The sequence below is a fragment of the Marinicella marina genome (assembly GCF_030065545.1).
Taxonomy (GTDB): domain Bacteria; phylum Pseudomonadota; class Gammaproteobacteria; order Xanthomonadales; family Marinicellaceae; genus Marinicella; species Marinicella marina.
In genome coordinates this window covers 230686-288356 of the sequence record NZ_JASJNC010000004.1, presented here as the reverse complement: position 1 = coordinate 288356, position 57671 = coordinate 230686, and the positions used below count along the sequence as shown (strand labels likewise).

Below are 57671 nucleotides of genomic sequence, written 5' to 3'. Positions count from 1 at the left end.
TACGGTTTCTCCATCCAAACCGGTCAAAGGGAATGGAGTTTTGATACCAACATACCTAATCTAACGTTGCGTGGCAACAGCACACCGATTGCCAAGGGTGGTCGGGTTTACGTAGGTTTTGATAATGGCCGTGTGGCGGCATTGAATATCATGGATGGTTCGGTGTTGTGGCAGCAAAATGTCATCAACTCACAAGGCAAAACAGAAATTGATCGCATTGCAGACATAGATGGAGATATCGGGGTGATAGCCACCGATTTGTATTTATCCAGTGCGGCTGATAAAACCATGTCAGTGGCGACCGAGTCAGGTCGTGCCTTGTGGAGCCAGAACATTGGTTCGGTTACAGGAGTCACTGTTTCCAGGCGCTCTTTGTTCTTAACTGACAACCAATCTGTTGTGCACCAATTGAATCGTACCGACGGTTCTAAAGGTTGGTCACAAGACGCTTTGTTGAATCGTGAACTGACCAAACCAAGCTTTTACTTGGGTGATTTACTGGTTGGTGATTTTGAAGGCTACGTTCACATCCTAGATGGGGTGACGGGCGAAGTGATAAACCGCGTGCGAGTGGGGGATGATAGGTTTTATCATGCGCCAGTTGTGGTCGGTGATGTGATTTACACTTACAACCATGATGGCACAGTTGTGGCCATGCAGTACAGTAAGTAACGCCAAAACCTGAATCCAATGACTCCTATCATCGCCATTGTTGGTCGTCCTAATGTAGGCAAGTCAACTTTATTCAACGCTTTAACCAACACCCGTGATGCACTGGTTGCTGATATGCCGGGTTTAACCCGTGATCGCCAATATGGCGAAATGGAATTGCCCGACTTTGAAAGCACTTTGATTGATACCGGTGGTATGTTGGGTGATGAAGGTGAATTAACTGAGTTGATGGACCAACAAATCATGCAAGCCATTGATGATGCCCATTTGATTCTTTTTGTGGTCAGTGCCAGAGATGGTTTGGTGGGTGATGATGAGCGCATCTTAGAGCGCATTCGTGGTGCGCAAAAACCGATACTTTTGTTGGCCAACAAGGCAGAAGGCCAAATCAATGAAGTGGCCATGTCAGAATTTTATCAACTGGGTATTGTGGAAATGATGGCAGTCAGTTCTGCACACCGCAAAGGTTTGACTGAGCTGAGACAAGAAATCAATGATTTTTTCAAAGCCAACGAACAACAATTCGAAACCGAAGTCATCGATGATCATGGCCCGAGGGTGGCGATCATTGGCAGACCCAACGTGGGTAAGTCGACCTTAGTCAATCGTTTGTTGCGTGAGGACCGGGTATTGGCGTATGACATGCCAGGAACCACCAGAGACAGCATCAGCTTGCCTTTGGTATGGGACGACATGGCCTATACTTTGATTGATACCGCTGGGGTCAGAAGAAAATCAAAGATAGGCGAGGGCATAGAGAAATTCAGTATCCTCAAAACCATTGAGTCAATCAAGCTGGCCCACATCTGCGTGATCATGATGGATGCCACCGAAGGCATCACTGATCAGGATTTGCACTTACTTGGCTTAGCGGTTTATCATGCCAAACCAGTTATTTTGGTGATCAATAAATGGGACAATCTGTCTGAAGAACACCGCGATTACGTCAAAGAAAAAATTAATTTAAAGATGCAAGCTTTTGAATGGGTGCCACTGTTGTACATTTCAGCTTTGCATGGTTCTGGCTTGCGAATTTTGATGGAACGGGTGGATTTGTTGATGGAACGGGCTGATCTTGAGCTCTCTGCCAACAAATTAACCAATGTGCTCAATGAAGCCTACAAAGCACATCAACCACCGCTGGTTCAGGGGTTGAGCTCGCAACTTAAGTTTGCTCATTCAGGTGGTAACCACCCCATGCGTATCGTAGTTCACGGTAAACGCACCACCAAGTTGCCAGAGTCTTATAAGCGGTATTTGGAAAATACTTTTCGTAAATCATTCGATCTAAAAGGGGTGCCCATCATCATGCAGTTCAGAGATGGTAAAAACCCCTACAAAGAAAAAGCCGGTAAAGTGAAGAAGTATGACTCTGGCCGTAAAAAAGCCCACAACATGCCGAAACACCAGCACCCGAAAAAATAATTTCGGCTAAAATAGGATGAATGTCTTATCCTGTAGCCATTACGCATAACCAAGCCATTCAAATAATCAACGAATTGGCATCCAAACGTTCACTTTCGCACGAGGTGGTTCGAGTACCCATCGCTGCTGGTCGATTCTTGTATGAGGACTTGTTGGCCCCCCATGATGTCCCTGCCAATGATTGTAGTCGTATGGACGGCTATGCCATCAATACCAACCGCATCAAAAGAGCCGCTGGTTCAAGTTGTAGTGGGTATGTTGTGCCACTCGGCGAACCGATTCATGCAGCCGCATTAGAAAACACCATCAGTTGTGGTGATAAAGCCATTCCGGTGATGACCGGTGCGGTCATGCCAACAGATGCTGATGCCATAGTGATCAAAGAACAGTCCGAAGTTAATCACAATCAACTGCACTTTGAACAACTGCCTGATAAATTTCGCTACTTCAGAACCAAAGGCTCAGACTTGAGGAAACACCAAGTTGTCATTAAAGCCCATCAATTACTCACCGCAGCCCATTTGGGCTTGATTTCATCACTGGGCATCACTGCGGTCCAAGTGATGCAACAGCCGCGTGTTGCATTGATGATGAATGGTGATGAATTGGTGCCACCAGGACAAGCCCTGCATGTCGGTCAGATCTATGATGCCAACTCATCCATGTTATCTGATCTGTTACAGTCCATGGGGTGTGAGGTTGAGTTGTTGCGTTTAATCGGAGATGATAAGCAGGACTTATCCAAACGTTTGGAACAAATCAAGCACATGAGTTTTGATCTAATCATCAGTGTTGGTGGGGTTTCAATGGGCGATAAAGATTGGATTCCAAGTCTACTGGGCGAGTTAGGCGAAGTGGCATTTCATAAAGTCTTGGTTAAACCTGGTTTTCCTTTGTTATGTGGTCAGCTTGGGTCGAGTTTGTTTTTCGGTTTACCTGGTAACCCCGTTTCTGCTTACACTGCAGTTTGTCAGTATGTCTTATCAGCCATCAAGCAAATTACCCAACAACCGATAGAACCACCTGTTTGGACAGCTCACATCGTGCATGATTGGCGCAAATCGCACAGCAGGCGTGAATATTTGCGGGCATTTTATGATGTTGATGCAGCTGGTCAAATTCAAGTTAAAGTTTGTGGTGAGCAACAATCAAGTCGGATTGAATCATTGGCTGAAGCCAACTGTTTTTTACTGCTTGATGAAATGGCACAAAACTTGACTGAGGGCGATGCGGTGATGATTCAACCTTTCTTTTTATTGCATTCATCATGAGCGTATTCGATACAGCGGTTAATAACCTGGCAGAGTTAATCAAACAAAAGGGCCACTTACTGATTGATATCAGGGGGCATGAAAGCTGGTCCAAAGGAATTGTTGAAGGCGCCACTTTAATGCAAGTTGAGGATTTACAAGCAAAAGCGGATTTATTAAGAAAATCCAACGCGCAGATTTATTTGATGTGCCACAAAGGCATTAAATCCAGTGAACTGGTAGCTGAGTTGGGCAGGCCTTTTATCTCGGTCTCAGGTGGTTTTGAAGCTTGGAAAAATGCCCAGCTGATAATCAAACCCCCAGAGACCTTAGAAGAGGTTGATCGTTATGACAGACAGCTTAAACTTTCAGGCTTTGGTTCTCAAGGCCAATCAAAGCTCAAAGGAGCCCATGTTTTGGTGGTCGGTGCTGGTGGCCTAGGCGGCCCTGCTGCGACTTATTTGGTAGCGGCTGGAGTAGGGCATGTCACTTTGGTTGATGATGATGAGGTGGCCTTGCATAATTTACACAGACAGGTTTTATTCAAAGAGTCAGAGGTTGGCGAATCTAAAGTCACAGCTGCTAAGCACAATTTACAGGCACTTAACTCGACCACATTGGTTGATGCGGTAAATTTACGTCTGTCATCAAACAACGCTGAAACTTTAATTTCAGGTGTGGATTTAGTGATAGATGGCACTGACAACATCGATACGAGATTCATCATCAATGATACCTGCTTGCAACTTTCTACACCTTGGGTATTTGCTGCTGTTTCGGCCTTTCATGTTCAGGTTGGGGTTTTTTCTGGAGATCAAACGCTGCCATGTTTCAGGTGTTTGTTTCAAGAGCTGTCTGCAGCTACATTGGGCGATTGTAATGACGAGGGTATATTGGGTCCTATACCAGGTGTGGCTGCTATGATACAGGTAACTGAAGCCATTAAATTGTTGACCCATATGGGTTCACCGCTGTCACAAAAAATGCTCAGTTATGATTTGCTTCATCAGCAGTTTAAAGTGTTAAAATACCCCGCGAATTCAAAGCGCTGTTCACAGCATACAGGTCAATCATGAACAAACCACAAATATTAGACGGCAAAAAAGTATCACAATTGGTTCTGGATGAGATCGCTGCGCGCATTACGCAGCGAGTTGATGCAGGTTTGCAGGCGCCAGGCTTGGCTGTTGTTTTGGTTGGTAATGATGAGGCATCGCATGTTTATGTCAAAAATAAAATCAAAGCCTGTGAAAAAACTGGTATACGTTCCATCACCCATAACCTGCCCAGACAAACTTCAGCCAAAGCACTGTATGCTTTGATTGATGAATTGAATCAAGACGATGACATTGATGGGATATTGGTGCAATTACCGTTACCAGAACACATCAATGAAACAGAAGTCACCAACCGCATTCACCCTGATAAAGATGTCGATGGATTCCATGCCAGTAATGTCGGTCATTTGGCCTTACGTCAGCCAGGATTGAGGCCTTGTACGCCACGCGGAGTGATGACCTTATTGCATCATTATGATTTAGATCCCAAAGGCATGCATTGTGTGATTGTTGGGGCTTCTAATATTGTCGGCAGGCCATTGATGTTAGAAATGCTATTTGCTGGCGCAACAGTCACCATATGTCACCGTTTTACTAAAGATCTGGCCCATCATGTGGCCCAAGCCGATGTGCTGTGTGTCGCGGTGGGTAATCCCAATATTGTGGATGCCAGCTGGATCAAAAAAGGTGCAGTGGTGATCGATATCGGTATCAATCGCAAAGCCGAGGGTGGCTTGTGTGGCGATGTTGATTTTGCGGTGGCATCCAAACTAGCCAGTTACATATCTCCGGTACCAGGCGGCATTGGACCGATGACCGTTGCCACTTTGATGCAAAATACTTTTGAAGCCAGTTTGTAGCTCTTAAACTCAGTTCTGTGGCTGATTGTCGACGTTCTGTTCTGTTGTTTTTTCATCCGCATCAGAAACCTGTTTTGCAATCGCACTCATGGCGCGGTCAAACAGCGGTATTTGCTGTAGCACCACGGCTTGTTTCTGTCTTAAATCATGGGCCAATTCATCCAGAGTTTTATCGGTTACTTTGACTCCACGGGCATTGACGAATAACAGTTTTTGACTGATTGGGGAAACCCAAGACAATTTGGCTCGGATGTTTTCGCTGTCTTCATCATCAGCCATGAACTCAACCCATTCACCAGTTTGCATTTTTTTGGCTTGTTGGTAGTATTCATCATCATTGTGCTCGACTTCTTTGTTCAAGCTGTTGAATTTCTTTTGTGCTATAAAGTGAACGATTTCAGGTGTTTCTTCTACATCATTAGTTTCGGTATTAAAAGCTTCTTTGGGCTTAACATATTCATGTTCGTCGGCCTGATCGGATTCCTTGATACCGTTGATGTCAAGTAGGATCTGGTACAGCTCTAGAGATTTCTCCTTGATGCTGTGCTCATCAAATGCCACCAAACGCAAGCCGTGACTGAGTTGGTCAATGACATGACTAATTTGGGCGGTGGTGGCCATTTTCTTTTTGTTTTTTACCGCGACGAAAATCAACTTATCAACCATTTTGATGAAGCCATCAATTTTTTCAGGTTCATCTTGGTGCCGCAAATGCGCCAAAATCAGGACATTGGCCCAGGGCGTTAACAATAATTCCGTAACAATCTTAGGCAGGGTATGTCGCTGCATTTTCGACTCTAGGATTTCTGCGGTAATTTGTTTTGCTTTTAGGATACGTTCTTGTCCCAAGGCTTTTTCGGAGGTTCTTTTCTCTATGGCTTGGCTGCGTTTGTTATTTTTGGCCTCAAACTCTTGGAAGTCTTCAATCAAACTGGGGAAGTCCATTTCATCGTGGTCTGTCTCGAGAATACTCTGTACAATCGACTCAATTTTATTGATGAACTTGCCACGTTTGTCGTCTTCTTCATTCCAACCAATGGACGCCTTGGCGATGATATCAAGTAATTTCCTGGCATTGTTTTCTTTGTTGGCGAATAATTTGCGATCTTTCAATGCCAAGTGAAGATAAGGAATTTGAAGTTTTGCCAATAAAGCCTGTATCCTGTCAGGTAAATTGCGATCATCGACCAAAAACTGAAACAACATGCCAACCAAATCAATGGTGTCTTCATCTTGTTGATTGACTTGCTTTTTTTCGCCGTCTTCATCCAAGTCTTTGAGTCTGGCCAATAAGGCATTTTTTATTTCAGTTGGACTGAGCGAAATGTCTCTGGTGTTGAGGCTGTTCAAGGCCTCTACTTGTAAAATGTTCAGTGCATTATCAACTATCGATGTATCAAAAGCAGGGTAATGCTGGCCTGCATTTGACATATTGGCGTGTCTTTGTGCCATGGCCTGTGCTATGGCTTGGTATTGATTATCAGTCACAGGTACAGATGATGGCATCGGTTCAGCGGGCACCATTTGTTCAACCAGTTCTTCTTGACTGAGAGGACCGTCTGCTTGCGGTGCTGGGCCGCTGCTGCCAGTTTGTCTTGATATTCTGAATTTTAAATTAGGTAAAATGCCCTCATTAATCAATAAGTTATTGATGTCTTGATAGGGTATAACTAAGTTTTGTATCAGACTTCGCTCAAACAGTTTTAGCATGATGATGTATACGGTGTCATCAATGTTTAAGTGATTGAAGGTATTGGCAAATGAACTGACGATTACAGCAGGTGAAACAGGCACTTGATTCATTTTTACTTCACTGCCACCAGCCAGTAATGCAAAGCGTTTTTCTAATGCAAACAGGTGTTGGTGTAAAAAGGTATTGGCTTTATCAGTGAGGTTGGTGGCAGCTAGTTTTTGGTCAAGCTCCTTTTCATCAACCAAAGACAGACCATCCAATTCCGACTCTGAATCAGCCGTGGTGCCTTCTTCGAAATAATTAAAATTGCCTTTCTTGAACTCTTTGAATACAGCTTGTACGTTTTCAGAAAATTTTCGAACCATCAAGTCTTTCTTTTTTCTGACCTCACGCATCGCTTCAAAATAATGCGTTTGTAGTTCATTGTTTTCAGCCTTTTCAGCCATATCAAACAACGAATCGTCTAATTTATCGTAGTAGTCTCTGATGGTGGGTTTTAAGCCCTGGATAAATACTTTATGGACTTTTGGCAAAATGGCGCCTTGGTTGATTTCATTGGCTGACTTTGCTTTGATGTTGACAATGTTTTTGGTGTTTTTTCTGTCCATTTTATTGGCCGTTTATCTCAAACTATAATTTAACACCTTAAGTTTGTTATATTTGTGAATCTGTTCACATCACATGTCTTGACTGCCCGTAATTGTTGAAAAAGGCTGTTTCCAGTGATTGCTTCGACTACTCAGGCCATTGGTATAGTACCGTGTAATTGATGGTTTGGGTGGTTTCGGCTGGTACTTTGACTTCGAACTGTATGGTAGAGGCGTTGAGTTTTTTATATTCCTCATCATGTTGGGTTATTTGCCAGTTCGACCAACGGTGCAAGGTCTCTGTAACTGTGATGGTGGCAGCGCTGTCTTTTTGATTACTTATGGATATTTCAATTTGTTCTGTTGCGCTGTTTTTAAAAAGCTCATAATCTTTTTGAGTGCGTTTTGCTTTGACATCAAAAGCATTTCCCAGTTTCAATTTGATGGTGTCATTTTTCGGCGTGTGTTCGATGCTGTCCTCGCCAATAAATTCCAGGCTGCCATCACTTAAATCGGCCATATTGACACGTACACGACCAGCAGGTAATGGCAAGCCCAATTGATTGGCCAGAGAGTTTTCAAAACTCAGTGTGGCTTCTACTTTGGCCTCAGTCACAGCAAAGTAGTTGGCGTCAGTTATGGGTCTGCGGTAATTGATTCGGTGCTGTCCAGTGGCATTGAAATTGAGGTTTCGATTACACTTGATGCCATTGGTTTGGTTCAGCAACTGAATTTGTTTGGTTGAGTTGTTGGGCAAATCTACCTTTCTTGGTAGTTTATATAAATGGTATTCAAACAACGATTCTTCGGTGAACTCATTGCTGCTGGCTTTTACCATGGTATCTCGCATCATCATTCGAGGTGATTGATTGTTTTCTGTGCGATTGACGTCACCAGCTACCAGCTTCAACTGTGTTTGGTTGAAACTGGCACCCGATTTGTTTACCAAAGAAACCCATGATGAAATGTCCAGTTCGCATGCAGCGGTATCACCTGACAGGGTGATGTTGTAGTCAGCCCACCATGTCATGCCTTGGGTTTGGTAGGTCAGTACAATTAATTCTTCTTTGTTGGAGTTTGAATTCAACAGCCATACCAGGGTTGGTTTGGTTAACAGGCCACCAGGTAAATCAGGAAAGCTGATGTGGTTCCATGCTTTGATGGTAATTATGTTGCCTGATTGTTGTTGTAAGGTGATGCCTCCTTGGGTGCTGAGTAATTTGCCTTCAGAATCAATGCTATCGCTGCCTTGATCGTGATTGACTGAAATTACTTGGTCGAGGTATTTTTGTAGCAATTTTTCAGTGCCGACCAAGTCGAATTGAAAGTTTTGTTCTAAAACCTGAGCAGCATCAGGATTATCTGGCGTACTGAAGCTCACAGTGGTAGGGTCAATGTGTTCAGCCACATCATCGAAAGCCAGCGTGAACATGCCCTTTTTAAAAGCCGCGTTTTTGCTTTGTTTGACCATGGCATAGCCGGGTATATTGGCCACATTCTGCAACTGGTTTGGGTTCAGGTGTCCTTGGTGGTTACCTGAATAAATGGTGATGCTGTTGTCTGCTTGACTCATATTGATCATTAAGAAAATGGCTGTCAGTTTTAAAAAAAATTTCATTGTAAATCAATGTTTTAGTCAGTAAAAAATTCACGTGAAAACTTGACGCTGATGGTGTCCTCAGAGCCCATTGGTGTGGCGTTGATCTCGAAATTAACATCTTCCTGGTTATTCATCGCAAAGGTGCCTAAATAATAGACAGCTTCATTTTGTTCGGTGATTTTAATCAACCTGATGTCTTTTTTCTGATTCAGCAGGTTTTTCGCCAGCACCTCCACATCAGCTTCAAGCGCCTTGGGCGGTTTAATCTGTGTGTTCAGTATTGAAATACTGACAATGCCACGATTTTTTGAGCGCACAATTTGATAAGTGGTAGCGATTTCTTTGGATAAAAATGTAGAGGGGAAGGTGTTGTAATGCAGTTCATAATCACCCATTGTGGCTTTCTGTTCGGCTTGTGCAGATGCGATGAAGAACAGTAATAAGGTGAAGAGAAATAAAGGTAAGTTTTTCATGTGATCTCCAAGACTGATTGATTGCTTAATTAATATATCACAAAAAATACTTAATTAAAAAATATAGTCGCCAGTGTAGTGGCTTTATTGGATAGCAAAAAAAATGGCCGGCGACTCGAGGTCACCAGCCATGATGCTGAATCTTGTATCTCAGATGAGGTTACAACATTTCTTTGATGCTTTCACCGAGGAAAGTAGGTGATTTAACGGTTTTAACACCGGCAGCTTCTAAAGCCTCATATTTGGCTTGTGCTGTGCCTTTACCGCCAGCAACAATCGCACCAGCATGACCCATGCGCTTGCCCTCTGGGGCACTGACACCAGCGATGTATGAAACCACAGGTTTGGTGACGTTGTTCTTGATGAATTCAGCAGCTTCTTCCTCGGCTGAACCACCAATTTCACCAACCATGATGATGCCATCTGTTTGGTCGTCATTTTGGAACATTCTCAGACAATCAATGAAGTTGGTGCCTTGAATAGGATCACCGCCAATACCAATACATGTTGATTGACCTAGGCCAACTGACGTGGTTTGGTGCACAGCTTCATAAGTCAAAGTGCCTGATCTTGAGACAATCCCAATGCGACCGGGTTGATGAATGGCTGCTGGCATGATGCCAATTTTACATTCACCCGGAGTAATGACACCAGGACAGTTAGGTCCAATCATAACAACATCTGGGTTGGCATCAAGCACAGTTCTGACTTTCATCATGTCCAATACAGGAATGCCTTCAGTGATGGTAACAATCAATTTGATGCCCGCATCAACGGCTTCCAAAATAGCGTCGGCAGCAAACGGTGGTGGTACAAAAATAACCGATGCATTGGCACCTGTATCGTTGACACCATCAGCGACAGTATTGAAAACAGGACGATCTAAGTGGCTTTCACCGCCTTTGCCCGGAGTAACGCCGCCAACCAGGTTGGTGCCGTAGTCGATGGCTTGTTCACTGTGGAAGGTGCCTTGAGAACCAGTGAATCCTTGTACCAATAAACGGGTGTCTTTATTAACTAATACACTCATGATTATGCTCCTACCGCTGCAACTGCTTTGTTGGCAGCATCATCTAAATTATCAGCTGAAATCACAGCCAGTCCACTTTCGTCTAAGATTTTCTTACCAGCTTCCACATTGGTACCTTCTAAACGAACCACAATGGGCACTTCAACGCCCACTTCTTTGATGGCTGAAATGATGCCATTGGCAATCAAATCACAGCGCACAATGCCACCAAAAATATTAACCAGTATTGATTCTACATTTGGATCAGACAAAATGATTTTGAATGCAATGGCCACACGTTCAGCTGTCGCGCCGCCACCAACGTCCAAAAAGTTTGCTGGCTCACCGCCTTTCAACTTAATCACGTCCATGGTTGCCATGGCCAAGCCGGCACCGTTAACCATACAAGCGATGTTGCCATCTAATTTGATGTAATTCAGTTCATGTTCGTGGGCTTTGGCTTCTGCGGCATCTTCTTGTGTGATGTCACGCATGGCTGCCAAATCCTTGTGTCTGAAACTGGCATTGTCATCTGAATTGATTTTTGCATCCAATGCAACCACATCTTTTTTGTCATCAATAATTAAAGGATTGATTTCAATCAGGTCTAAGTCCAAATCATGGAACATGGCGTGCATTTGCATCATGATATGAGTCAATTGTCTGACTTGTTTGGAGTTCATGCCCATGGCAAAGCCAATTTTACGACAGGCATAAGGAAACAAGCCTTCGGTGTTGTCTACATGTAAGGTATGAATTTTTTCTGGGTTGGTGCGAGCCACTTCTTCAATCTCAACACCACCTTCAGCTGAGGCGACAAAAGACAAACATTTGTTGGCACGGTCCACCAACAAACTTAAATAAATTTCTTGTTCAATGTCAGCCGCTTCTGTGATCAAAACCTCGTTGACTGGTAAAGCCAAACCGCCGGTTTGATAAGTTTGAATTTTCATGCCAATCATATCGGTGGCATACTGTTTTACTTCCTCAAGAGTTTTGGCCAATTTAACGCCGCCCGCTTTGCCGCGTCCACCAGCATGTACTTGGGCTTTTACCACCCACATGTCACAGCCAAGTGCTTGCGCTGCAGCAACTGCTTCTTCTGGGGTTCTGGCTACTTTGCCGTTGGGAACGGGAATGTTGTACTTGGCAAATAAGTCTTTTGCCTGATATTCATGAAAATTCATAATAAAGGATTCCTGTTTGATTATTAGATAAAATTCGCGCGCTATTTTAGCTGAATTGGCAGTACTTTTGTGTGAATTTATTTGTTATTAAGGCTGATTAAAAAATAATGCTTTCCAAGTTTGATCGTTATGACACAAGTTTTTCCATGAGTTTTGTGATTTGTGATTGTGGTCGCAGATAAAATAATATCTGAGATGAAAAATAAGGACAGTGTTTTATTGAATGTAAGCGGTTTTTCCTGGCTACAGTTGGTGGGTACAAATTTGATTCATGCATGGAATGATTAAAACCGTTAAAAAATGAAGGCTCACACAAACCTTAAGCCTGTTGTTCGTTGATAAGTGGCTATAAAAATGATTTCGATTGGAGGTTTTGCAAATTCCTTAAAATGATGATGCTAAATAGTTGTAATCAATTGATATTTTCAGGTAAAGTATTGTATTAAAAGTAGGCTAATAGGTAACTTAACGCTAAATATGAGCAATATTGGAACAAAAACAATGGTAACTGGCGCCCTGAGGCGTTTGGTGCAAAACGGTAAAATTGAAATGGAGGCTGCGGCTGAAGCCAATGAAACGGCGCGCAAGCAGAAAATTCCTTTGTTCACTTACCTTATTGACAACAATATGGTTGATGCTGCGGATTTATGCGATGCTGCATCCAACGAGTATGGTGTTCCTATCCTTGATGTCAATGCAATAGACATGTCATTGTTGCCCAAAGGGCTGGTATCAGAAAATTTGATTGAAAAACATCAGGTCTTGCCACTGTTCCTGCGAGGGAAAAAAGTCTTTATCGGAATTTCTGACCCTACCAATGTAAAGGCCATTGAAGAAGTCAGGTTTCATACCAACCTCGGCGTGGAGCCAGTGCTGGTTAACCAAAACAGTTTACAAACAGCGATTGAAGAAGCACTGAAAGAAGCCAACAGTGTGATGGATGATTTGGGTGACGAAGGACTGGAAAACATCGAGTATGAGGATGAACAAGAAGAACAAACCAGTGATGCCACTGAGGATTTGGCTGACTCTCCGGCGGTTAAGCTGGTAAATAAGGTTTTGTTAGACGCGATTAAACGTGGAGCCTCTGATATTCACTTTGAGCCGTATGAGAAAACATACCGAGTACGCTACCGCATAGACGGCATGCTGAAAACCATGATAAAGCCTCCCAAGAACATGACAACCAAAATTGCCTCTCGTTTGAAAGTAATGTCGAAGTTGGATATCGCTGAGAAGCGGGTGCCGCAAGATGGTCGTGTGAAGTTGAATCTATCTAAGAATAATTCCATTGATTTTCGATTGAGTACTTGTCCTACTTTGTTTGGGGAAAAAATCGTGATGCGGGTGTTGGATGCTTCCGCAGCGAAAATGGGTATTGATAAGTTGGGCTATGAGGACGAACAGAAGCAACTGTTCATGGATGCCATCGTCAAACCTTATGGCATGGTGTTGGTTACAGGTCCAACAGGTAGTGGTAAAACGGTATCACTGTATACTGCTCTTAACATTCTTAACACCGAAGGCAGAAACATATCAACGGCCGAAGATCCGGTTGAGATTAGAGTGGATGGCATCAACCAAGTTCAACAAAATGCCAAACAAGGCATGACCTTCTCGGCTGCCTTGAGGTCATTTTTGCGTCAGGATCCAGACATCATCATGGTCGGTGAGATTCGAGATTTAGAAACCGCAGAAATAGCCATCAAAGCAGCACAAACAGGTCACATGGTTTTATCTACCTTACACACCAACAACGCACCTGAAACGGTCAGCCGACTGGTGAATATGGGTGTGGCGCCTTTTAATGTCGTCTCAGCGGTGTCATTGATCATTGCGCAAAGGTTGGCACGTCGACTGTGTGATTGTAAAAAACCAACTGAATTTCCGAGGGAAGCTTTGTTAGAAGCTGGCTTTACAGATGAGGATTTGGTTGATGCCACCATTTACGACCCAGTTGGTTGCAGTAAATGTAATGAAGGCTACAAAGGGCGAGTGGGTATATACGAAGTAATGCCCATAACGGATAACATCAAGAAAATTATTTTGGGTGGTGGTAACTCAATCGAAATAGCAGAGCAAGCCACCAAAGACGGTATTGCTAACTTAAGAAAATCAGCTTTATTAAAGGTTAAAAACGGTATCACGGGCTTGGTTGAAGCCAACCGTGTGACAGTGGATTAAAAAATTATGGCAAAAGCACAGAAAATAGAAGAATTACAAAACTACGAGTGGGTTGGTGTAGATAAGATTGGTAAAAAACTCAAAGGCATCCAACAGGCCAAGTCAACCACCCTGGCAAAAAATGAATTGCGTAGGCAAGGCATTAAAGTCAAAAAAATATATAAGAAAAAGAAATCATTGTTTTCAGGTGGTAAGGCCATCAAGGCACAAGACATCTCCTTATTCAGTAGACAGCTGGCAACTATGATGGAATCAGGTGTACCGATGGTACAGGCTTTTGAAATCATCGAAGGCGGTCAGTCCAACCCCAGAATGGCAAAACTCATTAATGAGGTCAAAACCGAAATTCAATCGGGTTCATCCCTGGCTGAATCTCTGAGCAGACACCCGCTGTACTTTGATGAGCTTTACTGTAATTTGGTTAACGCCGGTGAAAAGGCTGGTGTGTTAGATGAATTACTGGATACCATCGCCACCTATAAAGAGAAAACCGAAGAAATTAAAGGCAAAATCAAGAAAGCCATGTTCTACCCATCAGCTGTTTTGTTCGTGGCTATTGGTGTGACGATATTATTGTTGGTCAAAGTGGTGCCGCAGTTCCAGGACATGTTCAAAGGATTTGGTGCTGACTTACCAGGACTGACCTTAATGGTGGTTGGTGCTTCGAAAACCATGCAAGAATATTGGTTTATGGTACTACTGGTTTTAGGTGGCACCGTATTTGGTTTCATTCAGTTAAAACGAAGGTCACTTAAATTCGCCCATGCGCTGGATCGACTGTCACTTAAAATACCAATTGTTGGGGGTATATTGTTCGATGCTGCTGTGGCCCGTTTTGCCCGCACATTATCAACCACATTCGCCGCAGGTGTTCCATTGGTAGAAGGTCTAGATACAGTCTCAGGTGCAGTGGGTAACGTGGTGTTCAGAGACGCAGTGCTACACATCAAAGACGACGTGTCAACAGGTCACCAATTACAATTGGCCATGAGTCAAACACAACTATTCCCACATATGGTGGTTCAAATGGCTGCCATTGGTGAAGAGTCAGGTAACTTAGATGCGATGTTAGGTAAAGTGGCTGATTATTACGAACAAGAGGTTTCCAATGCGGTTGATGCATTGAGTAGTTTGCTTGAGCCAATCATTATGGTATTGGTGGGCGGACTGGTTGGTGTGATGGTTGTGGCCATGTACCTACCTATCTTTAAAATGGCATCTGTATTCTAAAATGACCGAGTTTATTGGCGTTTTAAGCGCATACCCTATGGCTTTTATGGCTTTGGCTGTGACAGTGGGTTTGCTTGTGGGTAGCTTTTTGAACGTGGTTATTTTGCGGCTACCACCTGTTTTGGAATATGCTTGGAAACAGGATTATGCTGATTTTACCGAAACCGAACTCAAAGAGTCGAAGCCACCGGGCATAGCCTTCACAAGATCTCATTGCCCACAATGTAAAACTCAATTAAAAGCTTGGCACAACATACCCGTTATCAGTTATTTGTTGTTGCGTGGAAAATGTGGTTTTTGTCATAAAAAGATACCATTCAGATACCCTTTAGTTGAATTGATGAGCGCGCTCTTGATTGGGTTTGCTGCTTATCAATATGGCGTGACGCTGGCTTTTGTTTCAGCCTGCTTATTGATTTGGATGTTACTGGTCATCACTTGGATTGATATTGATACTTTTTTGATTCCAGATCAACTCAGCTTGTCACTGTTGTGGCTGGGTTTGTTTTTTAGTTTATTTGAATTCACCATCACACCTTCAGCGGCGATTGTGGGCGCTCTGATTGGTTATTTGTCATTATGGACTGTGTTTCATCTGTTCAAATTAGCCACAGGTAAAGAAGGCATGGGCTATGGTGACTTTAAATTACTCGCTGCTGGCGGTGCTTGGCTTGGAGCTGAGGCATTGATTGTGGTTTTATTTATCGCTTCCATCAGCGGCTTACTGATCGCTGTGGTACAAAAACTGATGAATAACTACCAAAATAAAATTCCCTTCGGCCCATATCTATCCATAGGTATCTTAGTCAGTTATTTATTCAGTGAAGAAATACTGAACATGCTGTTTCCTGCTTTGTGAAAAACAAATTAATCATCTGTCTGACCGGGGGGATAGCATCCGGTAAAACCTATGTATCTGATGAGTTTGCTGAGAAAGGCGCGTGTGTCATAGATGCTGATGTTTTAGCTCGAGAGGTGGTGGCAATAGGTTCTGTTGGGCTGTCACAAGTGGTTAAAGAATTTGGTGAATCGATATTGACTGAAGCGGGTGCACTGAACCGAAAACAATTGAAACGCATCGTTTTTAATGACGATGAAAAGCTCAAAAAGCTGAACCAAATACTTCATCCATTGATCAGGGAAGCGTTCATCCAACAATCCGCTGAGAACACGAAATGCATTGAAGTGTGGGTGATTCCTCTTTACCAAGCAGGTTTAAACTATCCAGATTTTGACCGCATATTGGTGGTTGATGTGACCCCTGAAATACAAATTCAAAGGATGCAAAAACGAGATCAAGTGTCAATTGAATTGGCTGAAAAAATTTTGGCATCCCAACCATCTCGACGACAGCGGCTGCAATTTGCCACAGATGTCATAAGCAACCGCTACAGCTTGGCAGAGCTGGATCAAAACATCGATAAGATATATCACCTATACAGCAATTTACTGCAACAGCCATTATCATCAAATAAAAAGATGCAGTTGTAAAAATCATCAGTTATAATTCGCAGCTCAATTGTTCAGGGCCTGTAGCTCAGTTGGTTAGAGCAGTGGACTCATAATCCATTGGTCGAAGGTTCGAGTCCTTCCAGGCCCACCATTCATCACGCTTAATCCAAGCACGCCTGATCAGGGCAAGTCAGATGTTCTATTTGGATGGTGACATGCTGCATATTAAAGTGTTCTTCCAAGTAGTCCTTGGCCTGCCTCAATACATCTTCTTCGTAAAGTACTTCATCCACTTGTATGTGTAATGTGATTAAATTTATTTCATTGGTCAAAGACCAAGCGTGGATATGGTGTACATCGGTCACAGATTCGATGTGATTAATTAATTGTTGTTTAATTGCAGTCTCATCGACATGGCTTGGGGTGCCTTCAATTAATATATGCGCAGATTTTTTGACCACAATCCAGCCAGATCGTACGATCAGTACCGCAACCAAAATTGACAGCAACGGATCGGATATATGCCAGCCAAAAAACATAATCAACAAAGCGGCCAGTATGGCAGCCACAGAACCGAGTAGGTCGCCGATGACATGAATCATGGCTGATTTTAAATTAAGGTTCTCTTGATCACCACTGCTGAGGATTTTAAACACCACCAAATTAACCACCAAGCCCAGCGTTGCAATGACCAACATGGGTGTGGCCATTACGGTTACGGGCGATAAAAATCGTGTGATGGCTTCAAACACAATCCAAACAGCAATCAGCATCAAGCTCAAACCATTAACAAAAGCTGCCAATATTTGAAAACGGTGCCAACCAAAGGTGTGTGACTCACTGGTTTCACGTTCGCTGAACTTAAAGGCCAACCAAGATAACAACAAAGCCACGCCATCACTGAGCATGTGACCAGCATCTGCTAACAGCGCCAAAGATCCTGAGATGATGCCACCAATGACTTCAGCAAACATAAAACCAAAAGTGAGCACCATGGCCCACATCACATAAGTTTTATTATCAGGGTTCACTGCTACACTGTGGTCATGGTGGTGGTCGTGTTCATGCCCGTGATGATGTTGGTGATTGTTTGATTGCTGGCTCATGATTTATTGGTGCTTGCCTTTGTCCCAGCCTTTATCACCGAAATATTTCATGCCAGCTGCTTCAGCACCAGATTCTAGTGAAGTACCCATGGAATCGTTCCAGCGATTGAGGTAGCCAAACAAAGCAACCACACCCAGAATCTCCACCACTTCACCATCATCCCAGTGCTTTTTCAATTCTGTTTCAATCTTCTGGTCCACCGCATTGGGCACACTGGAAGCGGCCAAAGCAAATTCAAACATGGCTTTCTCAGCTTCTGTGTATAAATCACTTTCTCTGAATTCCCAGATGTTATCCAATCTTTGTTGCGAGCCACCATAGCGCTCAGCGGCTAGGATGGTGTGCGCTTGACAATAACGGCAGCCAGTTTGGGCGCTGGTTAAGTAACCGACTAATCGCTTCTGTTCAGCCGTAACTCGACCCTCATTGGCCATGACTGCCATGTTGAGGTTTACAAATGCTTCAGCAATGGCTGGACGCCGTTGCATGGTCAAGACACTATTTGGGCAAAAGCCCAACGTTTCATTAAAAAATTTCACCAATCGCTCAACCTCAGGGTTAGCAAATTGATCAAGTGGGTTTATCAACGGCATACTTAATCCTGTATTTAAATCAGTTAAGGCTAAATGCAGTGATTATAAAATTCAAGTCCTTTCTCATGACCTATGAGATTTAAACAGCAGCAATGACTTCACTTTAATTTCATTAAATTAATACTATATTAAACACATCATTTTTATAAGAGCTAACCATGACTAAATTTTATGACTTCAAAGCCGTCACTTTAAATGGCAAAGAACAAGCTTTAGATGCCTACAAAGGCAAGGTTGTGTTGGTGGTTAATACCGCCAGCAAATGTGGCCTCACGCCACAATACACCGGCTTACAGGAACTTTATGCTGAGTACCACAGCCAAGGATTGGAAATCTTAGGTTTTCCGTGCAATCAATTTGGTAAGCAAGAACCGGGCAATGCCGATCAAATCAGTGAGTTTTGTGAAATAAACTATGGTGTCGAATTCCCCATGTTTGGCAAGATAGATGTCAATGGTAAAGACACGCACCCTGTTTTTGAGTACCTCAAGGATGAATTGCCAGGCACTTTGGGCAAAAACATCAAGTGGAACTTCACCAAGTTCTTGATTGGTAAAGACGGTCAGCCCATCAAACGATTTGCGCCAACTACCAAGCCAGCTGACATCAAGAAACACATTGAAAAAGCACTCACAGCTTAATTTAAATAACCAATATCACTCAAAAACGCACCAATAGGTGCGTTTTTTCGTTCATTTTATATCTTATCAGTTCATACCAATGGGAGAGCCTGGTGGCATGGGTTTGATAGATTGTGTGGTGGTTTTCTTTGGGTTTTTGATGAATTGGCCAATGGTTTTTGCTGCGTAACCATTGAATGCTTTGTGACTGCGTTTTTTAGCCAATGATTTTTGTTTTTGTTGTAAGAAGGAAATCATTTGGCTGCGTGCCAGTGGCGACAATTCCTCTGCGGTTGTCGCATGCATCAACTGTTCTAACGTGGTCCAATTGATACCTTGTTGAACCGCTAGGTGGTAATCATTTTTATGTTTTCTCTGCCAGGTACTTTGCCACAATTGTTCCAAAACAGTATTCAATGACGGCATGTTTTGGTCCCGAGCATGGTGCTCAATCAGGCGGTTGATGCGTTGGGGGTTCAATAAGAACTTGAGGGTGTTTTGGGCAGCGGTTTCTGCTACTCCCAAGGCATCGAAGTTAAGCCCTGTGCGGTGTTTGAAATGTTCACGATCGCGATAACTGCCCTCAACCGGAGGCAGTAACAAAGGCAACAACTCCTGGGGCAAAGCCAAGGTCTTTACATCCAAGGTTTTTAACACCGCGCTCAAAGCTTTCTGTTGAGTGGCTGCATCCACTATGGTGGCTGCGACTTGTTCTTCACCTTTGATGGCATAGCGGTAATCAACACCAGCGATTAATTTCACTGCAGCTTCTGTTTGGTAGCGGTGAAACAAGTAGATGGGGACCAAGTATTTTTCCAAACTGGCCACGGTCTGACCTGGTTGAATGGTATCTAAGCCAAAATTTGACAACGCAGTGGATCTGATTTGTAGTACATCCAATAGGCTTTGTGCGGCATCTTTGCCATTGTCCCAAAGGTGTGAGTAGGGGTGTGAACCACCCGCGGCGCGGGCATCTCGATCGGCGATAAACACATGGCCATCGCGTTTGGCTTGTTGTAACAATTGATTCAAGCCTGCAGTTTCATCTTGATTACCGAAGTCTTGATATATATAGGCCAAGGATACTTTGTCCCAATCCCCAATGCCAACGTCATAGGCCTGATTCAAGTCGATTTCACCAGATTCATTCAGTTTGACCAATGGGTGTGGATAATCCATCACCGAGGCGCGATCTTTACTGCTGGCATAAAAATTATGAATCAAACCGATGGTGTGACCCACTTCATGGGCTGATAACTGGCGTAATCGAGCCAAAGCCATTTGTTCGATGTCTTGTTCAAGTTGTTGCGTATTTTTTTCACCGTCATAAGGTGATAACAAACCTTGAGCAATCAGCATGTCCTGTCTGACCCGCAAGGAACCTAAGGTCACATGACCTTTGAGGATTTCACCACTGCGTGGATCAACGATACTGGCGCCATATGACCAGCCTCGAGTGGACCGGTGCACCCATTGAATGGTGTTGTATCTGATGTCCAATGGATCTGCCCCTTCAGGCAACAGTTCAACCCGATAAGCATTTGAATAACCGGCAGCTTCAAAGGCTGCTTGCCACCATTTGGCGCCTTCTAACAATGCCGATCTGACTGGTTCTGGTGTACCCGGGTCCAAATAATAAACAATCGGTTCAACGGCGTCGCTGATTGCAGCCGTTGGGTCCTGTTTCTCTAAACGATGGCGTATCACCCATTGTTTATTCATTGATTCACTCAAAGGCGCAGCATAATCTTTGAAGCTGATGGGTATGGCTCCGGAACGGGGATCAAAGGCGCGAGGTTGGTAGGGTTCTTCTGGTAGTTGTATCAGAGAGTGGTGGGTTTTTAAACTGATGATGTTGCCAGCAGGTGTTACTGAACGCACATGGCGGCCAGGTTTTTTACCTTCAAGCGTAATCATGGCTGACAATTCAGTATTCTGAGGAAAGTTTTTGCTGCTTTCAATCACAATGGCTGATCTGGCTTCATCCAGTTTGAACTGACCTTCTTTCATGGTCTCTAGGCGTTCGGAGATGCCTTGTGAGTCTCTGGTTAGAAAAGCAGTCCAATCAACCAACACCGCATCACTGCTGCTGGCCACCACTTCACCGCCCCACAGCACCGACTGGGCGAAACCATCGGCCACGGCTTGGCGTTCAGCTGGGTTGTCGGAGAAAGCTCGGTAGGCTTGATTCGGCTCAATCATCATGACTTTGTTGCCCAGCCTTTTAAATTGTACCAATGCATAACCGCCGATTTGTCCACGATCCAAACCAACATCATTGGAACCTAAGCCGGATTGTAAAAAGTAGGCATACAATAAATCTTGATTGAATTGGTCTATTTCTAGGTATATCTTTCCTTTGTTTTCATCCCAGTAAAAATCAATGAAGCCGGACTTTTTGACCATCTTTTCAGTGAAACCGCTTATGTCTTTCGGGGCATCCTGTTTTTCTTCGGCCATGAGGGTGCTGCAAAACAGCAACAGGGTCAATAAGATGTGATGTGGCATAAGAATATTTGGTGTGTTTTGAATGATATTTATTGTGCCAAGCTTGGATTCAATTGTCACTGATAAATTTCAGCAGCTGTTAACAAAATCATGATTCGGTTACAATTCGCGCATGAATATTGAAGATAAATTAAAACAACGATCAAAAGAGCAATGTGAACTGTGTCAATCAAGCAATGATTTAGCGGTCTTTCAAGTCGAACCAATTGAGCAAATTGATGTGGAATCTTGTGCTTATTTATGTGCCACCTGTCGCAGTCAAATCAATGACAAGGATTTAACAGAACCCAATCACTGGCGTTGTTTGAATGACAGCATGTGGAGTGAAGTGCCAGCCGTTAAAGTATTGGCTTGGCGCATGTTGACACGACTTTCCGCTGAAGGCTGGCCGCGTGATTTATTGGACATGATGTATTTAGAGGGTGAGCAATTGAAGTGGGCCAAAGCCACAGGAGAGGGTGTAGAGGTAGTGCTGCATACCGATTGTCACGGTGCCAAGCTCGAGGCGGGTGATACGGTCACCTTGGTTAAAGACCTCAAAGTTAAAGGTGGCGGTTTCACTGCCAAACAGGGCACTGCTGTCAGAAACATCGGCCTGGTGCCTGATAATCCTGGTCAGATTGAAGGTAAAGTCGAATCACAGCGCATTGTGATCTTGACTGAATACGTCAAGAAGTCCCATTAAGTCTAAAGGCTCAGAATGACCTAATGCGGGTTATGAGAAATCTTGTTATATCGGCTGAAGGCATGCCATTAAAACCTCGATTGAGCCATTTAATAGTCATCTGAATCATCTTCATAGTAACCAGTGACTGATAAAAAAGAACGCGGAATTTCTTTTTTTCCAGCTATCACGCCACGGCATTTTTTTGCCCCACAATTACATTTGAATTGACGAAACAAGTAGTCTTCTGTGGCACTGTAATCAATGGTGATATAGTCGCCAATTTTGATGTCTTTGATTGCTGTAGCTGTGTGTGCTTTGGTATTGATGGCTGTATTTGGGTCACATGAATGCAAAAAGAATCCTGTGAAGTATTCATCATTCAAATGCTTGTTTTTACCAATTTGAAAAGAGTGTTCACGCATTGAATTTACTACCACTCCCGCCAAATGAGCCATTACTGTTCCTTGTTTAAAATCTCTCAAGCAAACCACACCCTGGCCTGCGATGTGATTTTTAAACTCAATGTTAAAATCCGAAGTTTGTGGAAACATCGGGTCATCACCAAATTCAGATGGATAAATCATTTTAAAAAACCTCTAATTAATAACAATCCAGTTTATGATGACGTTTTTAGTCGTCATGGCACATCGTATTTATACCGTTATTTGTGGTTTTGATACAACTATTTTATGCATCAAAACAGCATTTATTTTTAATCTTTAACTGACACACTTTATCGGGGTTAATATGTGTTCTGGTTAACAATTTATAAAAAGTTAATGACGTATGATGTAAGGTTGTTGACTGTTAATCCATTATGCTAAAACGATTAAAAACAATACTGGCTCTGATGGCTTTGCAGTTGTTCGGTGTTTGCCACGCAATTGATTATCGCGTCGGGCCAGAGCAACCTCTTGCTGCTATCGGTGATGTTCCTTGGGCAAATTTACAAGCCGGTGATCGGGTGTTCATTCATTGGCGTGCCACACCCTACAATGAAAAATGGGTGATCAATGCAGTGGGCACTGAAGAAAACCCCATCCAAGTGATTGGTGTGAATGGACCACAAGGCCAACAGCCAGTGATAGATGGCAATGCGGCCACCACTGTCCCAGGGGTTAACTTCTGGAACGAACGCCGTGGTTTAATTAAAATCGGTGGTTCCAATACCCCCAGTAACGCCATTCCCGAACACATCATCATTGAAAATTTGGATTTACGCTCCGCCAGGCCGCCATTTCAATTCACCAACGATGGAGGTGGCAGTGAAACTTACAGCAACAATGCAGCCAGTGTCTATGTCGAAATAGGGCAACACATCACCATTCGCAATAACACCATCAGAGACTCAGGCAACGGCATATTTGTCGGTGCCAATGGTGGTCAGACCCAAGACATATTGATTCAAAACAATCACATATACGACAACGGCATTGAAGGTCGAATTTTTGAGCATAACACCTACACCGCCGCCATTGGCATCATTTATGAGGGCAACCGCTTTGGTCCTTTAAGAACCGGTGCTTTGGGCAATAACCTGAAAGACCGCTCTGCTGGCTTGGTTGTTCGAAACAATTGGATCAAAGACGGTAACCGCCAATTGGATTTGGTTGATGCTGAGGATTCCAGTGTGCTGGTCAATCATCCCAGCTATGCCACCACCCATGTGTATGGCAATGTGTTGATTGAATCAGAAGGAGAGGGTAATTCGCAAATGGTTCATTATGGTGGTGACAGTGGTACCACCAGTGATTACCGCAAAGGTGATTTATATTTCTACAACAACACCGTATTCTCAAGTCGCAGTGGCAACACCACATTGATGCGCTTATCCACCAATGATGAGACTGCTCACGTGTTCAATAATGTGTATTATGGCACTGCAGCAGGGAGCAATCAGGCTTTGATAGACGGCAACGGGATGATGAACATCCAGCATAATTGGTTCAAAACGGGTTGGCAAGACTGCCACTGTTCGCCCAATGGCAGCATCAATGACTTGGGCAATGTGATTACAGGTTCCGATCCAGGGTTCATCGATTTAAATAACTTGGCGTTCGGTCCATTAAGTGACAGTGAATTAATCAATCAGGGCATGGCTGTATTACCTGAATTGCTGCCTGAGTATGCGCTTGCGTATGAGTACCTCAAACACCAAGCCACCCAAAGCAGGATTCCAAGTGGTGCCGTGGATATTGGCGCCTATGAATTTTGTGGTGAAATCAGTTGTGATTTGATTTTTGAGAATGGCTTTGATTGATTGTTGATTCATGGAAATTAAGCGTGATGATGTGACTGGTTTGAAAGTCATACAACTACTTCAAGAGCACCAAGATCGCATGGCTGATCATTCGCCACCTGAAAGTCGACATGTGCTTGATGTCAAAGCTTTGCAACAAGATAACATCAGTTTTTGGTCATTGTGGCATGCTGATGAGTTACTGGGTTGTGTGGCCTTGAAGCATTGGAGTGATCAATTGGGTGAAATCAAGTCAATGAAAACGGCACCAAGTCACACCAAAAAAGGCGTGGGAAAAAAATTACTACAACACGTTATTGCTGAGGCAAAAAACCGTGGTTATAAGCACTTGAAGCTAGAAACGGGTTCGATGGCATACTTTAAGCCGGCCAGGTCTTTGTACCTTAAATTTGGTTTCAGTTACTGCCAACCCTTTGGGGATTATGTACAAGACCCCAATAATGTCTTTATGGCATTGGACTTGCATCCAGCCAAGTCATCATAAACTCATCAATTCTTTGAATTTCTGAGTTTGGCGACGCGATAATTCAACTGCTTCACTGCCACTGAGTTTGACCCGTATGCCTTGTACCCAAGGTTCTACTTTATCGATGTGTTTGAGGTTGATCAATTGATTGAGATTGGCCCTGAAAAACAGCTCTGGGTCCAAGCGAGCAGCCAAATGATTGAGGGTTTTTGACAGCATCGGTTGATTGTTCTCAAAATAAATTGTGGTGTAGTTGCCATCCACCTCAAACAATCGAATTTCAGCCACATCAACGAACCAACAGGCATCATCATCTATAACAAATACTGAATCTCCTTGGGTCAGCATTGATTTTTGTTGCGCTTGCGTATCAGGTACTTTGATGCGTGTAATGGCGCGGTTTAAGTCATTCGGTTCTATCGGTTTTTGTAGGTAGTCCAGGGCATTGTGCTCGAATGCCCTGATGGCATACTCATCATAAGCAGTGACAAACACCACTTGCGGTATGTCTTCGAGCTGTTGCAACAGTTCAAAACCATCCGTGCCCGGCATTTGTATGTCCAAAAACATCACATCTATGGCATGTTCTTGCAGCTGTTTGATTGCATGAGGCCCTGAGGCAGCCTCTGCCATGACTTTAATCTGTGGGTGGATTTGTAACAGGTGAATCAACTCTTTCCACGCCAGCCTTGAATCCTAAACTGCCATGTCATTGCTCAGTCCTGGGATAAGTAACATGGGTTGCCCTTGACCATGAACTTTAACTTTGAAATCAAATTCACTGGCTTGCAAGTCAGTATAGATTGATATCAATAAAACCAAAAATAAACCAATGATTGCTTTGTTTTTCATATTAATCTCCGATGTGATTTGAATGAATTCATGATACTGATTTATTTCAATCATCAGGCTTATATTGTATGAGTGGTTATTATTCTGGATGAACGGAAAGGTTATTTAAAAAACCAATTAATTAGCTTTTAATGATTGGTTTTATAATAAAAATAACACGTTAATGAGAACTATTTGCAATTGACAATGATTCTCATTAAGAATAAAATGCGCCCATCTTTTCAATATTAAATACTTTAAATATGAAACAACTCTTAAATACAAAATGGAACTTGGCCTTGATCTTGTTAATTTCTGCAGCATCACCTGTACTGATGGCTGAAACACCAGAAAATGAAGTTGACTCAGATGTTACACACAAGGAGATGAACCAATCAGAAACTGATGCAGCTGATTTAGATAACCTAGTGGTGGTTGGAAATTTTCTTTACTCTGACCAAGTGAATGCACTGAAATCACCCACGCCAATCATTGATGTGCCACAGAGCCTGTCCATCACTACAGCTGATGAAATTTCACAACGTGGCTTCACCAGCATCAGTGAAATCATTGATTACACCCCAGGTGTTAACAACTCACAAGGTGAGGGACACCGTGATTCAGTGGTTTTCCGTGGCGTGCGCTCTACGGCTGATTTTTTTATTGATGGTGTGCGAGATGATGTACAGTATTACCGACCGCTGTACAACCTGGAGCAAGTTGAAATATTGCGCGGACCGAATGCGTTGCTGTTTGGTCGAGGTGGTACGGGTGGTATTTTAAACCGAGTGACTAAACAAGGTGTTGTTGGTGATGATTTTACCAACTTACAAACCAGTGTTGATACTTTTGGTGCTTTTGATTTTTGGTTGGACAGTAACTTTTCTGGTCAAGACCATGTTGCTTTTCGCATCAACGCCATGTACGAGAATCTAGATAACCACAGGGACTTTTACGACGGTGAACGTTTGGGCTTCAATCCTACAGCCAAGTTCTTGTTATCAGATTTTTCTACCTTAGACTTGTCCTATGAATACATAGACCACCAGCGTTTCATTGATCGCGGTATCCCAACGGGTACCAATGGACGACCAGTCGAAGCATTTGAGAATATTGTGTTTGCAGATCCAGCGTTGAACACATCAGAATTAGAAGCGCACTTATTCAGAGCTACTCTCCAACACCAGTTCTCTAGCAGCCTCAAGGGTAACTTCAGTGCCTTTTATGGTGACTACGACAAACTCTATCAAAACTTTTACGTATCAGCTTATGATCAAGCCAACAGCCCTAATGCAGTGACTCTGGATGGTTATTTAGACGTCACCAAACGCCAGAACATGATTCTTTCGGGTAATCTGATTGGTGAGTTTTATACCGGTGATGTAATGCACACCTTGGTCGGTGGTATTGAATTCATTGATACTTCATCAGATCAGTTCCGTTTTAACTCATTTTGGGATACTACCCTTGATGATAATGAGGTGTTTTTAGTTAATCGTCCATTGAACCTGAGAGGAGGCATAGGAATCAATGCTGCAGGCAATCCTACCAGCAATGACTTTACCGTTGATTTGAATGACGACACCCGTGTTGACATTGAAGTCTTTTCAGCGTATTTACAAAATGAAATTCAATTAACTGATTATTTGGATGTGGTGCTGGGTGCCCGTTTTGATAGTTTTGATATCGATGTGTTTAATGTAATCAGTGACGAGGTTCGCAGTCGCGAAGACGATGAAGTCTCGCCGCGTTTGGGTTTGATATTTAAGCCGCAAGAAAACATGTCCTTATATGCCAGTTACAGTGAGACTTTTTTGCCCAGAAGCGGTGAACAGTTTGCCAACATCAACGGTGATAACAACCAGTTAGACCCCAATATCTTCACCAACCAAGAAGTGGGTTTTAAATGGGATTTCAATCAAGGTTTGAGTTTGACTGCTGCTGTTTTTGAAATTGAACAATCCTCACCTCAAGTGGCTGATAGTGACCCAGAAACCTTAGATGTGATCGATTCACAAATCAATGGTTTTGAAATTCAGTTGAAAGGTGAAATCAATGACATGTGGTTCATTTCAGCTGGCTACAGTTACTTGGATGGAGAGCAGGTCAATCGAACAGGTGCAATCGGGTTACGACCCAGGGAGTTGCCTGAAAATATGTTTTCATTGTGGAATAATTTCCGCATCACTGACCAATTTGGTTTGGGCTTGGGTATCAATTACCAAGATGAGAGTTTTATCAATAACAGCAACACGGCAATACTGCCAAGTTTCACTCGCATTGATGCAGCTGCTTATTACGATGTTTCTGAAATGCTGAGCTTGCAACTGAACATTGAAAACCTTACTGATGAATTGTACTTTCCCAATGCCCACAGTACCCACCAAGCCACTGTGGCCGCACCTTTGAATGCACGCTTAACAGCCAACTGGCGTTTCTGAACATGTACTTTTAAGCGAAGGGCTGATTCACAGCCTTTCGCATCATGTGGCCGCTTAATTTTTATTGTTTGATGCTGCACCAAACAAGTAGCAGCAAATATTCTTGCTGATCTGAACATTCTGCTACAATCTATTCACCTTCTTATCCAGATGTAGATGAAAGTCACCACAGCAGCAGATAAAGACTTAACCCGAGGTTCTGTCTATAAGCACATGATTCGCATAGGAATTCCTGCCGCCTTAGGCATGGTCTTCAACACCCTTTATAACCTCACTGATAACTGGTTTGCTGGTCAAATTTCGGACATTGCATTGTCTGGACTTTCTATTGCCAGTATCGTTTTTGCCTTGTTTTTGGCCTTGGGTATGGGTCTGCAAAGCGGCACTTCAGCCATGGTGGCTGCAGATTTGGGCAGTAAGAACAAGAAACAAGTGATCGAGTGGTTGAATTGTTCTCATGGCATCACTTGGTTTTTATCATTGCTTATTTTGATCTTGGGCTTATTGTTCGCCCAAGACCTGTTGAGCTTTCTCAGTGATGATGCTCAAATTGTTACGGTGGCATGGGAATACACCTCAGTGATTCTGTGGGGCAATGTGTTCTTTAATTTGACCAGCTGTTTTGCTGGCGCTTTGATTGCGCATGGCAACACCACCAGTTACAGGAATGTGTTGGTGGTTGGGTTCTTTGCCAATTGGCTGTTGAACCCATTGTTTATTTTCGTTTTTGACTTAGGTGCGGCTGGTTTGGCATGGTCAACCTTAATCATAAAAATGGGCTCATCTTTGTATTTATGGAAGGTGTTGATGATTGAAGCTGGGGTATGGTCCAAACCAGCCTATAATTTTGAGCATTGGCGCCAATTAATGGCACAAATCATGCCGGCCAGCATGAACATGCTGACCATCATCATTGGTGGTTTTATCACCATATACTTTATCTCGCAATTTGGTGATTTTCCGGTTGCTGGTTATTCTGTGGGCATCCGCATTGAGCAGTTGTTGTTGATGCCAGCACTGGGTTTAAATGCTTCGGTGATGGCTTTGGTCGGTCAGAATTACGGTGCTGGCAACATTGAAAGGGTCAGAGAAATCTATGCCAAGTCATTGAAAGTGGCCTTATTGATTTCAATTGTCTTTATTCCCACCATGATTTTCTTATCACCTTTGATGATGACCCAGTTCACCGATAACCAAGAAATCATCGGTGTTGGGGTTTACTACCTGCGGGCTGATGCGTTTGCGTTTTTTGGTTACATGATGTTGTTCTGTTCCAACGCGCTGCTACAGGCTGTGAAACAGCCCTTATTTCCGCTGGTTATTGGTATTTTGCGTCAAATGGTGTTACCAATCATCGCCTTTTATCTGCTGATTAACGTGTTGGGTTACGGTTTGTACGCTATTTTTTGGGCCATAGTGACCATTGTCTTACTCAGCGCTGCGGTGGCATGGTTTTATACCAGAGGGAGGCTGGCCTTACTGACGCCAGCAATCAAGCGTGAGAAAATATCAAAAGTAGAATGAGCCCTCACAATTCATGTGGAGATGTGTTGGCTTTTTTCTATGCCCTTAAAGTCCCGGTAAATTCTGAACCAGCCATTCGGTCAATTGAGTGGTGGTCAATGCCCCTGAAACGCGTGCGATTTCTTTACCATGATGAATGATCATTAGAGTTGGAATGGAACGAATGTTATACATGCCAGCAATGTTTTGATTGTGCTCTGTATTGAGCTTTATGAAACAAGCCAGTTTGTCCATATCTGCGGCCATGCTCGCAAAAGTGGGTGCAAACTGTTTACACGGGCCGCACCACTCAGCCCAGAAATCTACCACCACTGGTAAATCATTGTTGCTGACATAAAGATTAAAGTTTTGATTGTTGGCAGCGATTGGACGTTTGGAAAGTACCTGTTCGCCACATTTGCCACAACGGGGTTGGTGATCAAGTTTGGCCTGCGGCACGCGATTTTTTGTGGCGCAATTTGAGCAAACAATCAGTAGGGTGGTTTCAGTCATCATAAATCTCAGGGTGAAGTGAACTAAGCATCATGGCTCAGCGTTTCAAATGCCGGTCAAAGAATTCGACCATCTTCTTGAATGAAAACAACCGAACATCATTACCCTCTGCATCCCAACCATGACTGGTTCCGGGCAGGGTGACCAACTCAAATATTTGTTGTTTTTCAATCAGCTTTTCTATCACTGCTATGGTGTCGGAGTACAACACCACTGGATCTTTGCTGCCATGAATAATCATCAAAGGGTCGACCAAACCGTCGGTGTGATACAGCGGTGATTGGTTTTGGTACCGGTCTGGCTGATCATCGCCGGTGGGCTCACCCATCACCCACATCTGACCTGGGTAGGCATGTGCAACGTTGGTGGCTGGGGCACCAGCAATGCCTGCGGCATAAACTCCAGGTTTTTTAAACAAGGACATCATGGTCATCAGGCCACCATAACTTGAACCCCAAATGCCAACACGATCAGTGGAAACCATACCTTCAGATATAAGATATTTTACGCCACTGTGTAAATCTTCTATATCGATAACGCCATAACCGTAGCGAAGGCCTTGGTTGTGTTTTCTGCCTTGGCCCCAGCTGCCTCTGACATTGACGTTTAAAATGATGTAGCCTTTTGATACCAGGTACTTATCCAAGCCCCAGGTGGGGTGTGATGTGCGCCCTCCGTACTGATTTCTGACGCTGTCAGAATACACCGAACCAACAATCAAAGGGTATTTTTTTGTCGGATTGTAATCGGCCGGCAAGCTCAGTCTGCCCACCAAGTTGGTGCCATCTAAATGACTGGGGAATTCAATGTAACTGATATCAGCCCAAGTATATTGGTCGAATGCGGGCAACGGTGAGTGGGTGATTTGTTTTGATTCATTACTTTGCAAATCAATCACATACAATTCCAATGGTGTGGCATCATTGGAAAAAAGTGTGGCTGTGAAGTTTTGAGCAGGCGACAAATAAAACTCATGGGTGCCAGGTGTGGTTGGGCTGACTCGCTTGATTTCTGTATCAGTCAGAGCCACGCTGTAAATTTGACGTTCTGATAAGTAAGATTTGTTGGCTATGAAATAAATCCTTTTATCCACCTGGCTGACAGCAAACGAGGCAATTTCCCATTCTCCACTGGTAAGCTGAACGGGTTGCTGCGCTGCGGTTTTTTGATGGTAGAGGTGTAAGTAACCGTCTCTGTCTGACAGGATAATTAATCCTTCATCATCTGGCGCCCATGCCACTTGCCAATCAGGTCGCAAGTGTTTGGGATCGTACTCATGATAAAACACCTGTCTATTGGCGGTTTGGGTATCAAACACATAAATGGTGTGGTTTTTGATCAACAAATCAGAACTGTTAATAAACACCGATTGTCCGTCGGCAGAAATACCATAATGCCAAATATAATCACTTGCATTGGGTCGCTCAAAAGTGGTTTTATTGCCGTCAACATTGACCATGCCCAAATGGTACTCAGCAGTTTCGTCACCTGGAAACGCCCTTGTGACACGATCTTTAATAGCGCCATCGGCGGTATAATAATGGATGTCTCGTTCAGGTAAAGGGTTGTAATCGTTGATTTGATAAGCCAGTGATTGACCGTCTTTGGCCCACTTGAAACTGACTATTGGGGCTTTGGGGTTAAGTCCTGATGCCAAGCTAATGGCTGCATTTTGCGCTGCAGTATTCACTGGTCGCAGCCACAGAGACCCTTCGCTGATGAATGCCAGCTGTTTTCCTTGAGGATCAAGGGCCAGATTGCTGATGGTTTTTTTATCTGTTTCAAGCTGAATGGCGTTTTGTTTGTTTTTTTGTGAATACAGTTGGCCATGCAAAACATAGAGAAACTGTTGTTCAGCAGCATTGAGCCAAACCACTTCGCTGATGCCAGCTTCACCACCAGCAATTTTTTGCTCAAGCGCAGCTTCATCTACTTTGTGTGTGAGCTGCCGTTTTTCTCCAGTGACAGTTGAGTAGCTCCAAACGTCTCGAAAGGTAAATCCTTCATCGTTCCATAAAAATGCCAGATGAACACCATCACTGGACCAGGCTGGTTTGACTGGTGTGGTACCAATGATGCTCTGGTCAGCGTAAAGCGCATCTAGATTAAAAATATTGACAGCATCGGTCTGTTTTTTTTGTGACGGGGATTGGCAAGCTGCTGTCATTAATGCAATAAAAACAAGGAAAAGGCTGTTTGCAGTACGTTTTAGTCTCATGATGACATATTTAACTGGGTAAAAGGCGGGATTCATTATAAATCAGAAAGTGATGTCATTAAAACTCAGCATGCTGTTCATTGTGAGCTGTTAGATCTTCGCTTGCTGTTCCCATCAGGCATATTGAGCTGTAATCTAACATGGAAAAAATAATTCGATGTCAGTAAGATGGGGTATCTTATTTTTGGGTTGAATGATTTATGCGGAAATTAAATAACACGCTGGCATTGGCAGTTTTGGTTTTTTTGGTTGGTTGTAAAGACCAATCTGTACCAGACAATGCTGTTGAAACTGATGCAGCATTGGAAGTGGTTGAGGCAGTGCAAAAAGCCGATGAGACAATCACCACCCCGTTGGCTGCCAATTTCGAAACCAGTGCCATCACTTTATTTGCGGCCAGGCCACACTATGCCACTGTCTTGGGTGTGGAGCAGCGACTGGCTGGTGGTTATTACAATGATCGTTTGGATGATTATTCGCCCGAAGCTGAAGCAAAGTTAAGGGCACAAATGCGACGAATCAACCAGCAGTTAGCCAACCTTGAAGTTACTGATCAGGTCGATCTAGACAACAAAAAAGTGATGATGAACTTGAATCGTTATTTTGCTGGGAATGAAAAATTCCCCATCGGTTATATAGACCTTTGGATGGGCTTGACACCTTTTATAGTCAGTCAGATTAATGGCCCCTTGATTGATGTACCCAATTACATGGTTAACAACCATAAAATTAGTACCATCAAAGATGCTGAAGACTACCTCAAACGATTGGATGAATTTGATGCCTTCATGCAAGGTGTGATGGCCAAACTATCGGCAGATGTTGAATCAGGCTGGATTGCCCCTAAAATCATCATCAATAAAACCATTGCAGGCTTGGAGGCCTTTATTGCACCGGAGCCTAAAACGCATCCTTTGTACAAAACCTTCGCCACTCAAGTCGATGCCCTCACTGAGCTTGAAGAGACTGAAAGACAGCGCATGTTGATAGAGGCTGAGGAGCACATAGCCAATAACATTTATGCTGGTTACCGCATGATGATTCAAGCCCAGCAACAATTGTTAGAAAAGGCCACCGATGAATCAGGTATCTGGGCACAACCCAATGGTGACGCGTATTATGCCGATGCGGTAAAAATGCTCGGTGATACCGACTTGACCCCTGAGCAAATCCACCAAGTGGGTTTGGATGAAGTGACCCGCATATCGGCCGAGATGGATGCCATTTTGGTAGCCAATGGTCACACCGAGGGCACGGTTGGTGAACGGATGTTGCAGATCAATGATGATCCGCAGTTTCTTTATGAAGATTCAGAGGCTGGTAGAAATCAGTTATTGGCTGATTTGAATGGTTACATAGAAGAAATTAATGTGCGCATGCCAGAACAGTTTGGCACCAAACCACCGTATGATGTTGAGGTTCGTGCTTTTCCTAAAGCGCGCGAGGCATCAGCACCCGGTGGTATGTATTCTTCACCAAAAATTGATGGTTCCCAGCCGGGTATATATTGGATTAACTTGCGTGACATCAAAGCCAATGCCAAGTTTGATTTAAAAACCCTGACATACCACGAGGCCAACCCTGGCCATCATTGGCAAGTGGCCTTGAATCTGGCGCAAGAAAGTCTACCTATGGTCCGCAGGATTGCTCCTTATAATGCATACGTTGAAGGTTGGGCTTTGTATTCTGAGTTGGTGGCCAAAGAAATGGGCATGTATGATGGTGACCCGTATGGTGATTTAGGTCGTTTGAAGGCTGAGCTGTTTCGCGCAGTGAGGCTGGTGGTTGATACTGGTTTACACCACAAAAAATGGAGCCGCGAAGAGGCCATTCAGTACATGGCCGAAACCACTGGTACTGTTGATTCAGACGTGGTCGCGGAAATTGAACGTTACATGGTTTGGCCTGGGCAAGCATTGGGTTATAAACTGGGTATGATCAAAATAGTTGAACTGCGAGACATGGCGAGAAAGGCATTGGGTGAGTCATTTGATATCAAAGCATTCCATGACTTGGTGTTACTGGGTGGCGCTGTACCGATGGCTGTTTTAGAGGATAATGTCAATGCCTGGGTGGCCAAACAACAAGTACAATAAAATTCCATGGGTGAACAACAAAACTGTCCAAGTTGTGATGAGGTGATAATTGGGCAGTTTTGTCACCAATGTGGTGAAAAACAATTTTCACAGCATGATTTATCAATTTCAAAAGTAGCCAAACATGCCATCGCAGCAGTCACGGACATTGATGGCAAGTGGTTAAAGACCATTAAGTTGTTGTTGACCCAGCCTGGTGTGTTATCGACACATTACCTGTCAGGCATCAGAAAACACCTGCTCACGCCTTTTCAACTGTTGTTATTTTGTAGCATCAAATTCTTCCTGATTGCGGGACTCGTTGGTTATTCGGCCTTTACCACGCCGCTGAAAACTCATTTGAATGCTGAAAACTTCATCCACCAAAAAGTGGCGCAAGAATTGGTCTCTGATCGTTTGAAGCAAACAGGCCAGGATGCAGGCGAGTTTGCTGAAGCATTTAATGATACGGCCGAGTTTCAAGCACGGACATTGGTGATGTTGATGGTACCCATGTTTGCAGTGGTGGTGTTTTTGTTGTATCCAAGCCAATCACATCCAGTGGTTTCAAGTTTGGTATTTGCCACACACGTGTTTGCTTTCATGTTATTACTACAAGCGCTAATGACTCATGTGCTGTTGCAGTCGTTGTTGTATTTGTCTTCCTTCATAGCAGTCTTGCAATCCAGTGGGTATGCTGTTGAACTGATTTATTCATTGCTGATGTTTACGTGTTTTGGGGTTTATTTCTATTTGGCCAGTCGGCGGGTTTATCAAAATAATGTTACCCTTAGTCTGATTAAGGCGCTGGTTTTTACTTTCAGCGTGTATTGGGTATTTATTATTTACCGCATGATACTTTTTTACACCACATTCTACAGTCTTTGAACACAACAGCTGCATTATTAAGGTAATTCAATGTGCAACATGCTGGAACTGGTGGCGCCATCTTTGTTGATATTGACAACATATAAAATGTTGTAGTTTTCATGACTCATGGGTGGGTATTTTGTTTCATCAATCAAACGATTAACCATGTCAGGGATGGTATTGCTGTGGCCAATCACCAGCACTTTTTGGCCGCGTATTTGGTTGATGAATTTCAACACATCAAACGACATCGGATAATACAAGTCTGGTTGCACGGTGCTTGCATCTGCAATAAGCTCAGCGGTCATGATGTTGCGTTTAAAATCTGTGGTAAAAACACGATCAAATTCAATGTGTTGCAATACTTTTTTCCAGTACTTTGCGCGCTCAATACCACGCTCTGAAAGCAATGGGTCTTCAGCAAAATCATCGGTTTTTTCGGTGTGTCTAAGGATGTATATTTGAGTGACATCAGACTCAGATTCCTTAGCAATTTTGGCCGCTTTGATTGCTGCTACTTTGTCATCGGGGAGGTTGCTCATGTAATACATGATGTTCAACGCCATGCTGCCCAATAAAGCACCAATAATCAGCACCAAGAAAAGGCCTTGTATGACTGGGTGTTTTTTACTTTGAGTGGTCGTCATGACGGGCTGCTCAGGAGGCGGTTCAAAACGGTAACCCACTTTATGCACCGTAACAATCAAATCATCACTGATGCCTGCTTTTTTAAAAACTTTCCTTAAGCGGGCTATGGCCGCAGGAATAACCTCGGGAGAAGAGGGTTTGTCCCGCCATATTTGTTCCATAAAATCATCTGTGGTGATGGTTTCGTTGGCGCGTTCAACCATCAACCGCAACACTTCAATTGCTTTGTAGTCAATACTCATTTCGACGCCATTGGAGGTTAATTTGTGGTCGTCGAAATCAATGCTTATGTGCTTTATTTTATATATATTATTCACATCAATGGGATTGTTTTTTTCTTCATTATAAGCCATTTATTAATAACATAACGTGAGGATTTCTCTAACTACAGCAGCTACGAGTTCACGCTGGAGCAGTTTGGGGGGTGATGCTGGTATTCAAAATTTATTCAAATAAATCAATGAAACTGACTCAGTACCTGGATTAACAGCAGATAAACGGCTGTTAGAAAAATGATTGATAACGATACCAAGCTTTTGTTTTGGTGTCAGCTGGTAATCAAACTCAATGCCCGAGCGGAATTGTACCGTGTGCCCCAAATTTAAGAACTGACCATCGTCATACAGGCCGACACCAGAATGTACATCGAAAGTCCAACGGTCTGATAGGTCAATGTCATAACTCAATCCCGAGTAAAAGTAACTGATACCACTGTCACTCCATTGATACCCCAGGGAAGGGGTCAAGGACCATTGAGTGATGGGTGTAAATCTGACCTCTAATCCATAGAAATTGTTTTTAAACTGGTTTTCTCTGAACACATTGATTTGTCCAGCTGATGCGCCCCACCAAGTAGGTTTAAAACTGGCTTTAACTGGGCTCTGAAATATCAGTGTCGATATCAGAAGGGTAAATATGAAGCGTATTTTTTTATGCATCCGTGTCGATTATAGTTAGTTTTAAAAGAACATGAATTGTATTTGAATGGTGTCAATTAATTGTCGTTATGACCTTAATGTTATTTTTTATCTGGCGCTAGAACAGCTTTCTTTAGCCAGTGAATGCTACCGTTTTGCTGATCTGAGCGGTCAAAAATACATTGGTAATTGTTCATAAGTGGCAGTCCGCAGATGGTTTGATTGGGCCATTGAGGCATTTGGTTCATCAACATAAACATCCAATTATCAGGACTTTTGGCGTGTTCCTGCCAATAACATTGTGGCGGTAGCTCTAATTCGATTGATTCAGAATCTGTGCCGACAAATTTAAAGGTCAAAATTGGCCACTGACTGAGATCCAATTGATTGTTTTTATAGGGTTTATTTTGACTGAATGCTTGTTGTGCTGCCTCAAGTGCAGGTCTGAATGTGGGATTGAGTTTTTCAAAACAATTCAATACATATTCATACAGCTGTTTTTGTAGTACCAAAAAACTACAGCCTGAATCTATGATGGCATTAGAGAAAAAACTATTGAGTTTATCAGCCTCTAGCGGTGGTGCCTTACAAGCACCAAAGCCTGCAACACGCACAGCAATTAAATCAGCATTGTAATAAGCATCATGCACCACTGCCATGCTGATTTTTTCTTGTGTGGTGGCTGTCACACCAATCTGGAACAAACCTCGATTCATTGCATGTGCAGCGATTTCATGCTGACTCATGCCTGCTTGGGGTACGTAGACAATGGAGCGATTGGTACTCAGTGCAAATTGGTTGTTGATGATGTTGTTTTCTTCGAAGGCAGTAAAAGTAGGGGTGATGTCATGTTCTGGAAATTGGTGTAAATATTTCTTGAATCCATGAACACCGATTTCCTTTACTTGTTCGGTATATGGCCAGGGATGGGTAGTTTTTTGTGGTGGTATGATTTGCTCAAGTGATGAACTGACATCATAAGCTTTGTTCAAATGGTGATAGGCCAAGCCCCAAATACCATCCGCATTTTGAAAATCATTTTTTGTAGCGCTCTTGGTCAGGGCCAAGGGCGCATCATTGAGTAAATATTGGTCGCTGTGATCAAGCGTTATCTCAGTGCGAATCACCGGTCCGGCCCAGCCACCTTTACCATAAACGACGCTTTGAGCGTATTGGGTTGCTTGTAAAGATTGGTCAGCACCAGCCTGATAAACTTCGGCATCAATGGCCAGGGTGCTGCTGCCCGTATCAAGCAGCACATTTAACTCCGTCTTGTCAGATCCTACCCATATCTTTGTGGTGTAGGCACCCAAAGCCAGTGACAAATTAATCGGTAGTTCTATGGTTGATTTGTTGCCAGCGGACATAACTCAATTATTCGCCAAAAATTCTGAATTTAATTTCTTCAGACATTCGCTCAACGCTCTTTTTACCTTCCTCAATACACCCTTTTGATTTGTGCAGCTCTAACAGCCCAACATCTGTTAACCGTGGCTGCAATAACACATCAGGTGGCTCGCCGGCTAATCTGCTGCGGGTCAAATGCGAGGACATGATGTGAATGGAATTAGAAATCACATCGATGCCTTTGGGTTCTTTGACTTTGCTGCCATCGGCACTGATTAATTTAACGGCTTTCTCAAAGCCCGCTTTGGTTTTGTCCCACAGGCCAGCATCATCCTGATCAGCCAATGGATCCTCAGGTAATGAGTCATCTTCTTCATCTTCATCGCTGACGGCTTTGTAACTGTTAATGATATCGGCATTGAGATTGACTGCAATGACTTTCTCAGCGCCCATGGCGCGACACAAAGAGACGGGTACGGGGTTGACTAAGCCGCCATCAACCAACCACTTGTTACCGTGTTTGACACTGGGAAAAAGTCCCGGAAAAGCCATCGATGACCACAAAGCATCATGCACTGAACCTTCATTCAACCAAACCTCTTTGCCGGTACTTAAGTCGGTTGCCACTGCGCCAAACGGTCTGTCCATGTCTTTGAACTTCAATGATTCAAGGCCAATGGCATGTTCAAAAAGCTTCTTTAACTTCATCGAATTGATGAATCCAGAGGCATTGAAGTTGAGGCTGAGGAAAGAACGAACCTTTGATTCGTTCATTGATAACGCCCATTCCTCTAAGTGGGATAAATTGTTGGTGGCATAACTGGCACCAACCATACTGCCCACAGAACAACCCGCCACAATGTCTGCCTTGATGCCCATCGCCTCCAAAGCTTTAATCACACCGATGTGTGACATGCCTCTGGCAGAGCCACTGCCAAGAGCAAGTCCTACTTTTACACTTGATTTATTCTTCATAATCCCTAATTTAAGTTCTGTTGTTGTGTTTGAGTGTTGTTAACTTAAGACTTTTTATGCGCCAATGGTAACAATCGTTGATACCAGTTGGTTCAGACCGTGTTAACAATTGATTCACAATGCCTTCATGAAACTAGGTTTATTTTAAACATGTTTATTGAGATTATTAATTAATTTTTTAAGACTGTAAAAAACAAATATGATCAGACAATTCAAAGGTTATAAAAGATACATTGTATTTGCGGTAATTGTGGTAATTGCTGCAAGCTATGCCGTCAGCACGTTAGAGACTGGAAGCACTGATAAAAACACCTCAAATCAGGTGTCATCCCCCAATTGATTTCTGCCAACTGGTTGCAGCCAACTGGTTGCAGTTTAATAGATGGTTAATACCATATTTCTTTGATGTGGTTGATCGCGGTGCTCACACAAATAAATTCCCTGCCAAGTGCCCAGTGCCAAACGTCCACCGCTGATTGGTATGGATAATTGACAGCCCATCAGTGAAGATTTTATGTGCGCAGGCATGTCATCATCACCCTCATAGTTATGCCGATAGGGAAAATTCCTAGGTACCAACTTTTCCTCAAAGTTCTTGAAATCCTCACGTACCGTCGGATCGGCATTTTCGTTGATGGTCAGACTGGCCGATGAATGCTGCAAGAATACATGCAACAAACCCACATCAAGCCCAGCCAGAGCTTCTTCAACACACCGATTGATTTGGTCAGTGATTAAATAATATCCACGTCCTGGGGTTTTGATACTGAGGTGAAATTGTTTCATAGGCTTTAGTAGGTTTATTGTTATTCTGAGAAATCTTGATTAATTAAACCTTGTTTATTTGAGGCTTATGTCTTTGAATGATACATGTATATAATAGGAAAAAACAACAGGATGGTTAATCTTTAATGAAGGCTGCACTGGCAACTTTTAAACAATTAAGCACACTTGATCATGCAATGATCAGTCATGAGTCTGAGGCATACATAGAAAAAGCTGCTGATCAATTGGTTGATTGGGTGCTGGCGATGGATTTCAATGATTTACAGTTGGTTGATCAAGTCAGGAATGCCTTATTTGAGTTGGGGGCAGAGGAGCAGGCGGCTTATTGGCAGTTGAATAAGCGCTTGATTCATCCTTTGCAACAATTGATGGCAGATACCGATGCCGGTGGTAAGGTATCAAAGTTACTGGCTCAACTTTCGCAACAGGTGGCTGACATGCAACCTCCTCAACGCAGATTGAGCTGGAGGGAACGTTTTTTGTTGTTGTTTTCTTGGCGAGAATCAGCTTATCAAATGTGGTTGGATAATTTCCCGGAAAAACGCAAAGTGATGGTTGGATTGGTGGAACAGTTAAATGCTGAAAAGCGGCAGTTGATGCGCGACAATCAGATTCTCAACGGCGATCATGAAGCGTTGATGGCGGGTTTGCAAAAACTGACCCAAAGCTTTGATTTCGTGACTGTCTTCGAACAACAACTCAAACTACGCAGCGCAGATACCTTAACAATCAGTGCCCATCACTTAGCGGTCATTGATGATGAATTACTTGGCCCAGTGCAACAACGCTTGATCGACCTACAACAACAATCCTTGATCGCCAGACAAGCGATGATGACCGTAGAATTGATCATCAAACAAAACCAAAGCTTGATCCGTGATATTGACCAAACGGTGATGACCACCACAGCCGCTCTGGATGTGGCAGCTGGTGTGGCGATGGCCAACAACAATCAACGCCAGCAAAAGCATGCCGAGCACTTCAGAATCGATACGGCCAAATTAGAACAAGCCAAAGTATTGATTGATCAGACCCTTGAACACATGCAGCAGGTCAGTGATGACTCAAGCGCAGCGCTGCATGAAATTGAACCAGAAAATAATCAAAATTAATTTCAGCCACTTACTTTTCGGGTAATTTTTTTATTTATTGTTAAGTTTTACAATCATATAAGCCCCTTATTTAATTCATTTTCATACCTGCCTAGATGTCAAATACAGTTCATATGTGACTTCATGCACATTGACATATTATGTCATTGTGACATATTATGTCATCATGCATTGAGCAGATGAAGGAGAGAAAAACGATATGAACACAGAGGATTTTGCCATTAAATTATCTCAACACAGAACCACGGAAGGCTTTACTTTTGATTGCCAAAGAATCACTGGGGAAGTAGAAGTGTTACAGGTTGAGATCAATGGGTTTGATGGTTTTCCGGTGTTTATTACGCAAACTCAATTTCAAATCATTTGTATCATCTATTTATGGACCGAGGATGAAATCAGAGCAGACAGGCGCACTGAGATGTTAGAAATGATGCTTGATACCAGCATTTCAATACCATTGTCATCTTACGCCAGGGTAGGCGATCGGTATGTGCTTTTCGGTGCTTTATCGGTCAGTTCTGAGTTAGATAAAGTGGTGGAAGAGGTGGTGATGTTGAACGAAAACGCTGTTGATGTGGTATCGGCCATGGAGGACTTCTTAAAATGAGTGGTGATAAGAAACGTGCAGGAATGAACATCTTAGATAAGATCATTCAAGTCATCAGAGATGATTCCAGGGCATTGAGTGAAGCGGTTATGGATTCAACTGGTAATAAAATATACGAAAAACAAATTGAAGTGGCCAAAGTTAATTTAAGCAGTGCCAAACATGCCATCAGCGACGCATTGGCCAAAGAATCACAATGCTCTAGAAAAGTTAAGTTGATGAAGTCGCAAGTTGATGAGCATGAGCAGCGCATCATTAAGGCTTTGAGTCAAAATGATGAAATATTGGCTTTTGATTTGGCCACTGAAATGGTTGAACTGGAACAAGACCTGGCAGCCGAGGCGGGCATACTCAAGTCACATGAACTGCACTTAGGTCATTTGACTCGACAAATGGAAAATGCCGAACGTTCATTGAAAGAACTGGAACGGCAGGTGGCAATGGTACAAACCACTGCGGACATCCAAAAGGCGACTGAAGTCATTACCAAAAACTTCAACCAAGCCGACAGCAAAATGTTATCTGCCAAACGATCCTTGGAAAGGATACGCAGAAAACAGCAAAGCCTTGATGAACAATATGAAGTGGATGATGCAATGGTTAATGAGCGCAAGCCAGTGTTGACCGAAAAACATCAGAATGAAGTTTCTGAACAAGTCACGGAAGATGCAGCAGATGTGTTGAAAAGGATCATTGACAAGGAATGATCTGTTGCAACTTTTATTAATGCTTATTTTTGAGTTGAATGAATGAAACCCATGAATCAAATTTATTATCAGGCTAAGGACCATGCAGTTGATGTGTCGACAGGGATTGTTGACAGGGAAATATTGGCTGCATGACTGATAAGAAACAACAAATCTTGAATAAATGGGCCAAGGAGAAGAAAGCGGTGAAGGCCACCCAGGTGGCTTTCGATGTGGGTGAGAAAATCCAATATGTGATCAGAAAAGAAGCTTTAGACAGAAGCATCAACCCGTCTGACAGAATCAGACAAATTCTGGGTCTGAGTGTGTCGCGAAAACCAAAACGACTGCGTCTATCAATCTCACTGTCTGATGATGACATGGCTTTTTTAGCCGAAGCGTATGAATTAGAAACCAATGACCCTGTTGAGGTCAAAAGGCGAGCTGCAGAAAAACTGATTGAGCACGTCAAAAATATTGATGAGGAGCTGTGATGGAAATTTTTTTAACAAACATAACGAGTTTTCCTGTGATTGTGTTTACCTTTTTACTGGCAATCATCATTGTTTACTGGTTATTGGCGATGTTAGGTGCGGTTGATATTGATATGTTTGATGCTGACTTCGATCTTGATGTTGATGTTGACGCAGATATTGAGCTTGATGTAGATGCCGATGTAGGTGCTACGGTAGATCCTGATTTTGACCCTGAAAGTCTCAGAGGGATTACCGGCTTTATGTTGAAATGGGGTCTGACTGGTGTGCCTGTGACTGTGGTGGTCTCGATTTTGGTGGCTTCGGCTTGGTTGATCAGTTACATTTTGGCATCAGTGGTTATGCCACTGATTCCTTTGGCGCTGTTACAGTGGTTGGTTGGTGCGGCTTTGTTATTGGTCAGTTTTGCTTTGGCCATACCAGTCACGGCACAATTCATCAGGCCTCTGAAAAGTGCTTTTGTGTCGTACACGGCCAGAAACAAGGTTTCTTTCATAGGCAGTGAGTGTTTGGTTAAAACGGGCTCTGTCACTGAGAGCTTCGGCCAAGCAGAGTACCAAGATGGTGGCGCAGGGATGCTGTTTGATGTCAGAGCCAAAGTGTCTGATAACATCACCAAAGGTGATTTGGTCATACTGAAATCATACGATGAAGAAGACGGCAGTTACTGGGTCATCAAAGCAGAAGAATTAAATTAAAAATAAATGGTCTGTCTTAAACACAAACCATGAAACAACAAGTAACAACTTCGGTTGTGGACAATATAGCAAAGACTGATAAAGGAGAAATAAACAATGAATAGCGACTTATTAATAGCCATAGCCACCTATGCTGGGGTGGTGGTGTTGGCACTCATCGGGTTGGCCCTGATTGTGATGAAGTTCTACCAAAAGGTAGAGCAGGGTCAGGCCATGATTGTGAACACCATGAAAGAAACACCGGAAGTGACCTTTACGGGTCGCACCGTGTGGCCAGTTATTCATAAAAAGGAATTCATGAACATATCACTCAAGACCATTGAGATTGATCGTCGGGCTCAAGATGGATTGATTTGTAAGGACAACATCAGGGCGGATATCAAGGTAACCTTCTTTGTTCGAGTTAATAAAACCAAAGAAGACGTACTGAAAGTGGCACAAGCGATTGGTTGTGAGCGGGCATCTAAACAAGCCACCATAGAAGAGTTATTCAGTGCCAAGTTCTCAGAAGCTTTAAAAACTGTGGGTAAAAAACTTGAGTTTGAGGAGTTGTATGAAGAACGTGATCGCTTCAGGGATGAAATCATCATGGTCATTGGTAAAGACTTGAATGGTTATGTGTTGGAAGATGCGGCGATTGACTATTTGGAGCAAACGCCGATTTCGTCTTTGGATGAGAACAACATCTTGGATGCCCAGGGTATTCGTAAAATCACTGAGTTAACGGCGAAACAAAAAATCCTCACCAATGAGTTTGAGCGTGAAGAGGAAACCAAAATCAAGAAAAGGGATGTTGAAGCCAGGGAGCGAATTTTAGAGTTGGAACGCATTGAAGCCGATGCAGAGGCCAGGCAGATGCGCGAAATTGCTTCGGTCAAAGCCCGCGAGGAAGCTGAAAAAGAAAAAATTGAAAGTGAAGAACGCCTGAAAGCAGAAACAGCCAGGATTGCTACCGATCAAGAACTGATGGTACTGGAAGAAAACAAACAGCGAGAAGTTGAAGTGGCGGCCAATAACCGCATGCGTGCGGTGGCAATCGAAGAAGAAAAAGTCACTAAGGTTAGACAGTTAGAAATTGTTGGCCGTGAACGTGAAGTGGCGCTGCAAGAAATCAACAAAGAAAAAGACCTTGAGGTTGAAAAGAAAAACATTGCAGATGTGGTGCGTGAACGCATAGCGGTAGAAAAAACAGTGGCTGAGCAAGAAGAAAAAATCAATGAACTGCGGGTGGTGGAAGAAGCCAAACGCAACAAACAAGCTCAGGTGATTGCAGCTGAAGCTTTGGCAGAACAAGATTTAATCAAGGAAATCAAAGCGGCCGAAGCACAAGAAACCACAGCCAAACACCGTGCCAGTGAGCGCATCACTCTGGCTGAGGCGGCACGTGAATCAGCAGCCAAAGAAGCCGATGCCAAAATCAGATTGGCTGAAGGTGTGCGTGAGGAAGCGGCTGCCACTGGTTTGGCAGAAGCCAAAGTCATAGAAGCCAAAGCCGCCGCTCATCAGAAACAAGGTGAGGCAGAAGCGGCTGTGATGGCAGAGAAATTCAAAGCAGAGGCGGTCGGTGCTGAGGATATAGGCATGGCCAATGTGCGGGTGAAAGAAGCGGATGCTCAAGGTGAAGAACAACAAGCCATGGTCGCAGTGAAGATTAAAGTGGCTGAAGCACAAGCCATCGAAGAACGCTATGCGGCAGAAGCACGAGGTTTGAAAGAGAAGTTTGCGGCGCTGGCGACCATGGATGAGACGGTCAGAGAACATGAGGAGTTTCGCATGGGCTTAGACATGTCGCATGTTGAGAACATGAAAGCGATTGAGGCCAATACGGGTATTGCTGAAACCCAAGCCAAAGTACTGGCAGAGGCTTTAAAAGAAGCGAATATCGATATTGTCGGTGGCAATGGTGACTTCTTAGAGAAGTTCATGAGTTCGTTGGCAGTGGGTAAAGCGGTAGATGGTGCCATTGGTAAAAGCGACATCTTACAAGCTGCGGTGGCTAAGGTCATGAGTTTGGGTAACGGTAAGAGTTTTGATAAAGACACCATCACTCAAATGATCAAGAAATTGTCTCGCAACGATGAGCAAGACACCGAAAGTTAAAGTTGATGCATACCAGCAGGGCCAGTTGATTCTGGCTCTGCTGCTGGCAAGGAACGTTTAATTACAGTATTTTGGAGTGAGGCATGGCTGATAACAACAGCACCATCAATCAAGCGGTAGCCAGTGGCGGCTCATATGAGGTCATTCGCAAACGCCTAGAGGAACAAAACAAACAATTAGAACAAAAAATCATTGGCTTGAACCAATTGCGTGAATCAACATTCGGCAAAACGGTACTTGAAGTGGTTGATCGGGTCAGGGTAAGAACAGAAAACAATTGCACACCACGTGATATGGTGCGAATCAATGGACAATTGTTGTTTGGCTACAATGTGTTTATTGGTTTAAAAAAAGCCACCCAAGTAAAGGACGTTTTCGCGCTGTATTCGCTGCATGAAAACGAGGGAAAATTTGAAGTCAAAGCGGAACCATTGGCCGGTTCATTCCTGGCTGACGAGGTTTTTGTTAAACAGTTTTTAGAGCTCTACAGTTACTACAAAAAAGCCGAGTTGATTCAGCTGCGTGTGGTCGATCAAAAACTCTTGGCGGCATTCCAAATTGGCGAAAAAATCGGCGACATCAGGGTATTTCGTTGGGTCATAGGCAACAACGGTGAAGTGCAATACATCGATGATCGCGGTGAGCGCGACATTGAATTACCACCGGCTTATGATTTTGAGTGGCACAAAGCCGAGCGAGACCAATTCGTTCAAGGCCGTCACCCTCATGTATCAATCATGGATGAAGTTTTTGTTGAAACCGTCGGTGGTGATTTGACCATCAAGGTCGAGAATAACACCGAGGATGGTGAGGGTATTTACCAAGAGGCGGTTGATGAACCGAATCAATCTTTGGAAGATGCCGACATCTACTATGCCAAAGTCCATGCCTTGATTTTATTAAAAATCTTGCCTTACAAAGAACAAGATTGGCGTTATTTTGTGTTCAATACCCGCAACAATGAGGTCTTGCGAATAGATGCCTTGGGACATGCTTGTGTGCAGTTGCCAAATGATCATGGCATCATTTTCCCTGGTGGTTACTACTTACAAAGTGGTGAATCCAAAGTCTTTGCTGAAGATGTAGATGGTTTGTTGTTCAAACGGCGCTGGAATGCACCCAATGGCGAAGATGTGCTGTATGTGTTTTATGAAAAGCTGGAAGGAAAACTGGCGCTTTATTCTTACAACACCATCCGCAAGGAATTACAAAATCCCATTTTTGGTCACGGTTATTCATTATATGATGATGGCAAAATGATTATTTTTCGCGCCGAGTCAACTGAGGCGACGCGGATACACCCCATGCAAATCTGGCAAACGCCTTATACCAGTGAGGAATACAGTGCCAGTCAAAGCAAAGATGACAGTGAATTATCAACCATTGGAAATGCGGAATTGGTCCAAGGCATCTCAGAACTATATGGTATTTCCAAACTGATCAGTGAGCAACAACCCAGTGTTCAAGTCTATGAGGATTTGATAAAAAACATCCAGCGGGTGAAGGATGGTTATTATTGGCTGGAAAATTCAGCCGTGGGTGATTTCTCAGAACAGTTGGATTTGATTGGTGAAACATCAGAATTGGTGTTGGACGAGTTTGAAAAGGTCAAATCAATCAATCTACAAAGTGCCAAAGCGTTGAAAGAGGCTCAGCATGACTTACAACAATTACTTCGTGAAATCAAAATTGCTAATTGGGATACGCCAGCACCATTTGTAGATGGTTTGTTGCAGTTAAAACGACAAAAAGGCCACTTGTTGTCATTGCGCGAGTACCGTTATATTGATTTAAGTGCGATTGAAGACTTGTCATTGCAAGTGGATGATGAAATTGAGGCACTGGGTAAAAGAACCATTCAGTTCCTGTCGGATGAACAAGCCATGTTGCATTATGAGCAGGTGGTCGATGAGGTGCACCAAAAAACCGCTGAGATTAAAACAGTCAAAGATTTAAAGCCTTTGTTGGACGAATTGGATGAAATGAGTTTGGGTTTGGATGCACTCTCAGAGGTCATCAACGGTTTAGAAATTGATGATACGCTGCAGAAAACCGCCATATTAGAGTCAGTTTCACAAGTATACTCTCGGATCAATCAAACCAAAGCGCATGCTAAGCTGACCAGCAAGGAGCTGTCAGCAACTGAATCAGTGGCTGAGTTTGGTGCTCAATTGGCAGTCCTTTCGCAAAGCATCACCAGTGGGGTGGCCCTGGCAGAAACGCCTGATGGTTGTGATGAACAGTTGGCGCGTTTGATGGTGTTGTTGGAAGAGCTTGAGGTTAACTTCAGTGAGAACGAAGCCTTTTTAGACCAAATACTGACCAAACGCGAAGAACTACACGAGACCTTTGAAAACAAGAAACAAAGTCTGATTGATCAACGCCAACGCAAAGCCGAGAATGTACAATCTGCAGCCACTCGGGTGTTAAAAAGTATAGAGCGGCGTTCTTTGAAGTTCACCGACAGTGATCAATTGAACACCTATTATTCTTCCGATCCCATGATTCATAAAGTCAAGGAGCTGATCGGTCAGTTGCATGACTTGGATGACAGTGTCAAAGCCGATGACACAGAGGCCAGACTAAAAGCCATCAAAGAGCAGGCCATACGTTCGTTGAGGGACAAGCAGGACATATTTGAAGACGGTGGCAAGAACATTAAATTGGGGAAACACCGTTTCAGCGTCAACACCCAGTCACTTGATTTGACCATTTTGCCAAGGAATGATGCCCTGTATTTTCATTTGTCTGGGACTGATTTTTATGAGCCTGTGAATAACCAAAAGCTACACGATTACAAGGACTTTTGGCCACAAACAATGAGCTCAGAAAATGACTCGGTTTACCGAGCCGAGTATTTGGCTTACAACATTTTTCAAGATGCCATTCAGGGTGAAGCAGGCAGCAGCATAGATCAGTTGGTGTCGTTGGATGAAGAGGCATTGGTTGATTTTGTCAAGGCCTATGCCAACCCGCGTTACCAAGAAGGCTATGAAAAAGGCATCCATGATCATGATGCCAGTAAAATCATCAGCCAATTGCTGCAGATATACCAAACAGCGCCTTTGATGATGTTTGGGCCCAGTGCTCGGGCATTGGCTAGCTATTTTTGGTTGCACAGCAGTGTTAAAAACCAAAAGCACTATACACAGCGCGCTCAAACTGCTAATAAAATTGCCAAAACCTTGGGTGACCGATCTATGTGCCAAGACTTGTATGTTGAATTCAAAGCGGAGATGGACGCCTTTTATCTACAGAATGATTTGCGCTTTAACGCAGCACAAATGCTGTTGGCCGCTGAATTCCTTTTGGCCCATATCGTTGATGATTCACCGACCAAAACATTTCAAGTCTCTAAACATGCGGCAGATTTAGTTAAACAACTGAATGATCATTTGACCGCGGTGGGAGAGGATAAGGCTTTCAAAAATGAGCTGGATGCGCTCAATGATGACCCCAAACAACAGTGGCAATTGATTGGTTATTGGCTCAGTGGCATGATTCGCAAAGACAATGAAATAAATCAGGACATGCTGCGCTTCATCAATGAAGCCACTGTGCTGATTTTGGCAAAACAGGGCAAGGCTTACGATGCTTCGGCATTGGATTTGGCTTGTCAGGTAGACGATCTATTGGGGGATCACAGTCGCATCAAAAATCGCACACTCAAATTTGAGTTCGATGAGTTCATGGAGCGTTTGAGCCATTATCACCAACAACTGGTGCCTGAATACCAAGAATACCGTGAAATGAAACAAACCGTGATGCACGAACAACGTGCACAAATGGCGCTGGAAACTTTCAAAGCCAGACCATTGGCATCGTTCGTGCGTAACCAATTGATCAATCAGTCTTATTTACCCATCATTGGTGATAATTTGGCCAAACAGATGGGCGCCGCCGGACAAAACAAACGCAGTGATTTGATGGGTTTGTTGCTGTTAATATCACCGCCAGGCTACGGCAAAACCACTTTGATGGAGTACACAGCGAACCGTTTGGGTTTGAATTTTATGAAAATCAACTGTCCTTCATTGGGGCATGATGTCAAATCATTGGATCCAGCCAATGCGCCCAATGCAACAGCCAAACAAGAGCTTGAAAAGCTTAATTTAGCATTGGAGATGGGGAATAATGTGATGTTGTATTTGGATGACATCCAGCACACCCATGCCGAGTTCTTGCAGAAATTCATCTCGTTATGTGACGGTACCCGTAAAATCGAAGGGGTGTGGCGCGGCATGAGTAAAACCTATGACATGCGTGGCAAAAAATTCTGTGTGATCATGGCGGGTAATCCGTATACCGAATCAGGTGAAGTCTTTAGGGTTCCTGATATGTTGGCCAATCGGGCCGACGTCTATAACTTAGGTGACATTCTGGGTGGACAAGAGGATGTGTTTGCTATGAGTTACATTGAAAACTCATTGACATCGAATCCGGTGCTGGCTCCTCTGGCACTGCGAGAGATGAATGACTTATACCTGTTGATGGATATGGCCAAAGGCAAAGAAGTGGCTACATCAGATTTGTCTCACAGTTATGCCAGCAGTGAAATCAACGAAATCATTACTGTTTTAAAACACTTGTTCACAGTCCAAGAAGTGATCTTGAAAGTCAATCAAGCGTACATTTCATCTGCTGCGATGGATGACAGGTACCGACAAGAACCACCTTTCAAATTACAGGGCAGTTACCGAAACATGAATAAATTGGCTGAGAAAGTGGTACCAGTGATGGACCAGCATGAACTGCAACAGCTGATAGATGATCATTATGCGGGTGAAGCGCAGCTGTTGACCACTGGGGCTGAGGAAAACTTACTTAAATTGAAAGCACTCAGAGGTACTTTGAATGCTGAAGATGAAGAAAGATGGCAGGCGATCAAAGCAGAATTTAAAATCCGCAACGCTTTGGCTGGAGATGAGGCCGATGGCGCCACCAAGATTGCCAGTCAAATTGGTGCTTTAAAGACCGACATGAGTGAATTGACTGGGCAGTGGATGCAACAATCTCAAGCATCTCAAAGTCAAACTGAACAACAGTTGTCAATTGTCAGCGATCGATTGAGTCAAGCTATAGAGAAACTGAATTTACAAGTCAACGTCTCAAATGAGCCGTTGCCTGGTCTTGATGATGCGATGATTTCACTGTCTGAGACTTTGGAAACATCGTTCGTACCGATTGTGGTAGCGATGAATAAGAAGCTTAATATCAATAATGAGGTACTGGAGCAGGTGACTGAACTGAGTCAAAAAATCAAGAACCTCAGTCTTTCAAAATCCACCAGAACGGTAAACACAACTGAAAGTCAGACGGTCAAAAGCAAAGCTGCCAAACGTTCTGCGATGAACAAGTCAGCGAGCAAAAAGAAAGCAGTAAAAAAAACCACCAAAAAAGAATGATTTGAGGTGCTATTGATTAAAAGAATTCACCGTTAAAACCATCAGCAAAAATCAAATCAGCATCGATGGTTGTTGACTCGGGCAAAATCAAGTCAGTTGGATCGCCGTTATAATTAACATCATTCAGAACCATGCGGTCAATGGCATGGTTCTGGGAGCGGCCAGAAATTTGGATTAAATACAAACCGCTGGTATCAAATCGGGCAAAGATCTCATGGGCATCATTGTCACTGGTGCGGGTGCTCCATTTCCATAAGCCCGAACCACTGCGATAGACTTTAAACCAGCCGTTACTGCCTGACCCCTCAGGCGTGACTTCACCGTCGGCATCGAGGTTAATTGGGCAGTCATTGTTGTTTGGGTCATAGCCTTTGGGACAAACAATGCTGTCGTTGCCTTGTTGGCCGTAATAAGCATCAGCAATGATTCTGAGCCAAGAATCATTGGCATCGGTGTTTGAGTCGCCCTTTGCAATTAAGTTGCGCCAACGAAATTGATAGGTACCTGGGTTTTGGATAAATATCAACACTTCAAACAAGTCCACACCCGGGTTATTGAATTGGTTATTACCAGCATAACGGTGGTAACTGGTCCCTGATATTTCATCGAACACGCTTTCCTCAGACCAGCCATTTGGAATATCTGTTAATGACTCTAATTCAATTATGATTAAGCCGTTTTGTTCAAGGAAAGCTGTTTGTGCATGAACAACATTTATCATAAACATGGCTGTGAATATAACGCCAATGAAGGATATGTTTTTTACCAGCATGATCATTCCATGTGTTGATTAATTAAATCATTATAAGCTGCGTTTGCAATCGGACTGTGAACACGTTCATAAAAAGGTTTGAAGTAACGTGTTTTTAATTATTTTAAAAACGCATTTCTATAAATTGCCCGCAGCGATTAGATACAAATCAATATTTAATCGCTGCAGAGGTTTTTAAAAATCACATCTTAAACAGTCAATCAATTTTGCTTTCACTGCGATTCATCAAGGCACTTGAATAAGTGGCTAATAATCCAGGTTGTGCATTGGCATTTGTATAACGACTGTAGGCAAAAGCAATGAAGGGAAGACCATGGTAATTTTGAGTGGCTTGAGAAAGTTGGTCGATACCGCGGTCATTGACTTGATACTGAATTCTTTCGGTGCGTTTACCTGTATCAAGATTAGGGTTGGATGAAGTGTCCACAAAGTAATGAAAAACATTGTCTCTGGGTTCGCCAGAAATGGTTGAAGGGGGGAAGGTTCGAACGCCATCAATGAAAGGTGGTAGTACTCCTATCATTACAGTGGTATTAACCATGCTGTCAAATTTCAGTGCCGTAAATGAAGGTGGTGGAGGCGGGTCTACAATGGATAAATCCGTAAAATAGAACCTTCCATCGCGATCATACAAACCACTGCGTTCAATCACTGGAACACCAGTATATTGTGAAAAAAAGAATTGGCCCGGTTCCAGTACTGTGTTGAAGTCACTGGTCATAAAAGGTTCTGTGGTGAGATTGTTGTTTAAGTGAAAATTCAATGTTGGAAAACTGATCACCCATTCACTTTTGGCATCAATGAAAGCCTCAAGGGTAAAATCATTACTGGTGCTGGTTTTCATCAACAGGGCGCTGACTGCTTCATAGCCAGTTGGCCAAACTGTTGTGATTAAGTTCCCTTGGTAAAGCACCGAACTGATGTTATCGCCACTGTTCAAATCAGGCAAACCAGAGTTGGGTGCAAAGTGATTGATTGAACCACTTGGAAAAAAGTCATTCAAAGTCACTGATGGTACCTGAAAAGTAAACCCTCTGGCCACATCAAACACCGAAACCTGGCCGGTCAGTCCACCGGACACTGGATTCAAATTATCGGAACTGTCAGATGTCCATACACCACTATCAGTCCAAGCACTGATGATGTTCTGACAATTTTCTTCGGTGGTGATGTCATTGGTGAATGGGTTTGGGAAAAAAAGTTCTGATTCAATGGAGAAGTTGCCCATTTCAATGACTTCAACCATGCCGGTTTGCCAGTCCCAATTAACTGCACTTTCAATATCTGGAGCAACCAAATTGATTACACAGGACTCATCACCGGTCAATAAGTTGATGAATCCATCGGTTTCAACTAAGGCCATGGTCCAAGTATCTTGGGCGCCAAGATAGAGATTAAGAGAATACATGGCATCGCCGCCTTTGCCTTCTCTGATATTGATTTTGACTGCTTTGGCGGTGTTTTGTTCATTACTGATACTGAATAATGTATTCAAATCATTGGCCACTGTAAAATAGGGGAAAACAATGGCTTGGCCTTGGTTGTTTTGGCTGATGTGCACCGCAGCTTGGGTGTTTTGTGTCAAAAACACAGCAGTCAATAAAAGTAACAAATGGAATTTATTTTCTGTTTTCAAAGTCATGTCCTTTTGAATGATTAAGCAAACATTATAGCTTAAGTGATTTTATAAACACTTTAGATAAATGAGACGCAGATAACAAAAAAGGGTAAATAATTTAGCTGCATAAATTTTTTAACGAAAAAATAACTAAAAAGTTAAATGTCTTCAGATGCTAATCTAGTGACAGTCAAACCGTTAGCGATATGCCTGAAGTCGCAGCATTAAAAAGCCCAAGTTAAACCAGCATAAAAGGCCCGGCCTTCGCCACTGTAAAAATAATTGCCATCGCTGCCACCGGCATCTGGGATGGGCAGGGTAGTGCTGATATAGGTTTGGTCATTGAGGTTTTTGGCGTCAAAAAACCAGCTCAGCCCATTGGTTTGGGTGTATGTCACGCTTAAACCTGTGAGCAGGTAGTTTTGGGTTTTGACGGAGTTGGCTAAATCAACATAATAAGCCGAAGGAACCCATTCAATGTTAGGGCTGATGCGCCAACCTGATGGATGTAAATACTCTAAACGCGTTAAAACATAGTGTTCAGGTATGCCAGGAATGCGGTTGTTGTTGAATGTGGGATCATCATCCAGGTTGAATTGGTTGTATTGATAATTACTACTCAGAGTCAGTTCGTCACCTGATGAAATCATGTCTCGATTGAGGCGCCAACTGACAGCGCTTTCCAAGCCCCAGTGTATCGATTGTTCGGCATTGGTGGTGCGGGTGGCGCCATCAGGAAATCGAAAACGAATGAATTCATCTTCTATACGGCTGTAGTACAGGCTCATGTCCCAATTAAAAGTTTCTGTAAAACCACGCGTTCCAACCTCGAAGGTGTCTGCGGATTGGGCTTTGATGCTGTTATTAAATCCCGGTTGATTGCCGTTATTGAGTTCAGCGAATGTGGGTGCTTCAAAACTGCGTGACAAGCTGGTAAACCACTGCTTGTTGGCTTGCGGTTGATAGCGCACAGCGATACGAGGATTTAACTGACTGTAGTCTTTATTGCTGGTGATGCTTTCAGGAAAACTTTCTTTGATTTCGCGTTCAGCCCATACCGCTTGTAGGCCTAAATCCAATGTTAACTGATCACTGTATGTATTTGATAATATTGGTAATTGATAACTGTATGCGGCAGTGGTTGTTTGGGCCTGTTGGAATCTTGTAAGCCGTTCGGCTCCAGGTAAGCCGGCTTCGTTTTCTCGTCGCCGTTCATCTTGGTCACCGGACTGGGTGGTGAGTAGAAGCTGGTGGTTACCGCGTTGGTAATTGAGGTTGATGCCGGCATCATCGGAGTCGCGGTTGATGTAAGTGAAAACTGGGTTGTTTAAGCGCTTTTGCGACCAATATATGGTTGTCTTTAGGTGCTCATTTGCCAGCTGATATGACAAACGAGTTAAAGTCATATCACGGTTGAAATTGCCAAAAATATTGAAGCCTCTTGATTGTCTGGGATCCTCATCGATCAATGTCTGGGAAAGACTGCTGGGTAATTCGGCGTAGGTATTCAGGTGATAGAGACCAATGCGGTGCTGCCAGTTTGATTGACCTTTAATCAGGTGCTGTAAATCAAATCGATTGCTTCTTTGTTGATTTTGAATCCGGAAACCATCTTGTTTGAGTAAACTTGTACGCAGTCTGAAAGCTTGGTTTTCGTTGCCTGTGGTGAATGCGACCATGCCCCGTTGGCTACCGAAGCTGCCTGCAGATAACCGCAGTTCATTGTTTTGGGCCAAATCAGGTAGGGTGGTGCCCAGGTTAATCACACCACCTAAGGTGCTGCCACCTGAAGCCATGCCATTACCTCCCCTAAAGACAGTCACATAATCAATCAGCCAAGGATCAACTGCCTGAAAGTCGAATGAACCATCTGCTGTGTTCAATGGCACACCATCTTGTAATAACAGCAAACCACCACCTTGGAACTGACGTCCCAAGCCGGAACCACGGATTGAAATGCGGGCGCTTTCGGCACCGTTGCGTTGTTGGGCAAATACACCAGGTACAAAGTCTAAGATGTCTTTGATGTTTGCGGCACGCTGGTTGCGCCAATATTCATCGGTATTGATCGATGCACTGCCTGACCATGCATTGATTTTTTTAGCCTCACTTTGTAGCGGTGCAGGAATATCTGGCACATTTTCACTGACCACCAGGTTAGGTTGGCGGGCAACGTTTTCAACATCTTGGTCTTGGTCTGAGGCTTCATCTTGGATGGTTTGAGCCCGTAGGGAATGGCTGCTGCTCAAAAGCAGCACCATCATCAGTGTGGCAGGTTTCATGTTGTCAGGTATTTACTATTACTGGGCTGGTGATATTTTGAGGATTTTGCCCTCAGGGTTGTCGGTGGCCACATAAATGTGTCCTGCTGGGCCTTGTTCGATGGCTCTGATGCGTTGATTTTGATCTTTTAATAAACGTTCTTCTGTGACCACTTTATTGTTGTCATCAAATTTTACCCGATTCAAATGCATCAATTTCAAAGCACCAGTGAAGACATCACCCTGCCAATTTGGGAAGGCATCACCTGTGTAGATGAGCATGCCAGATGTGGCGATGGACGGGTCCCAATAATGCAAAGGCTGTTGCATGCCCTCCATCGCTGTTTTATCGGTGATGGGTGTGCCGCTGTAATTGATGCCGAAGGTGATGGTTGGCCAGCCGTAGTTATTACCGGCTTGGATTAAGTTAATTTCATCACCACCGCGCGGGCCGTGTTCGTTGCCCCACAGCGCACCTGTCTCCGGATGCAGGAAAGCACCTTGAATGTTGCGGTGACCCGAGCTGTAAATGTCCGGCAAGACATTGGGCTTGTTAAGGTATGGGTTGTCAGCTGCTGGCTTGCCATCGGTGTCAATGCGCACCACTTTGCCAAAATGATTACTCAGGTCTTGCACATTATCGCGGTTGCCACGATCACCTAAGGTGACAAATAAGTGCCCGGTCCGGTCAAATACCAGACGTGATCCATAGTGATAACCGGCTTTGAAAGGCTGTGCTTGTTGCCAAATGCTTGTAACATTTTGCAGTCCATTTTTGACCAGTTTGCCTTTGCCAACAGCTGTTCTGGCTTGTCCACCTGTCGCCGATTTGGCGTATGAAAAATAAACCATTTGGTTATTCTCAAAATCAGGGTCAAGTACCACATCCAACAAGCCGCCTTGACCATTGGTGTCGACTTCTGGCAAACCAGTCAATGGCGGGGAAACTTTACCGTCTTTAGCAACTATTCTGAGGTTGCCTTGTTTTTCGGTAACCAACAAACGACCATCAGGCAAGAATGTCATGCCCCAAGGTTGATTCAAACCCTCAGCATAAGTGCTGACTTTAATGGCATGAGAGGCTGAATGGTCCGCATGGTGCGCTGCATAGACATTAGATGCTGCGAAGATGGCTGTGATTAAAAAGGTAGTTGCCTTCATTTTTGATTCCCACATATACAAAATAATAAATCATTTTAAATCAATGACGTGAACAAGATGTAGATGTCATAAGAAAAAAACCAATAGCAGGTGTTAGAATGTGACAAAAAAATAATCTGAGGAAGTAACTATGCATAAAATACCCACACTTTTGGCGCTGATTTTCTGTCTTTCAACTCAAGCAGAAGTGATTCATCTGAAAAACATCAAGGCATACAGCCACAATGGCCAACAATTAGAAGAATTTAATGCGTTGTTATTCGATACAGATACGGGTCAATTGTTAGAGATTAATCCAGATAACCTCAAAGACGCCGTAACAATAAATGGTCAAGGCAAAGCAGTGTTACCTGGTCTGCATGATGCCCATGGCCACATCTTGGAATATGGCTTGTCGCAATTATTGGTCAATGTCCAAGGCATTAAAAGCCTGTCAGGTACCATAAAGACCACCGGTGACTACGCCAATAAAAACCCAGAATATCCTTGGATACTGGGACGGGGTTGGAATCAGGTATTGTGGGCAGGTAAGGCTTTTCCCAGTCGTTATGATTTGGATGAAATTTCTAAAGACAAGCCGATATGGTTGGAACGAGTTGATGGTCATGCTGGATGGGCTAATTCCAAAGCACTGGAAATAGCTGGTATCACCCGCGAATCGGCCAAAGGCGATGATTTGATTCTTAAAGACTCAGAAGGTCTGCCAACTGGCATTTTAATTGATAATGCGAT

47 protein-coding genes and 1 tRNA gene (2 of these 48 only partly in view) are annotated in these 57671 nt (G+C 43.4%); 26 read left to right on the top strand and 22 right to left on the bottom strand.

Annotation, left to right across the window (positions count from 1 at the left end):
- The 5 genes in view from bamB to folD are tightly spaced (at most 20 nt apart) and all read left to right on the top strand, a layout consistent with a single transcriptional unit that may run on beyond the window.
- Positions 1-672 carry the 3' portion of an outer membrane protein assembly factor BamB gene (gene bamB, locus QNI24_RS08305; RefSeq protein ID WP_267176099.1) on the top strand. Its footprint begins 462 nt before the window's first position, so the window shows 672 of its 1134 coding nt (coding positions 463-1134); its start codon lies off the left edge, out of view; its stop codon occupies positions 670-672.
- An 18-nt stretch (positions 673-690) separates the two neighbouring features.
- The gene (gene der, locus QNI24_RS08300; RefSeq protein ID WP_267176098.1) at positions 691-2097 is read left to right on the top strand and encodes a ribosome biogenesis GTPase Der; all 1407 of its coding nucleotides are present in this window, start codon (positions 691-693) and stop codon (positions 2095-2097) included.
- Between the two features lie 20 nt (positions 2098-2117).
- Positions 2118-3368: a molybdopterin molybdotransferase MoeA gene (locus QNI24_RS08295; protein WP_267176097.1), complete on the top strand. Its 1251-nt coding sequence runs from the start codon at positions 2118-2120 to the stop codon at positions 3366-3368.
- Positions 3365-4423: a ThiF family adenylyltransferase gene (locus QNI24_RS08290; RefSeq protein ID WP_267176096.1), complete on the top strand. Its 1059-nt coding sequence runs from the start codon at positions 3365-3367 to the stop codon at positions 4421-4423. Before QNI24_RS08295 ends, QNI24_RS08290 begins: the two co-directional genes overlap by 4 nt.
- On the top strand, positions 4420-5265 hold the full coding sequence (gene folD / locus QNI24_RS08285; RefSeq protein WP_267176095.1) for a bifunctional methylenetetrahydrofolate dehydrogenase/methenyltetrahydrofolate cyclohydrolase FolD: 846 nt from the start codon (positions 4420-4422) through the stop codon (positions 5263-5265). Before QNI24_RS08290 ends, folD begins: the two co-directional genes overlap by 4 nt.
- Before the next feature lie 9 nt (positions 5266-5274).
- Here the strand turns inward: folD and QNI24_RS08280 are convergent, their stop codons facing one another.
- From QNI24_RS08280 to sucC, 5 genes are all read right to left on the bottom strand, one after another.
- Positions 5275-7566: a DUF1631 domain-containing protein gene (locus tag QNI24_RS08280; RefSeq protein WP_267176094.1), complete on the bottom strand. Its 2292-nt coding sequence runs from the start codon at positions 7564-7566 to the stop codon at positions 5275-5277.
- Between the two features lie 127 nt (positions 7567-7693).
- Complete coding sequence (locus QNI24_RS08275) at positions 7694-9163, bottom strand: DUF4139 domain-containing protein (RefSeq protein ID WP_283708618.1); 1470 nt, start codon at positions 9161-9163, stop codon at positions 7694-7696.
- 14 nt (positions 9164-9177) lie between these two features.
- Positions 9178-9618 (bottom strand): DUF4426 domain-containing protein, encoded by a 441-nt coding sequence (locus QNI24_RS08270; RefSeq protein ID WP_267176092.1) that lies wholly within the window; start codon positions 9616-9618, stop codon positions 9178-9180.
- A gap of 160 nt (positions 9619-9778) precedes the next feature.
- Positions 9779-10648 carry a succinate--CoA ligase subunit alpha gene (gene sucD / locus QNI24_RS08265; protein WP_267176091.1) on the bottom strand — a complete coding sequence of 290 codons (870 nt, stop codon included), beginning with the start codon at positions 10646-10648 and terminating at the stop codon, positions 9779-9781.
- Positions 10649-10650: 2 nt separating this feature from the next.
- Complete coding sequence (gene sucC / locus QNI24_RS08260) at positions 10651-11814, bottom strand: ADP-forming succinate--CoA ligase subunit beta (RefSeq protein ID WP_267176090.1); 1164 nt, start codon at positions 11812-11814, stop codon at positions 10651-10653.
- Between the two features lie 477 nt (positions 11815-12291).
- Here sucC and pilB point away from each other — a divergent pair, with 477 nt between their 5' ends.
- The 5 genes from pilB to QNI24_RS08235 all read left to right on the top strand — a co-directional run bounded on the left by pilB (position 12292) and on the right by QNI24_RS08235 (position 16831).
- A complete protein-coding gene (pilB, locus tag QNI24_RS08255; RefSeq protein ID WP_267176089.1) occupies positions 12292-13998 on the top strand; it encodes a type IV-A pilus assembly ATPase PilB in 1707 nt (568 codons plus the stop codon).
- A gap of 6 nt (positions 13999-14004) precedes the next feature.
- Positions 14005-15228, top strand: a complete 1224-nt coding sequence (locus QNI24_RS08250; protein ID WP_267176088.1) for a type II secretion system F family protein — start codon at positions 14005-14007, stop codon at positions 15226-15228.
- Position 15229: 1 nt separating this feature from the next.
- Positions 15230-16087 (top strand): prepilin peptidase, encoded by an 858-nt coding sequence (locus QNI24_RS08245; RefSeq protein WP_267176087.1) that lies wholly within the window; start codon positions 15230-15232, stop codon positions 16085-16087.
- On the top strand, positions 16084-16719 hold the full coding sequence (gene coaE, locus QNI24_RS08240; RefSeq protein ID WP_267176086.1) for a dephospho-CoA kinase: 636 nt from the start codon (positions 16084-16086) through the stop codon (positions 16717-16719). Before QNI24_RS08245 ends, coaE begins: the two co-directional genes overlap by 4 nt.
- A 35-nt stretch (positions 16720-16754) precedes the next feature.
- Positions 16755-16831: transfer RNA gene (locus tag QNI24_RS08235), tRNA-Ile, on the top strand.
- Between the two features lie 10 nt (positions 16832-16841).
- On the opposite strand, the gene QNI24_RS08230 is transcribed toward QNI24_RS08235, so the two are convergent.
- Together QNI24_RS08230 and QNI24_RS08225 are read right to left on the bottom strand one after the other, a co-directional pair.
- On the bottom strand, positions 16842-17786 hold the full coding sequence (locus QNI24_RS08230; protein ID WP_267176085.1) for a cation diffusion facilitator family transporter: 945 nt from the start codon (positions 17784-17786) through the stop codon (positions 16842-16844).
- 3 nt (positions 17787-17789) lie between these two features.
- A complete protein-coding gene (locus QNI24_RS08225) occupies positions 17790-18380 on the bottom strand; it encodes a carboxymuconolactone decarboxylase family protein (protein ID WP_267176084.1) in 591 nt (196 codons plus the stop codon).
- 158 nt (positions 18381-18538) lie between these two features.
- Here QNI24_RS08225 and QNI24_RS08220 point away from each other — a divergent pair, with 158 nt between their 5' ends.
- The gene (locus QNI24_RS08220; RefSeq protein ID WP_267176083.1) at positions 18539-19021 is read left to right on the top strand and encodes a glutathione peroxidase; all 483 of its coding nucleotides are present in this window, start codon (positions 18539-18541) and stop codon (positions 19019-19021) included.
- A gap of 66 nt (positions 19022-19087) precedes the next feature.
- Here QNI24_RS08220 and QNI24_RS08215 read toward each other — a convergent pair whose 3' ends face one another.
- The gene (locus tag QNI24_RS08215) at positions 19088-21460 is read right to left on the bottom strand and encodes a zinc-dependent metalloprotease (RefSeq protein ID WP_267176082.1); all 2373 of its coding nucleotides are present in this window, start codon (positions 21458-21460) and stop codon (positions 19088-19090) included.
- A 160-nt stretch (positions 21461-21620) separates the two neighbouring features.
- Here QNI24_RS08215 and QNI24_RS08210 point away from each other — a divergent pair, with 160 nt between their 5' ends.
- The gene (locus QNI24_RS08210; protein WP_267176081.1) at positions 21621-22193 is read left to right on the top strand and encodes a PhnA domain-containing protein; all 573 of its coding nucleotides are present in this window, start codon (positions 21621-21623) and stop codon (positions 22191-22193) included.
- Positions 22194-22282: 89 nt separating this feature from the next.
- On the opposite strand, the gene QNI24_RS08205 is transcribed toward QNI24_RS08210, so the two are convergent.
- On the bottom strand, positions 22283-22759 hold the full coding sequence (locus QNI24_RS08205) for an SET domain-containing protein-lysine N-methyltransferase (RefSeq protein WP_267176080.1): 477 nt from the start codon (positions 22757-22759) through the stop codon (positions 22283-22285).
- 233 nt (positions 22760-22992) lie between these two features.
- On the opposite strand from QNI24_RS08205, the gene QNI24_RS08200 reads away from it, so the two are divergent.
- Both QNI24_RS08200 and QNI24_RS08195 read left to right on the top strand, forming a co-directional pair.
- On the top strand, positions 22993-24435 hold the full coding sequence (locus QNI24_RS08200; RefSeq protein ID WP_267176079.1) for a right-handed parallel beta-helix repeat-containing protein: 1443 nt from the start codon (positions 22993-22995) through the stop codon (positions 24433-24435).
- Between the two features lie 10 nt (positions 24436-24445).
- Complete coding sequence (locus tag QNI24_RS08195) at positions 24446-24919, top strand: GNAT family N-acetyltransferase (protein WP_267176078.1); 474 nt, start codon at positions 24446-24448, stop codon at positions 24917-24919.
- On the opposite strand, the gene QNI24_RS08190 is transcribed toward QNI24_RS08195, so the two are convergent.
- Together QNI24_RS08190 and QNI24_RS08185 are read right to left on the bottom strand one after the other, a co-directional pair.
- Complete coding sequence (locus tag QNI24_RS08190; protein ID WP_323373316.1) at positions 24914-25588, bottom strand: LytR/AlgR family response regulator transcription factor; 675 nt, start codon at positions 25586-25588, stop codon at positions 24914-24916. The two genes, QNI24_RS08195 and QNI24_RS08190, sit on opposite strands and share 6 nt — an antisense overlap.
- 9 nt (positions 25589-25597) lie before the next feature.
- A complete protein-coding gene (locus QNI24_RS08185; RefSeq protein ID WP_267176076.1) occupies positions 25598-25753 on the bottom strand; it encodes a hypothetical protein in 156 nt (51 codons plus the stop codon).
- Positions 25754-25995: 242 nt separating this feature from the next.
- Between QNI24_RS08185 and QNI24_RS08180 the strand changes: the two genes are divergently transcribed.
- Together QNI24_RS08180 and QNI24_RS08175 are read left to right on the top strand one after the other, a co-directional pair.
- Positions 25996-28173 (top strand): TonB-dependent receptor, encoded by a 2178-nt coding sequence (locus QNI24_RS08180; protein WP_267176075.1) that lies wholly within the window; start codon positions 25996-25998, stop codon positions 28171-28173.
- 156 nt (positions 28174-28329) lie between these two features.
- Positions 28330-29697, top strand: coding sequence for an MATE family efflux transporter (locus QNI24_RS08175; protein ID WP_267176074.1), 1368 nt, complete (start codon positions 28330-28332; stop codon positions 29695-29697).
- Positions 29698-29742: 45 nt separating this feature from the next.
- Here the strand turns inward: QNI24_RS08175 and trxC are convergent, their stop codons facing one another.
- Together trxC and QNI24_RS08165 are read right to left on the bottom strand one after the other, a co-directional pair.
- Entirely contained in the window at positions 29743-30189 is a 447-nt protein-coding gene (gene trxC / locus QNI24_RS08170) for a thioredoxin TrxC (protein ID WP_283708617.1), read from the bottom strand.
- A gap of 37 nt (positions 30190-30226) precedes the next feature.
- Positions 30227-32356 carry a S9 family peptidase gene (locus tag QNI24_RS08165; protein WP_267176072.1) on the bottom strand — a complete coding sequence of 710 codons (2130 nt, stop codon included), beginning with the start codon at positions 32354-32356 and terminating at the stop codon, positions 30227-30229.
- Positions 32357-32607: 251 nt separating this feature from the next.
- Here QNI24_RS08165 and QNI24_RS08160 point away from each other — a divergent pair, with 251 nt between their 5' ends.
- Positions 32608-34503, top strand: coding sequence for a DUF885 domain-containing protein (locus QNI24_RS08160; RefSeq protein ID WP_267176071.1), 1896 nt, complete (start codon positions 32608-32610; stop codon positions 34501-34503).
- A gap of 6 nt (positions 34504-34509) precedes the next feature.
- Positions 34510-35370 (top strand): DUF3667 domain-containing protein, encoded by an 861-nt coding sequence (locus QNI24_RS08155; RefSeq protein ID WP_267176070.1) that lies wholly within the window; start codon positions 34510-34512, stop codon positions 35368-35370.
- Positions 35371-35387: 17 nt separating this feature from the next.
- On the opposite strand, the gene QNI24_RS08150 is transcribed toward QNI24_RS08155, so the two are convergent.
- The 5 genes from QNI24_RS08150 to QNI24_RS08130 all read right to left on the bottom strand — a co-directional run bounded on the left by QNI24_RS08150 (position 35388) and on the right by QNI24_RS08130 (position 40025).
- A complete protein-coding gene (locus tag QNI24_RS08150) occupies positions 35388-36353 on the bottom strand; it encodes a winged helix-turn-helix domain-containing protein (RefSeq protein WP_283708615.1) in 966 nt (321 codons plus the stop codon).
- An 84-nt stretch (positions 36354-36437) separates the two neighbouring features.
- Positions 36438-36938, bottom strand: coding sequence for an acyloxyacyl hydrolase (locus QNI24_RS08145; protein ID WP_267176068.1), 501 nt, complete (start codon positions 36936-36938; stop codon positions 36438-36440).
- An 80-nt stretch (positions 36939-37018) separates the two neighbouring features.
- Positions 37019-38284 carry a pepsin-like aspartyl protease gene (locus QNI24_RS08140; RefSeq protein ID WP_267176067.1) on the bottom strand — a complete coding sequence of 422 codons (1266 nt, stop codon included), beginning with the start codon at positions 38282-38284 and terminating at the stop codon, positions 37019-37021.
- 7 nt (positions 38285-38291) lie between these two features.
- The gene (locus tag QNI24_RS08135) at positions 38292-39239 is read right to left on the bottom strand and encodes a patatin-like phospholipase family protein (RefSeq protein WP_267176066.1); all 948 of its coding nucleotides are present in this window, start codon (positions 39237-39239) and stop codon (positions 38292-38294) included.
- A 375-nt stretch (positions 39240-39614) separates the two neighbouring features.
- Positions 39615-40025: a secondary thiamine-phosphate synthase enzyme YjbQ gene (locus QNI24_RS08130; RefSeq protein WP_267176065.1), complete on the bottom strand. Its 411-nt coding sequence runs from the start codon at positions 40023-40025 to the stop codon at positions 39615-39617.
- Between the two features lie 125 nt (positions 40026-40150).
- On the opposite strand from QNI24_RS08130, the gene QNI24_RS08125 reads away from it, so the two are divergent.
- From QNI24_RS08125 to QNI24_RS08095, 7 genes are all read left to right on the top strand, one after another.
- The gene (locus QNI24_RS08125; protein WP_267176064.1) at positions 40151-41137 is read left to right on the top strand and encodes a toxic anion resistance protein; all 987 of its coding nucleotides are present in this window, start codon (positions 40151-40153) and stop codon (positions 41135-41137) included.
- A 199-nt stretch (positions 41138-41336) separates the two neighbouring features.
- Positions 41337-41744, top strand: coding sequence for a YjfI family protein (locus QNI24_RS08120; RefSeq protein WP_267176063.1), 408 nt, complete (start codon positions 41337-41339; stop codon positions 41742-41744).
- Positions 41741-42451: a PspA/IM30 family protein gene (locus QNI24_RS08115; protein WP_267176062.1), complete on the top strand. Its 711-nt coding sequence runs from the start codon at positions 41741-41743 to the stop codon at positions 42449-42451. Before QNI24_RS08120 ends, QNI24_RS08115 begins: the two co-directional genes overlap by 4 nt.
- Positions 42452-42582: 131 nt before the next feature.
- Entirely contained in the window at positions 42583-42924 is a 342-nt protein-coding gene (locus tag QNI24_RS08110; protein ID WP_267176061.1) for a hypothetical protein, read from the top strand.
- Positions 42924-43622, top strand: coding sequence for an OB-fold-containig protein (locus QNI24_RS08105; RefSeq protein ID WP_267176060.1), 699 nt, complete (start codon positions 42924-42926; stop codon positions 43620-43622). The genes QNI24_RS08110 and QNI24_RS08105 overlap by 1 nt, the downstream gene beginning before the upstream one ends.
- 96 nt (positions 43623-43718) lie before the next feature.
- The gene (locus QNI24_RS08100; protein WP_267176059.1) at positions 43719-45722 is read left to right on the top strand and encodes a hypothetical protein; all 2004 of its coding nucleotides are present in this window, start codon (positions 43719-43721) and stop codon (positions 45720-45722) included.
- Between the two features lie 83 nt (positions 45723-45805).
- Entirely contained in the window at positions 45806-51127 is a 5322-nt protein-coding gene (locus QNI24_RS08095; RefSeq protein ID WP_267176058.1) for a DNA repair ATPase, read from the top strand.
- A 16-nt stretch (positions 51128-51143) separates the two neighbouring features.
- Here the strand turns inward: QNI24_RS08095 and QNI24_RS08090 are convergent, their stop codons facing one another.
- From QNI24_RS08090 to QNI24_RS08075, 4 genes are all read right to left on the bottom strand, one after another.
- Entirely contained in the window at positions 51144-51899 is a 756-nt protein-coding gene (locus QNI24_RS08090) for a hypothetical protein (RefSeq protein WP_283708614.1), read from the bottom strand.
- A gap of 196 nt (positions 51900-52095) precedes the next feature.
- On the bottom strand, positions 52096-53535 hold the full coding sequence (locus QNI24_RS08085; RefSeq protein WP_283708613.1) for a hypothetical protein: 1440 nt from the start codon (positions 53533-53535) through the stop codon (positions 52096-52098).
- Between the two features lie 206 nt (positions 53536-53741).
- Positions 53742-55799 (bottom strand): TonB-dependent receptor family protein, encoded by a 2058-nt coding sequence (locus QNI24_RS08080; protein WP_267176055.1) that lies wholly within the window; start codon positions 55797-55799, stop codon positions 53742-53744.
- An 18-nt stretch (positions 55800-55817) separates the two neighbouring features.
- Positions 55818-56939: a PQQ-dependent sugar dehydrogenase gene (locus tag QNI24_RS08075; RefSeq protein WP_267176054.1), complete on the bottom strand. Its 1122-nt coding sequence runs from the start codon at positions 56937-56939 to the stop codon at positions 55818-55820.
- A 130-nt stretch (positions 56940-57069) separates the two neighbouring features.
- Between QNI24_RS08075 and QNI24_RS08070 the strand changes: the two genes are divergently transcribed.
- Positions 57070-57671: the start of an amidohydrolase gene (locus QNI24_RS08070; protein WP_267176053.1), read on the top strand. The gene runs 1033 nt beyond the window's last position; 602 of the gene's 1635 nt are visible here — the first part of the coding sequence; it begins with the start codon at positions 57070-57072; its stop codon lies beyond the right edge, outside the window.

Coding starts and splice junctions, on each gene's coding strand:
- QNI24_RS08165 (WP_267176072.1), bottom strand. CDS start 32,356: ATGACAGCAGCTTGCCAATCCCCGTCACAAAAAAAACAGACCGATGCT.
- sucC (WP_267176090.1), bottom strand. CDS start 11,814: ATGAATTTTCATGAATATCAGGCAAAAGACTTATTTGCCAAGTACAAC.
- sucD (WP_267176091.1), bottom strand. CDS start 10,648: ATGAGTGTATTAGTTAATAAAGACACCCGTTTATTGGTACAAGGATTC.
- QNI24_RS08245 (WP_267176087.1), top strand. CDS start 15,230: ATGACCGAGTTTATTGGCGTTTTAAGCGCATACCCTATGGCTTTTATG.
- QNI24_RS08275 (WP_283708618.1), bottom strand. CDS start 9,163: ATGAAATTTTTTTTAAAACTGACAGCCATTTTCTTAATGATCAATATG.
- QNI24_RS08295 (WP_267176097.1), top strand. CDS start 2,118: ATGTCTTATCCTGTAGCCATTACGCATAACCAAGCCATTCAAATAATC.
- QNI24_RS08195 (WP_267176078.1), top strand. CDS start 24,446: ATGGAAATTAAGCGTGATGATGTGACTGGTTTGAAAGTCATACAACTA.
- QNI24_RS08205 (WP_267176080.1), bottom strand. CDS start 22,759: ATGATTTATCCATCTGAATTTGGTGATGACCCGATGTTTCCACAAACT.
- QNI24_RS08095 (WP_267176058.1), top strand. CDS start 45,806: ATGGCTGATAACAACAGCACCATCAATCAAGCGGTAGCCAGTGGCGGC.
- QNI24_RS08110 (WP_267176061.1), top strand. CDS start 42,583: ATGACTGATAAGAAACAACAAATCTTGAATAAATGGGCCAAGGAGAAG.
- QNI24_RS08215 (WP_267176082.1), bottom strand. CDS start 21,460: ATGGCCGAAGAAAAACAGGATGCCCCGAAAGACATAAGCGGTTTCACT.
- QNI24_RS08080 (WP_267176055.1), bottom strand. CDS start 55,799: ATGAAACCTGCCACACTGATGATGGTGCTGCTTTTGAGCAGCAGCCAT.
- QNI24_RS08135 (WP_267176066.1), bottom strand. CDS start 39,239: ATGAAGAATAAATCAAGTGTAAAAGTAGGACTTGCTCTTGGCAGTGGC.
- QNI24_RS08100 (WP_267176059.1), top strand. CDS start 43,719: ATGAATAGCGACTTATTAATAGCCATAGCCACCTATGCTGGGGTGGTG.
- QNI24_RS08155 (WP_267176070.1), top strand. CDS start 34,510: ATGGGTGAACAACAAAACTGTCCAAGTTGTGATGAGGTGATAATTGGG.
- QNI24_RS08130 (WP_267176065.1), bottom strand. CDS start 40,025: ATGAAACAATTTCACCTCAGTATCAAAACCCCAGGACGTGGATATTAT.
- QNI24_RS08250 (WP_267176088.1), top strand. CDS start 14,005: ATGGCAAAAGCACAGAAAATAGAAGAATTACAAAACTACGAGTGGGTT.
- trxC (WP_283708617.1), bottom strand. CDS start 30,189: ATGACTGAAACCACCCTACTGATTGTTTGCTCAAATTGCGCCACAAAA.
- QNI24_RS08225 (WP_267176084.1), bottom strand. CDS start 18,380: ATGCCGTTGATAAACCCACTTGATCAATTTGCTAACCCTGAGGTTGAG.
- QNI24_RS08075 (WP_267176054.1), bottom strand. CDS start 56,939: ATGAAGGCAACTACCTTTTTAATCACAGCCATCTTCGCAGCATCTAAT.
- QNI24_RS08210 (WP_267176081.1), top strand. CDS start 21,621: ATGAATATTGAAGATAAATTAAAACAACGATCAAAAGAGCAATGTGAA.
- QNI24_RS08160 (WP_267176071.1), top strand. CDS start 32,608: ATGCGGAAATTAAATAACACGCTGGCATTGGCAGTTTTGGTTTTTTTG.
- QNI24_RS08220 (WP_267176083.1), top strand. CDS start 18,539: ATGACTAAATTTTATGACTTCAAAGCCGTCACTTTAAATGGCAAAGAA.
- der (WP_267176098.1), top strand. CDS start 691: ATGACTCCTATCATCGCCATTGTTGGTCGTCCTAATGTAGGCAAGTCA.
- QNI24_RS08290 (WP_267176096.1), top strand. CDS start 3,365: ATGAGCGTATTCGATACAGCGGTTAATAACCTGGCAGAGTTAATCAAA.
- QNI24_RS08090 (WP_283708614.1), bottom strand. CDS start 51,899: ATGCTGGTAAAAAACATATCCTTCATTGGCGTTATATTCACAGCCATG.
- QNI24_RS08105 (WP_267176060.1), top strand. CDS start 42,924: ATGGAAATTTTTTTAACAAACATAACGAGTTTTCCTGTGATTGTGTTT.
- QNI24_RS08270 (WP_267176092.1), bottom strand. CDS start 9,618: ATGAAAAACTTACCTTTATTTCTCTTCACCTTATTACTGTTCTTCATC.
- folD (WP_267176095.1), top strand. CDS start 4,420: ATGAACAAACCACAAATATTAGACGGCAAAAAAGTATCACAATTGGTT.
- QNI24_RS08185 (WP_267176076.1), bottom strand. CDS start 25,753: ATGAAAAACAAAGCAATCATTGGTTTATTTTTGGTTTTATTGATATCA.
- QNI24_RS08125 (WP_267176064.1), top strand. CDS start 40,151: ATGAAGGCTGCACTGGCAACTTTTAAACAATTAAGCACACTTGATCAT.
- QNI24_RS08280 (WP_267176094.1), bottom strand. CDS start 7,566: ATGGACAGAAAAAACACCAAAAACATTGTCAACATCAAAGCAAAGTCA.
- QNI24_RS08120 (WP_267176063.1), top strand. CDS start 41,337: ATGAACACAGAGGATTTTGCCATTAAATTATCTCAACACAGAACCACG.
- QNI24_RS08115 (WP_267176062.1), top strand. CDS start 41,741: ATGAGTGGTGATAAGAAACGTGCAGGAATGAACATCTTAGATAAGATC.
- QNI24_RS08140 (WP_267176067.1), bottom strand. CDS start 38,284: ATGTCCGCTGGCAACAAATCAACCATAGAACTACCGATTAATTTGTCA.
- QNI24_RS08150 (WP_283708615.1), bottom strand. CDS start 36,353: ATGGCTTATAATGAAGAAAAAAACAATCCCATTGATGTGAATAATATA.
- QNI24_RS08230 (WP_267176085.1), bottom strand. CDS start 17,786: ATGAGCCAGCAATCAAACAATCACCAACATCATCACGGGCATGAACAC.
- QNI24_RS08200 (WP_267176079.1), top strand. CDS start 22,993: ATGCTAAAACGATTAAAAACAATACTGGCTCTGATGGCTTTGCAGTTG.
- QNI24_RS08145 (WP_267176068.1), bottom strand. CDS start 36,938: ATGCATAAAAAAATACGCTTCATATTTACCCTTCTGATATCGACACTG.
- QNI24_RS08175 (WP_267176074.1), top strand. CDS start 28,330: ATGAAAGTCACCACAGCAGCAGATAAAGACTTAACCCGAGGTTCTGTC.
- QNI24_RS08180 (WP_267176075.1), top strand. CDS start 25,996: ATGAAACAACTCTTAAATACAAAATGGAACTTGGCCTTGATCTTGTTA.
- pilB (WP_267176089.1), top strand. CDS start 12,292: ATGAGCAATATTGGAACAAAAACAATGGTAACTGGCGCCCTGAGGCGT.